This window comes from Arthrobacter sp. SAFR-044 (assembly GCF_059414985.1).
In genome coordinates this window covers 339597-396305 of record NZ_JBPFDN010000003.1, presented here as the reverse complement: position 1 = coordinate 396305, position 56709 = coordinate 339597, and the positions used below count along the sequence as shown (strand labels likewise).

Here is a 56709-nt window from a genome sequence, read left to right as displayed (position 1 = left end):
ATTCCGCTCCGGAGTGGCGGCTCGAGCAGCTCGCCCCCGGCGCCGGTTTCCCCACGGACTCCCCCGCCGTCGTCGCCGCCATCCATGCGGCGGCGCCGCAGGAGCTGCGCGGCGCCGTCGAAAACTTCCTCAGCTCAGAGCGGATCCCCTGCGCCGCCTACCTTGACGACACCGAACTGGTGGTCATGATCGGCCTGCCGTGCACCGAGACTGCCGGCGAGCGCCGGCAGCTCCTGGAATCCTTGCAGGGGCTGGAAGGGGACCACGACGCCGTGATCGCCGTGGGGCCGCTGGCAGACGGGGTGGCGGAGGCAGCCTGGTCACTGGCGGAAGCGCGCCGCGCCCTGGAGGTCCGGCAGATCCGCCGGCGGAACGCGTCGGCCCGCAGGCGGCACCCGTCCCGGGGCCTGGTTGTAGTTGACGCCCAGGACACCGCCGTGGAAAGCCTCGCCCTGACCTGCCTGGATGCCTCGTCCCGGGAGGCGTTCGTGAGCCGGCAGCTACGGGCGGTCCTGGATCACGATGCGCAGCGGCAGTCCCAGCTGCTGGAGACCCTGCAGGTGTGGCTGGACTCCGGCTGCAATACCGCGCAGTCGGCACGCGAACTGCACTTGGAACGGCAGTCGATGCACCACAGGCTGCAGCGGATCTTCGAGCTCTGCGGCGGAGACCCGCGCGGGACGGGGCGGCTCGCGGCGTTGCACCTGGCGGCAAGGATGGCCGGGCTGCCCTGACCTCCTGCGGGGCCCCTGCTTCCGGACGTATGCTTGCCTGGCATTGCCCTGTGGCCGGGCCCCCAGGTCCGGGCAGCTCGGATGGAAAGGGCGCGGCGGATGGCAAAGCGGAATACTTCCTTAGTGGGTGCGCCGTGCTGGGTCGACACCTGGCAACCGGACCCCCAGGGTGCCAAAGAGTTCTATGGCGGACTGTTCGGCTGGACGTTCGACGAGCCGATACAGGTGCCGGGATTCGAGGGCGGGTACTGTCTGGCGCGCCTTGACGGCCGCTCCGTAGGCGGCGTGGGGCAGGCCCCGCCGGGGTCACCAGCGGGATGGCTGACCCATATCCGGGTGGGCGATGCCGGGAAGGCTTCAGCGCTGGCGGAACAGGCGGGCGGCCGGCAGCTCGGGGCCATCGGCGCCGGGACCCGTTCGCAACTGGTTGCCGATTCCTCCGGCGTGCTGTTCTGCCTGCGGCAGGCGGGCGTCAATGACGGCGTTGAGCTGGCAGACCAGCCCAATAGCTGGGCCATGAGTTCGCTGCACACCCCGGATCTTGGAAAGGCCCAGGAGTTCTACAGGGCATTGTTCAACTGGGAACTGACGTCACCGCCGGACGCCCCGTTTTCACTGTGGCTCCTCGAAGACCAGCTGGTGGCCGTGGCTACCCCCACCGACGGCGTGACTGTTCCTCCACATTGGAGTGTGAACTTCGGGGTCACCGATGCAGACAGGACCGCCGACCGGGCCGTTGCCCTGGGCGGCGGCATTGTCATGGCACCCATGGACAGCCCCGGGTTCAGGAGCGCCGTGATCAGCGACCCCTGGGGCGGCGTGGTCGCGGTCAGCGCGGTCACGGAGCAAACCGGCACCCCGCCGGTACGGGCCTGACCAGGCAGCCTCAACTTCCCGGGCGGCCACCCAGCCGGGTGGTCACCTTGGCGGCGGCGGCGACGCAGGCCTCCCCCAGGCTCTCGAACTGTTCCTTGGACACCCGGAACCGCGGCGCCGGAATCAGGACGGCCGCCACAACGTCGCCGCGGTGGTCGCGGACAGGCGCGGCCACGCCCACCTCGTCCATGGACGATTCGCCGTAGTTCCCCGCCCATCCCCGCTGCGCAACATCCTGGAGCCGGGCTTCGTACGCTGCCAGTCCGTCGTCGTCCAGTCCCGGGAAGGTGATGGTTCCGCTGCGCAACAGTTCACGCACCCGTTCGGCCGGCAGCGTGGACAGGAACACCTGGACCGAGGCGCTCATGGCGTCGCGGTAGCGGGCGCCCAGGGGCGTGGTGTGCTTGATCTGGTGGTGGCTCGCGATCTGCTCCACGCAGATGGCCTCGTCACCGTTCCACAGCATGAGGGCACTGGTTTCGCCGGTCTGCTCGGTCAGCTGCCGCAGGACGGGGTAGGCAACGCGGCGTTCCTCCATCTCGGCCAGCAGCGGTCCGGCGACGGCGATGAGCCCCAGGCCCAGCCGGAACCGCTTGGTTTCCGGGTCACGTTCCACCAGGTTTTCCTGCTCGAAGGTGGCCAGGATCCGGGACACGCTGGATTTGTGCATGCCCACGCGGTTGGCGATTTCCGTGACGCCCAGCAGGGGTTCGTCCGCCGTGAAGGTGCGCAGGACGGCGATGGCGTTGACGACGACGGAGGCTCCTTTGGCGTCCGTCCCGCCGTTGGTGCCGGTTCCGCTGCCGTTGCTGTCTGGGGTTTTCGCAGGAGTCATGGTGGACACCATCTTTCCCTATGGTCGGGGCTGGACACCGAAAGCGGCGCCGTGGTGCACGGCGCCGCTTCGGCTGTTCAGATGGTTATCCCTGGACGATGTTGTGTTCCGGGCCGAACGGGAACTTGGTGATGTTTTCCACCGTGTTGTCCTCGCCGATCACCAGGATGTCGTGCTCGCGGTAGCCGCCGGCGCCCGGCAGGCCGTCCGCCACCGTGATCATGGGCTCCATGGAAACCACCATGCCCGGCTCGAGGACGGTGTCGATGTCCTCGCGCAGCTCCAGCCCGGCTTCGCGGCCGTAGTAGTGGCTCAGGACGCCGAAGGAGTGGCCGTAACCGAAGGTGCGGTTGGCCAGCAGGCCGTGGCTGATGTAGATCTCGTTGAGCTCGGCGGCGATGTCCTTGCAGACGGCGCCGGGCTTGATCAGTTCCAGGCCGCGCTCGTGCACCTCGACGTTGATGTTCCACAGCTCCAGCGAGCGCTCGTCCGGCTGGCCCAGGAAGAGGGTCCGCTCCAGGGCGGTGTAGTAACCGGAGGTCATGGGGAAGCAGTTGAGCGAGAGGATGTCGCCCTGCTGCAGCTTGCGGGTGGTGGCCCAGTTGTGGGCGCCATCGGTGTTGATGCCGGACTGGAACCACACCCAGGTGTCGCGGACCTCGCGGTCCGGGAAGGTCCTGGCGATCTCGTGCACCATGGCCTCGGTGCCGATGAGGGCCACCTCGTACTCGGAGATGCCTTCGCGGATGGCGTTGCGGATGGCCTCGCCGCCCAGGTCGCCGATGCGGGCGCCGTGCTTGATGACTTCGATTTCCTCGGCGGACTTGATCATGCGCTGGCGCATGGCGTCCTGGGAGACGTCCAGGAGCTGGGCGCCGGGGAACGCGGCGGCGATCTTTTCGCGGGTCAGGCCCGGGAGGAAGTCGTCCTCGACGCCCAGCCGGGTGGCCTTGACGCCGCGCTGGCGCAGGGCTTCCTGGAGGCCGAAGTAGAAGTTGTCGCGGCGCCAGTCGGTGTAGACGATGTTCTCGCCGTAGGAGGTGCGCCACGGCATGCCGGCGTCGATGTTGGCGGTGACGGTGACGGAGTCGTTGGCGGTGACCACCAGGGCGTAGTTGCGGCCGAACGTGGTGTACAGGAAGTCGGAGTAGTACTTGATGCCGTGGTAGCTGGTGAGGATGACCGCGTCCAGCTCCTTGGCGGCCATGATTTTGCGGAGGCCGCCAAGGCGGCGCTCGAACTCTGCGTCGGAGAACGTGAGCTTGCCCTTGGTGCCGTTGTGCAGGACCTTGAGGCGCTCGAGTTCGGCGATGGAGGAGGCGTTGTCGGCAGTGATAGTCACGGGTGGTGCCTTTCTAGTGGGTGCCAGCTGCTGTTGGTGCAGTTGGTGTTGGTGCGTAGTGAGGTTGGTCTGTGGACCCGGATGGGTCAGGGGCCTCTGGTTGGTCAGAGGTGCTTGAGGGGCTTCCGCGAGGTTTCGGTGGCGAACAGCACGGCCACGAGGGACACGGCGGATGCGGCCACGAGGTACCAGCCCGGCGCCAGCTTGCTTTGCGTCATGCCGATGAGCAGGGTGGCCATGAACGGGGCGGTGCCGCCGAACAGGGCATTGGAGAGGTTGAAGCTGACGGCGAAGCCGCTGTAGCGGACCTTGGTGGGGAACAGTTCGGCCAGGAAACTGGGCAGCGTTCCGTCGTTCAGCGTGAGCATGCCGCCCAGCAGGATCTGGACCAGGACGATCACCAGGAAGTTGCCGGTATCCAGCAGCATGAACGCGGGGACGGTCAGGAGCATGAACAGGACCGACGCGGTGATCAGCATGCGCTTGCGGCCGAACCGGTCCGAGGCGAGTCCTGTCAGGAAAATGAAGCCGATGTAGCTGGCCAGGGCGATGGTGGTGGCCAGGAAGGACTCGGTGGGGCCGAAGCCCAGTTCCTCGGACAGGTAGGTGGGCATGTAGCTGAGGATGACGTAGAAGCCGACGGCGTTGAGCAGCACTGCCCCGCAGGCGATGATGAGCTGCTTGCGGTAGGTGCGGAACATGTCCAGGGCCGGGGCTTTGGGAGCGGACTCCTCCTGGTCGGCCAGCGCGCGGAAGGCCGGGGTGTCCTCCAGCTTGGTGCGGATGTAGCGGCCGATCAGTCCCATGGGGGCGGCCAGCAGGAACGGCAGCCGCCATCCCCATTCGTGCAGCTGGTCAGTGCTGAGTACCGAGCTGAGGAGCGCCGCGATCAGTGACCCCAGGAGCAGGCCGGCGGCGGTACTGGCGGGAACGACGGCGGCATAGAGTCCGCGGCGGTTGGCCGGCGCGTATTCCACCAGGAAGGCTGATGCTCCGGCGTATTCGCCGGCCGCCGAAAAGCCCTGGACCACGCGGACCAGGAGCAGCAGGACCGGGGCCAGCATGCCGATGGTTCCGTAACCGGGGATGAGGGCGATGCAGAAGGTTGAGACGGACATGATGACGATTGAGAGGGACAGCGCCTTGCGCCTGCCCAGCTTGTCGCCGATATGCCCCCAGAAGAAGCCGCCCAGGGGACGGACGAAGAAGGAGATCGCGAAGACGGCGAAGGTGGCCAGCAGCGCGGTCTGCCGGTCTGCTTCAGGGAAGAACACCGACGAGATGACGGCTGCGAGGTAGCCGTACACGGCGTAGTCGAACCACTCGACAAAGTTGCCGATGAAGCTCGCGGTGACTACCCGGCGTCGTACGTCCTTGCCGGCAACGGCGTTGTCCGTGCCGCCGCCAGCCCCGGCAGGAGCGTTGGCGTCAGCGGCAACCACTCCTGCCTGGGGTGAGTTTTGTTGGGTACTCATGAAACCACCAATAAAAGTTGGAGTTGCATTGCTTGCAACGTGGTTGTTTCACGATAGGGCGTGATGTGCAGCACAGTCAAGGCTTTTTCGAAGCTAGTTACTGCAGTTCTTCTTGAACATCCCAGGGAGCCGGACAAGGGGAAGCGCGGGCGGAACGGTCCTACTGGGGTTGCTTTCAACGCAACATGGTTGTCACACAAAGCCCAATTCTGTTCCTTAGTGGCCCCGCCCCTCAGCCGCCAAGGACGGGCCGAAAGACACGAGCGCAACGGCTCCCCTTACCGCATACTGGCGCCATGGACGACACTGCTGCCAAGGAGCGCACCGCGCGAAGACCCGACCGGATCCTGCTCACGCTGGTAGGGGTGGTGGTCCTGCTGGTGGTGGTTGCGCTCGCCGTGGTCTTCACCCGCGGCGAACCGGCACCGCTCGATGAGGCAAGCCCCGCCGGGGTGGTCCAGCGCTACAGCAAAGCAGTGGTCGACAGCGACACCAACACTGCCCAGTCATACCTCACCGAGGGCGCCAAGAGCCGGTGCCGTGGCACCTATTCCGGCGAGCCGGCACCCGCCCGCGTTGTCTTGATTTCGACGACGGAACGTACCGATTCAGCCACCGTGAGAGTTTCGATTGTCCGGTCGTCCCAGGGCGGACCTTTCGGCCCCTCCGAGTACGAGATGGAGGATTCCTTCTCACTCCTCAAGGTGAACGGACAATGGAAGATTGACCAGCCGCCATACCCCCTCATGGCGTGCACCGTTGTGCCGGTGAAGCAATGACGGCGCCCGCAGCTTCAGCGGCCCCCGCGCCCACGAGCGGCCTGGCAACGCTCCGCCGGCTGATCCTGTACGTCCTGCTGTTTGCACTGGTGGTGATCTCGGCCTCCGGGCTCCAGGGACTCCTGGAGCGGCTCTTCCGGACGGCATCCACCCTGGTGTCAGGCGACGTTGCAGGCCTGGCCCTGTCCCTTGCCTTTACCCTGATCGGCGGCCCGCTGGCCCTGCTGCTGTGGTGGTTCGTGTGGAGGCGCCTGGACGACGAATCGGAGCGCAGGGCACCCGGCTGGGGCCTGTACCTGACCGGGATGTACACGGTCTCGCTGATCATCAGCACCACGTCGCTGCTGAACCTTGCAACCTCCTTCATCGATTCGCACGAAAGCCAATGGCCCTCCCCCCTGGCCAACGGGATTGTATGGTCGGCCATCTGGTGGTGGCACCGGTGGATGTGGAAGCACCCCCGCAAACCGTCGTCGCATCTCGAAGACGTGCGGGCCGTCGTCGGCTCCGTGTTTGGGCTCCTCCTGGGCGCCGGCGCCGCCATTGCAGCACTGGGCAGCCTGCTGGACGTGGCGATCCGCGGTTCCGCGGCAGCGGCCACCTTTGAGCCTTGGTGGTTCCCTGTCCTGAGATCCGTGGTGTGGGCTGCCGGCGGAGCGGTGGTGTGGTGGTGGCACTGGTTCCGGGAGGGCGGCCGGCGCTTCCAGACAGGGCTGGTGGACATCACCATCATCGCCGTGGGCATCTTCGTCGCCGGCATCACCGCCCTGGGCGGACTGGGCGTCATCCTGTTTGTCCTCCTGCGGCTGGCATTCGACCGGATCGACCCCCTGAATGACCTGCTCGAGCCGCTGGCCCCGGCAATCGCGGCCGCTGCCATCGGCACCCTGGTCTGGCGCTACCACCGCATGGCGTCGGTCAGCCGGTCCACCAGGACGCGCCGCGCCAGCCTCCTGGTGACGTCCGCGGTGGCGCTTGCCGCGGCGGCATCCGGCGTCGGCGTTGTAGTCAACGCACTGCTGGCCGCCGCCGTCTCACCGTTGGCGGGCGGGGCCACACGCACGCTGCTTCTTGGCGGCCTCAGTTCCCTGGTGGTGGGAGCACCGGTCTGGTGGCTGGCCTGGAAACCCAGGCACCAGCCGCGGACAGCGGAGGATATTCCGCCCGGCCGGCGCGTCTACCTGGTGGCGTTTTTCGGCGTCAGTGCCGTGGTGGCCCTCATTACCCTGCTGGTCATTGGCTACCGGCTGTTCGAATTCCTGCTGGGCGATGTCACCGGCGGAAGCCTCCTGGACCGCGTCCGCGCACCTCTCGGCCTCCTGGCGGCGGCAGGCCTCGTTGCGGGCTACCACTTCGCGCTGTGGCGGCATGACCGGAAACTGCTTGCCGCGGCCGCTCCTACGCACAAGCGAATGATTGAGCGGGTCACCCTCGTCAGCGGATATCCACCAGGTTCCGTGGATCCCGAGGCCCTGGCGCGCGGCATTGCTGACGCCACCGGAGGTGCCAAGGTGACCACCTGGCTGAGGGCGGACGACGGCGGCACCGGACTTCCGCCGTCGGCCGCGCTTGCTCCGGGGGTTGAGGAGGCCGTGCGGCAGGTGGCGGCGGCTCTGGAGGGCGTCACCGCCCATCAGGTCCTGGTGGTTGCGGGGCCGGAGGACCGGCTGGAAGTGATTCCGCTTGCTGCTGCCGGTGGCACTCCTGTCCTTGGCGGCCCTGTCCCTGGCCGGGTGCTTCGGCCCTGACTTGCGGTGGATGCTGACGCCTGGCGTTGGCGGGAAAGGAGGGAAGCGATGGCTGCTCGTGGACCCGCGAAGCACCGTGTGCCGCATGGGTAGGAAACAGCCGGCGCGGACTCGGGTGTTTGGCGGCAGTCCTGCTCGCGTTGGCAGGGTGTTCGTCCCGGTGGTACGCCGTCGGCCAGCAGCCCTCCAAGCAGTGTGACGCGTTCTTCGCAGGCCTCCAATTCCCCCTCTGCATCAGCAGCGCCACCGTCCGGGCCCTTCTCGGATGCCGAACTCGCAGCCATCATCAACGGCGTGGGCGAGGCCCGCAACCTGCCGCTTCCCCCGGCCCATGATTCAACTCGCCTGCGCATACCCTTCGACTCCCGGGCAGACCGCCTGCGGGGCTGCACAAGCATCCAGGAAAGTTCGTTCGGCGGAGGCAGCAGGCCCTGGTCCGGGGTTTCCGCGCTGCCCACAACCATCGCTGCTGACGCGAGCTGCGCGGTGGCCTATCAGCTCTCGGACGGGACAGGCGAATGGCACGTGCGGAGCGGGACACGCAGGGGAACGCTGTCAATCGAAGCAGCCAGCAGAACGGCATCGCGGGCGGATATCCAGGCCAAAGCCGAGGCGCTGGCCGCTTTCTACGGCAGCGTCTTCGCACGCGCCGGCAAGTAGGCGGGCATGGCCAACCTCCCGACGGCGCCAGCCCATCCTCAAGATTTGCGCAGTTTATCCGGCTGGTGGATTAACCCTCTTCCCTTGGCATTCGGTGGTGCCTAGTGTGGGCACACAGGTTTTGCCAAGGGGGACATGTGAAAAGCTCGGTTGAAGGTCTTCAGGACGCCACAAGCCAGGATGCGCAGGCGGCGGCAGTGGATTCAGTGGAAGTACAGCACAAGGTGGCGGAATGGACATCTGACTGCCTTCTCACCCTGCGCAGCCCCATCCGCTTCACCCGGGCCGACTGGCCCTAGTTCCCACCGGCCCCGCTGACAGGACGGGCCACCTGGACCACCGGTATGACTCGCAGAGCCATGCGCCCAACACGGCCAGCGCACTGGTCCAGGTCGTTACCCGCCGTTTCAGGCCCGTCCTGGCTGATCTTCAGCTGGACGCGTCCCGCTCGATTTCTTCGGCGAGATCGTCCACTTCCTCGGGGCGGGCGTCAATTCCCGCTTCCTCGAAGCGCTCTTCCAGCACATGACTAACGTCATCCTGGACATGGCCCAACTGGATGTCGTGGCGCACATCCTCGGCGATGGTTTCAGGCGTCTCGAGGTGTTCGGATTCGGCCACAAGCTCGTCGCTGCCGTCAAAGGGGTCGTGGGCGCCGCCGTCTCCGCTATCAGTCATACTCCATGGTTACCCTTCTCCTTCCGGCAGTAAACGCCCCCGCGTCGATGAGGCGCCGCTTGCCCCACCTCAGCCCAGGAAGGTGTGGTGCACTTCGCTGCCGTAGCGGCCGATGATGGCCCGCTTGGCGTTCCGGAAGGCTTCGAGATCATCGGCATGGCCGTGCTGTTCGACGCGGAGCCTTGCCAGCTCGTCCGAGATCACGTCAAGGAAGAGTTCGGCGAGCAGGAGCCGGGCGGAGTCGCGGAAGCGTCCCCGCCCGTCGACGTAGAGCTGGACGGTCGGGGCCGCGGTGTTGATAATGACCTTCCGTTCCTCTTCGGAGTACACGGCGCGGTCCGTGCTGTTGTGGAGGTTGCGGAAGTCGTAGCCCGTAAAGAGGTCGACGCCGTGGTCCCGGCTGGGGCGGTGGACCTGGCGGTGCGGTGCCGGCAGGCTGCCGGCGGCGGCTTGGTGCGGCGGTTGGTCTGCGCTGTGGCGTGAGGCGTGCTCGGCGATGACCACTTCGCAGATCGCCCAGTAGTCCCCCGCCCTGGCGGTAATCTCCCCGCGGTCGCCAGCCCGGTCCCCGGCTGCAGTCCATTGAAGCCGGGGAGTCTCCGCCAAGGTACTGACGGGAACCGGGGCGGGCAGCGGGTCCAGCCGGATTGAGGCCGGAAGTTCCAGCTCAAACACCAAGGTTTCGCCCTCGGGCAGTTGGCTTGGATCCAGCAGCAGGGCAACGTGGAACGGATGCACCGGGGGACGGTAGTAGAAGGGCGTTGTGAACCGCAGCGCCGCCGGGACTTGTGCCTCCGGTTCCTGTGTGCCGTCCCCGTTCCGGACAATGGGTGCTGTTTCCAGGCCCAGGTCCAGGATGGCGGCCTCGCTCATGTGTTGCAGCAGATGCTCGATCATCTCGGCGGTTCGCCCGGAGGTGGTGGCGCGTTCCAGATGGGTGAGTTTGTCTTTCTCGGCCTGGACAGGCGCCGCGATCATCCGGCTCACCGCGTGCGAGAACGCAGCAACGAAAGGGTCCTTGATGTTCAGGCCTTCACGTTCGTCGCTGATGATGGCTTTGCCTCTGCCCAGCATTTCGGTCAGCGCGGGGCACCGCACCGTTCCGAACAGATATTCAGTGCCCACCTGGTTCTCAAATTCGAACATCTGGCAGTCCAGCACGGCCATGCCGGACTCCACCACCAGGCCGGCGGTCCGTTCGTCGCCCTTCAACGTCAGTTCAACATCCTGTGCCCGTTTGAGCGTGACGGTGAACGCGTACTCGCTGCCGTCAACGCTGAACCTGCCTGGCTCGTCAGGGCCTATCAGCGTGATGGCCGGGGGTTCGTGGAAGCGGATGCGGTCTCTGCCGTTGTCCCCGTTTCCTGGGCGCCCGCGCTCCAGCTCCACTGTGCGCCGGTCCAGTACGTCCCGCAGGTAGATGTTGTCCGCAAGGAGCTGCAGCAAGGTGGCCTGCTGGGTGATGGTGGCGTGCGGGTTGTCGACGACGATGGTGACCTTGGTGCCGTTGCCGCCATCGGGAATCCCAAGCCGGGCGTAGTCCGCAGGAAACGCCTGCCGGTCAGCACCGTCGTCGTCATAAAGGTAACCGCCGTTGCTGCCCCGGAAGATGTCGATCCTGGTGAAGCGGCCACCCTGGACGGTTTCGATCCAGCCGTGGCCCAGGCCGAAGATGGCCTGTTTGAGCCCGCGCCCGAAGTAGCCGCGGCCTGCTCCCTCGCCGCGGGCCAACGGGCTGTGGGCGCCGCCGTAGCTGAGGATGCGGCCCGCCTGTTCGAAGGACATGCCTTCCGCCTGGTCGCTGACCATCAGTACCGCCCCGGAGTGGTGCCGCTGGTAGCTGACCAGGATCCTGCCCGTCACGTTGCCGCCGGCTTTTTCCAACCGGGCGTAGCTGTCATCGCTGTTGGTGATGAGCTCCACCAGCGCCTTCTCAACCGAGGCGAAGCGCCGGGAATCGATTCCGATCACGCGCTGGTCCACTTGGATCTGGGCAACCGTCATGGGTGCTTCCTTCGCTCACAACCGAAGCTGACAGCCAACCGGGAGGCGGTGCAACGGTTGGCTACGGGGAGCCTAGCAGCAGGCGGGGAGGTCAGGACACCCCGGCGAGAACCCCGTCAACGCGGGCCAGCAGCCCAGGCCAGCCGTTGCCCATGCCGTCGATGGCGTGGCGGCCCATAGGGGTGTCCAACTGGAAGCCGGCGTGCTCGAAGTGGAGGATGGTGCCGCCGTCCACGGGTTCGAGCTGCCAGGTGATGGTGGTGTCCAGCTGGCCTTCGGAGAAGAGGAAGCTGATGGATGTTCCGGGCTCCACGGCCAGGACTTCGCACTGCTGCTGGCCCCAGGCGTCCATGTCCATGGTGAAGCGGTGGCCCACCACTGGTGCGATGTCGCCAGGCGCCCACCAGCGGGCCAACAGGTCCGGTGTAGTCAGCGCGGCCCAGACGGCCGCAGCGGGGTGTGGGTAGCGGCGTTCGAGCCTGATGGCGTTCTCGGTCATGTCGGTTTCTCCTCGTCCAGAAGGTCGGCCAGGACATCCAGCCGCTGGTTCCAGTAGCGCTCGAAGTGCTTCACCCACCCGCCAATCTCGGCGAGCCTGGCCGGCTGGAGGCGGTACACCCTGTTCCGCCCCTGCCGCTCCTCCCGCACCAGCCCCGCGCCCCGGAGCACGGCGAGGTGTTCGGACGCGGCGGGGCGGCTGAGGTCCAGCAGGCCGGTGAGTTCACCGGCCGTCCGGGGCCCTTGGCGCAGTTCGTCCAGGATGACCCGCCGCGCCGGGTTCGACACGGCGGCGAAGACATCGGGAAGCACAACGACAGTATACGTCGGAAATATCCGACACATCACATACCGGCAAAGGCCGGTCATGTTCACTGCATCACATCAGGGCTACGCTGGGCCGCATCAGGCATAGGCTGTAATTGCATGCAAATACATGAAGCATCAAGGGATTCAAAGGAGATGCCCCCCATGAAGGCATGGCAGTTCACCGGCACCAACAACCCGCTCACCCTCAACGAAGTGGCTGAACCCAGTGGAGGTCCGGGCCAGGTAGTAGTCAGCGTCAAGGCCGCCGGGGTGTGCCACTCGGACGTGACAGCCCTCGACGACGCCGGATGGATGCCGCTGTTCCCGGAACTCCCCCGCACCATGGGCCACGAAAATGCGGGCGTCATCACCGAGGTGGGCCCCGGCATGGAGCACTGGAAGGTTGGCGACCGGGTTGGCCTCTCCCCCGTCATGAAGGACGGCGACGCGTTGGGTTATGGCAAATGGGACGGCGGTTTCGGCCCCAAACTGCTCGCCACGGACGACAACCTGGTGAAGCTGCCCGATGAGGTCTCGTTCGAGCTGGGCGCGATGGCCACCGACGCCGGACTTACCGCCTACCACGCCATCATGGCCGTGGGCGGGGCCAAGGCAGGCATGAAAGTAGGCGTGATCGGCCTGGGCGGACTGGGCTACATCGGTGCCCGCGTGGCAGTGCTGGCAGGCGCCGAAGTCTATGGCGCCGAGGTGAACCCCGAGACGCAGAAGCTCGCGGACGAGATTGGCCTCGCCGGCGTGGGTGGCTCCATCACGGACTTCAAGGACAAAAACCTGGACCTGATAGTGGATTACGCCGGCTTCGGCACCACCACCTCGGCGGCACTTGAGACCCTGGCCGAGTTCGGCACGCTGGTCCAGGTTGGCATGGGACGTCTCGAAGCGACCATCAACACCTACCCACTGATCATCAACCAGCTGTCCATCAAGGGATCCAAGTCGGGCACCAAGGAGGACCTCGAGAACCTCTATGCCCTCATGAAGTCCGGCGAGCTGAACCCGCCGATGAACCTCATCAAGCAGGCTGACATCCCGGACGCCATCGACAAACTGCGCAAGGGCGGCGTGGTGGGCCGCTTCATCGCGGTCTACGAGGACTGAATCAGCCACGCGCCTTCTTGAGCGGACGACGGCGGGCGCGTCCCGCCGTCGTCCGCTTGCTTCTTTGACGGCTACTACAGCGCGCTCCCGGTTCATCCACTAGGCTCGCTTCTGGCCCGCTGGGGGCCGGACTCGGCTGCGCCGGACTTATTGGGGGGCATATCCATGGTGGAAACTGGCAGTACATCAACAACGGCGAGAGGCCTGTCCCTGGTTCGGCCAGCCGCGCTCCTTGTTGTGCTGTCGCTGGGACTGGCAGGATGCACTTACGCGGGCGCTCCACCCCAAGTGGAACCGGCCGCCGCAGCCGTGCCAACTTCCCCCACATCGTCCGCCGCCGCGAAGCCTCCCCTGGGTGGGGAAACCGTGCGGGACTCGTTTGGCAACGCGGACTTCTACACCAGTGTGGGAGGCGACACTCCTGCGGCGGTGGCTGCCGCCTACAAGCTTTCCGAGGCCAAGCTCTCCGCATTTAACGGCCTCCAGCCCGGGACCCCCCTCACTCCGGGCACACGGCTCCGCCTGATTCCGGCCGGGCCGGGAACCGGCGCAAGCGGCCCTGTGACCGTTGACGCAGATGGCATCCCGACCAGCTACTTGGTGGAACCCGACGACACCCTGAGCGGCATCACTTACCGCTTCAACCTCACCGAAAAGCAGTTGGCCGAGGCGAACAAGGTGCCCTTCACCTATGAGCGGGGGAACGTCTTCTACATCCAGGCAGGAAGGCTCATCCAGCTTCAGAAGAAGCCGGTGGACAGCCGCTCCGGGTCCGGGACAGAGGTCAAAAACTCGTTCGGCCAGACGGTCTTCTACACCACGGTGGACGGCGACTCGTTCGACAGCCTTGGCTACAAGTTCCGCTCAACCACGGCACAGATCCTGCTGTACAACCCTTCACTGGCAGCGAATGAGCCCATCCACGCAGGGACGAAGGTTCAACTGATTCCTGGCGACGTGAAAATTGAAGGCGCCCAGGGAACGTTCACCGCCGATGCCAACGGGATTCCGCTGACCTACACCACGGCGCCCGGCGACATCGAACTCCAGGTTGCCTTCCGCTTCGGCGTGACAGACGTAAGGTCGGCCAACCGTCCAAGTAAGGGCACGGGTGGGGCGTGGTACGAGTTTGCAGACTTGCCGAACGGCGAGCTGGCACCAGGCCAGACCATTAGCGTGGCACTGGACCAGCCCATCAACAAACCCGAACGCTAAGGCACGTCGCCAGCGACGTTTTCTTGGCGCTTTAACCTTTACTGCCGGCCGGAGCTGCCTCTCCGGCCCGCCCGGTAACCCGCCCAGAACGCGAGCACCAGCAGTCCGGCAACCATGACCGCCAGCCCGATCTGGGTGCCCGGGCTGATGAATGCCATGCCGTTGGCTGTGAAGACCTCATTGCTCAGCGGCGCGTAAGCGAACCAGCCTACGTAGCTGTTCCGGTTGCTCCACGCGATGAAGCATCCCACCACCATGATCAAGACACCCAGTAAAGGCACGACGGCGGCAGGAACTTTGGCGCGCTTGTACGGTTGGCGTTTCTCAGGTATGTCGTTCTCCCGCATGGAACGCGAGTCTAGCTGCGGGCACCCGTGCTGCCGGCCAAGGCGGCCGCAGAAACTTCCGGCACTCCATAAACATCAGCCTCTCCTCTTGCTGAGAAACCGCTTTCTCGATAATGTCCTTGTCAGCGCCCTCCAGTGATCGGCGTCATAGTGGACCGCGGACCGGGGCGCGCAGTTCATTCCAATGACGGAAGAGATAACATGCGAAAACGCAGTGCCTACGTGTCCTTATCCGCAGCACTGGCAGTAGCCGGAGCCCTCATCATTCCAACCCAGGCAGGGGCAGCTCCAAACCCTGCGGCCGACCCCACTGCCCAAACCGCCCAGACACCACTGGAGCGCCAAGTCCTTGCCGAAGGCAACGGCTGGGCGTCAGAAGGGACGGGAACCACGGGCGGTTCAGCAGCCACAGGCGCCCACGTCTACGACGTCACCACCAAAGCCGAGATGCTGGCGGCCTTCGCGGAAGCCGGTACCCAACCCAAGATCGTCAGGGTCCATGGAACCATCAACGCAAACACGGCACCGGATGGAACTCAGCTGACCTGCGAAGGTTACGCCGAGGGGACCGGCTACAGTCTGGAGCAGTACCTCCGGGACTTCGACCCGGCCACCTACGGACGCAGCCAGGAGCCCGCAGGTCCGCAGGAGGACGCCCGCCGCCTGGCCGCGGCAAAGCAGGCGAAGACCATCCGCTGGGACATCCCGAGCAACACCACCATCGTCGGAGCAACCCCGGACAGCAGCATCACCGGCGCGGCGATGCGTATCAACGGCGCCACCAACGTGATCGTGCGGAACCTGACATTGCGGGATTCCGCCGACTGCTTCCCCGCCTGGGATCCCACTGACGGGGATGAAGGCAACTGGAACAGCGAATACGATCTGCTGCAGGTCATCAACAAAGCCACGCACGTGTGGATCGACCACTCCGCCTTCACCGACGCCCCCAACCTGGACAGCTCCCAGCCGCTCTACTTCGGCCGCCCCTACCAGGTGCACGACGGCGCGGTGGATGTCACCAACGGCTCGGACCTGGTGACCATGTCCTACAACCGGTTCTCCGACCACGACAAACTGCTCCTGATCGGCTCCACCGACTCCGCCACCCGTGGCGACCCCGGCAAACTGCGCGTCACCATCCACCACAACGTCTTCGAGAACGTGGGCCAGCGTGCCCCGCGGGTGCGTTTCGGCCAGGTGGACGTGTACAACAACCACTACAAGGTAACGGCGGACAGCCCCATTCCCTACGAGTACAGCCTGGGCGCCGGCTTCAGCTCCCACCTGTACGCGGAGGCCAACGCCTTCACCCTGCCGGAGGGAATCACCGCCGCTGACATCATCGGCCGCTACAAGGGAACCCAGATCACCACCATCGCCAATGCGGTCAATGGCAAGATCACGGACATTCGCGCCGAGTACAACGCTGCTGCTGCGCCTGCCGACCAGCTGGCAGCGGATACCTCCTGGACGCCCACCTTCCGCACCCAGGTCCACCCGGCCCAGGCCGTACCGGCCCTGCTAAAGGACTCCACGGGCCCCATCTTCACCGCCGGGAGGGACTCCTGATGGCCGCAATCCTGCCCAGCCGGCGCAGCGTCCTGGCCTCCCTGGCCCTCGCTGCCGGCACTGCGGCTCTCTCCGGAACAGGCGTGGCAACCGCCGTCGCCCAGGCCAGCTCCGACCCCACGAAGCCCCGCACCAAGCCCGTCATCTTTGTGGTCGGGGACTCGACGTCGTCGGCGTACCAACAGTCAGAACGGCCCCGCGCGGGGTGGGGACAGGCCCTGCCGCTCCTGCTGGGACCGCAGGCGACCGTCTTCGACTACGCGTGGTCCGGAGCGTCCTCGAAGAGCTTTGCCGATGCAGGCCTGCTGGACCGCGTGCTGGCCCTGATGCAGCCGGGCGACTACCTGCTCATCAGCTTCGGCCACAACGACGAGAAGGTTGCCGATCCCGCCCGCGGGACTCTTCCTGATTCCACCTTCAAGGAGTACCTGGGCCAGTACATCGACGGCGCCAGGGCACGCGGGGGCAAGCCCGTGCTGGCCACCCCGGTAGAGCGCCGCCGCTTTGATGCGTCCGGCAATGCAAAGGATTCCCACGGTGAGTATCCGCGGGCAGTGCGCGAACTTGCCGCGGCGTCGGGCACTGCCCTGGTGGACCTGACGGCTTCTTCGAAGCAGTTGTGGCAGGAACTGGGGCCGGAAGGAACCAAGTCGCGCTTCCTCTTCCTCGCCCCAGGCCAGCACCCGCAGTATCCGCAGGGTTCCGAGGACAATACCCATTTCCAGGCCCTCGGGGCCGTGGAGGTGGCCCGCCTGGTGGCCCGCGAACTGCAATCCAAGCAGATCGTCCCGCCTGGCTACTTCCTGAATATCGACGCCGGCACCGATCCCCTGCTGGAGGTGTACTGGCCCAGTGAACGTCCGGTGGACCTGCCAGTGACGCTCGACGTCGGCCCGGGCAGCACGTTCCCGACTGTTCAGTCCGCTGTGGATTCGGTCCCGGCGGGCAGCCTGCAGCGGACGGTCATCAGGATCCAACCGGGCACTTACCGGGAAGCCGTCCGGATTCCGGCCACCAAGCCGCGGATCACTTTCGTTGGGCAGGGCGGCAGGCCGGAGGATGTGGTGCTGGTCTACAACAACGCCTCAGGGACTCCCAAGCCGGATGGCAGCGGGAACTTCGGCACCTCGGGCAGCGCATCCGTACGGGTTGACGGGCCGGATTTCGTGGCACGGAACCTGACCATCAGCAACGATTTCGACGAAGCCGCCAACCTGGGGATGAAGGACCGCCAGGCTGTCGCACTGCACGTCACCGGGGACCGGTCGGTGTTGTCCAATGTCAGGCTGCTGGGCAACCAGGACACCTTGCTGGTCAACTCCCCCGGCGCGGGTGTCCAGGCCCGCTTCTACTTCGACAGCTGTTATGTGGAGGGGGACGTGGACTTCATTTTCGGCCGCGGCACCGCCGTTTTCAGCGGCTGCGAGATCAAGAGCCTGAACCGCGGTTCCACGACCAACAACGGCTACGTCACGGCGGGTAGCCAGGATCTTTCCATCAAGTACGGGTACCTTTTTGACCGGTGCCGGCTTGTCTCGGACGCCGCCGCCGGTTCCGTCCACTTTGGCAGGCCGTGGCATCCCAGCGGGGACCCGAAGGCGGTGGCGCAGGTCCTGGTGAGGGATTCCTGGCTTGGCGCGCACATCTCGGGTACGCCGTGGACGGACATGAGCGGCTTCTCCTGGCGCGAGGCCCGGTTCCACGAGTTCAACAACCGCGGCCCTGGTGCACAGGTAACGCTGGACCGCCCGCAGCTGCCCGGGCCGGAGGCGGGCAGCTACGCAGCCAGGAACTACCTGCAGGGAACGGACGGCTGGGCGCCTCAGCTTAAAGGGTCGACGGCGGACTGCAGCGTGGTGCCGGTCGCCTAGTAGTGGAAGGGAAGGCCCGGTTCCGCCGCGGAACCGGGCCTTTTTTTCGCCGTTCCTGTCTAGCGGGGCCGCTGCGGCGAGGTTTAGGCTGGGCGGATGCTGACTATCGGAACCATAGTCCTCGGCGTCAACGACATCGCAGCCGCCGCCAAGTTCTGGCATGACGCCCTGGGCTATGTCCCCCAGGAACCCGGTGACGAAACGTGGGTGACCCTTGTGCCGTCGTCGGGCCCTGGTGCGGAGTTGTCGCTCATGCTCAGCGAAACCCCTGTCCAGGACCACCCGCGGATCCACTTGGACCTCTATGCGGATGACCAGGACGCGGAGGTGGAGCGCCTGGTCTCGCTCGGTGCCAAGCGGGTGGACTGGGACCTGTACCCGGAGGACCCAGACTTTGTGGTCCTTGAGGATCCGGACGGGAACCGGTTCTGCGTCATCGACAAGAGCCCGCGCTAGGGGGCTGCGGGGAACAAGCGCGGCTTCCAGGCCGTTGGCATCCGTACAACCGTCACCCTTGCGGGACGGCAGCGACGGAAGGGAACTGATGGTCAGGGCTATCTGGAACGGAAGAGTCATCGCCGAATCCGCGGACACTGTGGTGGTGGAGGGCAACCATTACTTCCCGCGCGACGCCGTCAACGCTGAGTACCTGCGCTACAGCGGCAAGAACACGTTCTGCCCATGGAAGGGCACGGCCAGCTACCACACGCTGGAGGTTGACGGCGAGCTGAATGAAGCTGCGGCCTGGTACTACCCGGAGGCAAAGCCGCGCGCCAAGCACATTGAGGACAGGATCGCGTTCTGGCGCGGCGTCACCATCGAGGAATAGCAGGCGGACAGGGCGGACGACGGCGGGTGGCAATCCTCCGTCGTCCTCTTGCGTGTCGCAGCACCAACAGCACGCGTGGCCCGGCGCTGCTGGCACACTGACCCAATGAACAAGGCACCTGAACCGGTACGCAGGCCTGGCATCCGTGCAGCGATGTTTGTTGATTTCGACAATGTCTTTACTGGCCTCCAGGCCCTGGACCCGGCGGCGGCAAGACGCTTTGCCGAGGATCCCAAGCAGTGGGCAGATGCTTTGTCCAACGGGGGAACCGGGGACGAGACCCGGCGGTTCCTGATCCGCAACTGCTACTTGAACCCCATGGTGTACTCCAAATACCGCCCCTACTGGACCCGGGCCGGTTTTCGCGTGATCGACTGCCCCTCGCTGACGCAGCGGGGCAAGAGCAGCACCGACATCAACCTGGTGCTCGATGCCATGGATGCACTTGCCGGAAGCGTAGGTATCGAGGAGTTCTTCATCGCCTCGGCCGACGCCGACTTCACGTCCCTGATCCAGCGGTTCCGGGCAGCCGACCGGATGACCACCGTCATTGCCGCCGGCGCCGTTGCCTTTGCCTACCGGGAGATGGCAGACCATGTGGTGGAGTCCCATGACTTCGTCGCGATTCTCAACGGCACCACCGCGGAACCCATTCACGCCGTGGCGTCAGCGAAACAACCACCCAGCCCGGCAACGGCCAAGGCAAAGGCGAAGACTGGTTCACCCGCTGTCCTTGAAGTGATGAAGTTCGTCCGGTCTGCGCCAGGCCCGGTGGCCGGAGCGATGGTTGCACACCGGGCACTCACCGCAGAGCCGTCGTTGAAGACGGACTGGGCCGGTCTTGGGCGGTTCGGATCCTGGGTGGCGCAGATTGGCAAAGACATCGAATACTCACCCGCCAAGGGCGGCTGGGTCTGGGACGCAAAGAGATTCTCCGCTGAAGACCTTCCCGCGCCTGCCGACGTTCAGCCCGGGGTGGAGGAGCGGGTCACCCGCGTGACGGATGTTCCGGCACTGTCGGCAGCCCAGTTCCGCCAGATCTTCACCTCCATGGAGGCGCGCCTCAGGGAACATCAGCTCAACCGGAATGAGTTGGCCCGGCAGGTGCGGGACGACTGCGTCAGTGCCGGCGAACCTGTCTCCCGCAATGCGGTGAACTTTGTGCTGCAGGGCCTGGCCTACGCCGATTTCCAGTTGCGGGACGACGCGACGGCAGCAGAAATTGCCACGGCCTGGACCGCGAATGTGGAGGAACTTTGCCGGGTGGCGCTGCTGGAATTCGACGCTTCAGAAAAACTGGCAGTCCGCCGGTGGGCAAGCGGCGGTTTGTTGGAGAAGTAAAGAGAGCGGACGACGGCGGATGCGCGTCCGCCGCCGTCCGTTCCCCAACAGTGTGGCCCGGCACGCGCCGTTGAGTGCCGGGCCGGCTACGCTGCGAGCGGCAGGTCGAACAGCTGCTCGGCCAGCCTGATGAGATGGCGTGGAGCGTCGCACTCTCCGTCCAGCCTGTCGCGTCCCAGGAACAGGGCCGTCCCTTGGATGGTTCCGTCAAGGTCGATGCCGGCCTCGCGGATGAGCACCTCGGCGCGGACATTCGTGGCCGGCCTGTTTGGGGGGCTGTCCAGGTAGACGTGCCAATCCATGCCCGCGAGGAGGCCGATGCCGCCTGACGCGATCTTTTGGAAGGCCGTCTCATCAAGGTCGATCGGCCTGATGTGCACCGGCTGGGTGAGTCGGGTGGGGACGACTAAAGCATTGTGTGAGGTCATCATTGTGGTGTCCTTCGGCTGATCCCCCGGCGTTCAGTCCTGGTGAAACTGCCGGGGTGGCGCGGGCGGCCGCGGGCTAGGAGTCCCGGGCGGCCACCCGCTGGCGTGGTCAGCGCTGGTTTTTCCGCGGTTTTACAAAACCGAGTTCGCTGTTTTCATTTTTGGCTCTTTTTTCGGCCCGTTTTTCCAGGATTGATTTGCCGGCCTTTTTAGTGGCGCCGCTTTTGGGGGATTTTCCGGACATCGGAATCACGCCTTTCTTTGCTTTGCGTTATCCGAAACCATACCTGCTTTAATTTTTTTATCCAGTCCTGCCGCGGACCGCCGTGAACCCCGGCAGGGAAGGGATGGGAGCCGCCCATGGATGTGACCCGCCTGCCAGCACAAACTCTCTAATTCGATGCGAAGCGCACTTCTGCACTTTTCCTTACATAAATCACAGAAAATCCTGGATAACCTTCACAAAGGAGGAGAAAAGCGCTCTTTTATTCCCTTGAAACGATCACTTCCAAAATTCCATGAGCCTTGCGGCCAGGGCTTTGCCCTGGTTGTACCCGGCGTGAGCCGCGGCCGGACGGAGTGACGGATCCATCGCGTTGGCACCGAACATGTGCTCGGCCCCGCTGTCCGGGAAGACGGCCTCGACCCTGCTGCCACCCGCGCGCAGCTCTTCCACCTGCGCCGCCAACTGCATGCCCCACTCCAGTGGCATCCGCGTCCTGCCCCCGAAAGGCGACAGAACCAGGACCCGCCCACACCCCGCGGCAAGGTCGGCGTTTTCGTTGCGCCGGTAGCCGCCGTCGATATAGCCCTTGTCTCCAATCCGGTATGCGGAGCCGCTGGAGCAACTTGCTGCTACGGCGTCAACCAGGCCGATGCCGCTGTGGCGGTCAAACACCGCCGGTTCCCCGCTGGTGGCGTCCACTGCAGTGATCAGCAATTCATGCTCGGGCCATTCCTGCCTGGGCAGCCGCGCCGCGACGGTAGCCCGCCACCGCTCCGAGCCGTCGTGGGACGCCGCCAGGTCGAGCGCCGCGGCACCCATCCTGCGGCGCATGTCCGCTGCGTCCGCGGAGGCGGCGATGAGCCTGCCGGTCCGCTCCAAGTGGTTGGGCACCGCGTGGTTGGACGCAGGGCTGCCGGACGCCTGCGTTCCCGCGGGACGCGTCCGCTGCGGAAGCGGAGCGTCCAGGACCGCGGCATAAAGTTCGGCCGGGGTGGCACCGGCAATCTGCGCGGCGGCCGTGGATCCGGCCGAGGTTCCGATGATGCGGTCGGCGCCGGTCACGTCCAGTCCGGCGTCTGCCAGGCCGGCAACGACGCCGATCAGCCAGGCGTTGCCGGTGGAGCCGCCACCACCGAGGACCAGCGCGCGTCTGGCACTCGCCGCCGGAGCATCGTGCGGGATGGAAGAAGGTGTTGTATTCATGGGAGTCGCCTTTCGCGAATTTGCCTGTTCGGCGCTCCCGGTGGCGGCTGGGTCAGCCGCGGATCGTAGACAACGGGGGAGCACCCATTACGTGTACAGCGTTCATGGGTCTCACCTCCTGGAGTCGGTTCACGATCAGGGGAATCTTGGCACACCGGAGCTGCGGTCCGCAACAGGTGGGCTCCCGGCCATTGCGGCGGACCTCCGCCGCGCATAAGGAAGCGGACGACGGCCGGGGGGCACCCGTCGTCGTCCGCTTTGATAGACGTCCCTAGACTTCGCCTCGCCAACCACCGGTTTCGGTGCCACGCGATTCAACGAAGTCCTTGAACTTCCGCATGTCCGCCTTGACCTGCATGGTGTCGATCTTCAGCGCTGCGCCGGCCTTTTCAGTGGCGGTTTCCGGCGCCCATTCGAAATGGACTTTGACCTTGGTGTGGGTGGCATCCAGCGGCGTGAACCTGATGATGCCGGCGTGCGACTTGCCGTCGGTGCTGCGCCAGGCGATCCGGTCATCAGGCGCCTGGTCAACGATTTCCGTATCGAACTCCCTTTGGACCCCGCCCACTTTGGTGACCCAGTGGTTGGTGGTGTCGGTCAGTTGGGTCACCGACTCGACGCCGGACATGAACTGCGGAAAGGATTCGAACTGGGTCCACTGGTTGTACGCGGTCCGCACCGGAACTGCGACTTCAACCGTCTCTTCAACCTCTTCAACGTGTGCCATCTGCTTCCTCCTCATGACGGACGGCCGCAACGGCGGACCGGCAGCACTGGCCATCCTGCCAGTCAGGCAGCCGCCACCTTTGCACGATAAGTCCGGCGACCACCGGTGTCCAGACCCTGAAACCGCAGCGGACGACGGCGGGTGGGCGCCCGCCGTCGTCCGGGACGTTCGGCTCTAGGGACTTTCCCGGTGGCTTGAAAGACTGGCACTGACCGTCTGCCCGAAGAACGCCAGGAACAGGATCATGGCCAGTCATATCCATCCCGCCCAGCAGGTCATCCGGCCGTGAAGTTTCTCGAAAATTCGCCCCGGTTCCTGTTCTTCACCGGCAAGGGTGGGGTGGGCAAGACCTCGGTGGCCTGCGCTGCCGCGCTCTCCCTCGCCAGGGCCGGCAGGAAGGTGCTGCTGGTCAGCACGGATCCGGCCTCCAACATCGGCCAAGTCTTCGGCCTGGCCATTGGAAATACCATCACCGCCATTCCTGATGTGCCGGGCCTCTTTGCGCTGGAGATCGACCCGGAGCAGGCGGCCGACGCGTACCGGGAGCGGATCCTGGCTCCTGTCCGGGGAGTCCTGCCTGAGACGGAACTGGCCGGCATCGCGGAGAGCCTGTCCGGTTCCTGCACCACGGAGGTGGCGTCCTTCGACGAGTTCACCAGCCTGCTCGGAGACGACTCCTCGTACGCGCAGTACCACCACATCATCTTTGATACCGCGCCAACCGGTCACACCATCCGCCTGCTGCAGCTTCCCGGATCATGGACAGATTTCCTCGCCACCGGGGCAGGGGAACCCTCCTGCTTGGGTCCGCTGTCCGGGCTGGACAGGCACAAGGAGGTATACGCAAAGGCGGTCCAGGCACTTGGGGATCCCCTGCGCACCCGGCTTGTCCTGGTGACCCGTGCGCAGGCATCGTCCCTGAAAGAGGTGGAACGGACTTATCTCGAGCTCCACCGGATCGGAATCAGCGGCGGGTATTTGGTCGTCAACGGCGTCTTTCCCAAGGGCGGGGGCGAGGAGGAACTGGCAAAGGCCCTCCGTGCCCCGGGCGGCGGCCTTGGCGACCATTCCGGAGTCAATCGCTGCTCTCCCCCGCGACGTCCTCGACCTCAAAGCCGCCAACATGGTAGGTATTCCCGCGCTCGAGTCACTGTTCACTGCCGCCGCCGGCGCGGAGGAGGGCCCTTCGTCGGTCCCGGAGGTCGAGGATGCACCGCTCGCGGCCTTGGTGGACGGCATCGAGCGGGACGGTCACGGGCTGGTGATGTGCATGGGCAAGGGCGGCGTGGGAAAGACCACGGTTGCCGCCGCAATTGCGGTCTCCCTGGCCAAGAGAGGACACGCGGTCCATCTCACCACCACCGACCCCGCAGCACACCTGACCGAGACACTGCATGGGCCTGTTGCTGGGCTGAAGGTGTCCCGGATCGACCCTGCAACGGCCATTGAGGAATACCGCGCCCACGTCATGGACACCAAGGGCCGCAGCCTGGATGCCGAAGGACGCGCAGCTTTGGCGGAGGACTTGATGTCCCCGTGCACGGACGAGGTGGCGGTGTTCCGGCAGTTTTCCCGGGTGGTCCAGGAGTCCCGGCGGAACTTCGTGGTGATGGACACCGCACCTACCGGACACACCCTGCTGCTCCTGGACGCCACAGGCTCGTACCACCGGGAGATTTCCCGGCAGGTGGGCGACTCGATGGGGTTCGTGACGCCGCTGATGCGCCTGCAGGATCCGGCATTGACGAAGGTCATCCTGGTTACGCTGGCTGAAACCACACCGGTGCTGGAGGCCAAGGAACTGGAAGACGATCTGGAACGGGCCGGGATCAAGCCTTGGGCCTGGGTCATCAACAGCTCGATCGCTGCTGCCCGCCCTCGCACCCCCTTGCTTCAGGCCCGTGCCGCACACGAAATCGAACAGATTGCCACGGTGCGGTCCATGGCGGACATGGTTGCCCTGATTCCCCTGCTGCCCGAAGAGCCGGTGGGTGAAGCGAAATTGGCGTCGCTGGCTGCTCTCACCAGCCAGCGGGTGTAGGGACGCGCAGAAAGCGGACGACGGCGGGTGACGCCCGCCGTCGTCCGCTTCCGTTGGGTGCCTACTGGCTGAAGGGGACCTTTTCCCAGCTCAGCACGTCGGTGCCTTTGGCGCTGTTGCCGGCGACCGTGAAGCGCACGTAGTCCACGGCGTTGTTGGCGCCGTCCACGGTGATGCGCTGCAGGCTGTCCGCGGCGGGCGCCCCGTAGATGTCCAGCCAGGGCGAGCCTTTCGCGAGGGGCTGGTTTTCGGCGAAGACGTGGCTGTCGCCGTTGACCAGGTAGACCGGGGCGTCGAAGTTGTTGGTCTCCTCGACGATGGCCTGCACGATCCCGCGGAAGCCGGAGACGGTGGCCGGGTTTGCCGTGGCATCGGCCAGGAGCGACGGATCGAACATGTCGGCCTGCTGCATGAGCACCACGGCGCGGTCGTTGCTGCGCCTGGCGTCGGCGAAGGACTGGTGGATCTGGGCGGTCACGGCGTCCGTGCGGTGCTGAACCTCGGCAAGCTGCTCGGGCGTGGCTTCAGTTTTGCCCAGGCCGGTCCATGGCAGCAGGGAGTTGTTGCTGCCTTGCACATTCAGTACGGAGAAGGCCACCCGGTTCTTCTCGAAGCGGACATCCTCAGGGAGTCCGAGGCTCTCCTGCGACTTCACCGGCATGGTGGCGCCGAGCGTCTTGCCAGGCTGGTTGAAGAAGACGTCCCGGATCTTGTCCAGGCGCTCCAGTGGGTTGTAGGCGCCGTTGTTGGTGCGGTGGCAGTCCACCCACTCGTTGTCGCCGGGCGTGTACACCAGGGGGTGCGTGAAGGTGTCGAACTGGGAGCGGATGTAGGAGAAGTACTCGTCGGAGCAAACGGTGGAGCCGTTCTTGATATCGCCCACGTGTGCTACAAACTTCAGCTCCTTGTCAGCGTTCAGGTCCTGGATGCGGGACGGGAACTTGGCGATCTCGGTGGCGCCGTAGGGGATGTCGCCGATGGCGGCGAAGGTGAACGCCTGGGCGATGTCGCTGGTGCTGTCCGCCTGGGCTGTTTGGGCGAAGGCGGGCTGCGCCGCAAGGAGGCCGAACGCCAGGGTGAGCGCCGCCGTCGTGATCTTGAGTGTTCTTGCAGGCATGGGTATGGTCCTGTTTCTGTTGTCGGCTGGAGTGGGGGCTCAGGCGCCGCGGGCGGTGAGGAACTGCTGTAGGCCGACGAGGTCGTCTGTGTTGATGTGGTCCACGCCGGCGTCGGCGAGTTCGGTCCAGACGGCGTCGCGGGCGGTACCGGGCTGGTCCGGGGTGGCCCAGAAGCGGACGCGGTAGCCGTTGGCGTGTGCGGTGGTCACGAAGGCGCGCAGCTTAGCGCGTTCGGCCTCGGGCATGGGGCCGACGCCCTGCCAGGTGAAGAGCTTGGTCCAGTTGTCGCTGACCAGCGGCATGAGGGCGGCGGGCAGGCCGGAGGTGAGGTCGGCGGCGCGGCCGTCGTAGAAGCTGTAGCGCTTGTCCTGGGCCTGCATGGTGGCCAGCGGACGGTTGCCGCTGATGACGGCGGTGACCGGGCCGGTCTTGACTTTGCCGTTGGTGTAGCGGCTCATGATGTCCCGGTGCTCAGCCAGTTCCTGCTCGATGGCGGCGTAGGTGGACTCGCCCTCGCTCTTGATGTCGATCAGGAGCTGCAGGCTGCCGTCCCATTTCGGGTAGACGCTGTGGCCAGGCTGGCTGCGGACCAGGTCTCGGAGTGGGTCGAGGTACAGGCGCTCGAGCGTGACGCCCTGCTTGGCGTCGGCCAGGTCGTGAGCCACGCGAAGCTCGCCGTCGACCAGCCATACGTCCGCCTCGACGCTGGTGAAGCCGTGGTCCAGGGCGTCGAACAGGGGGCGGTCATGCTCGTAATCGTTGTGGGCGTGCGTCCCGGCGAGGGGCTGGCCGACGACGGGCGCCGGACTGGGTGCCTCGGCCTGGGCTTGGGTGGGGGCCTGTGCTGGGGCCGCAGTGGCGGGGGCTACGGCTGTCCCGGCCAGGGAGGCGAGGACGGCGACGGCGGCGAGGGTGCTTTTCACGAACACTGGAGTACTCCTGGTACCTCGGGGATGTCCGCCCGGTGATGGGGTGCTCCGGGCGAGAGGGTGCGTGAAAAGACTGCTTGGCCTGGCGAAACGATTCAGGGCTTCCTGGTTGCATCAGAGTGAACGGCGGGGAACTTCAACGTCGGCGCGGGCATGAGTTCCCCGGCCGTGATGGAGCTCGAGGGTGTGTCCTCTGGGCAGCCCGACTGACCGCTCGTCAGGAGACCGCGAGATAATCCACAACCAATACCTCAAGCACGCTGGCCCCTTCCGGAAGCCAGCCCGGCGGCCAGAGTGTGGGTTCCCGGTCCGCTTGCTCGGCGTTGTACTGGCGGCCACTTGGAGAAGTCCAGCCCGGCGGCTCATTCCGGGAAGCCGGACCAGGACTCCAGCCGGTTCGGTGCTTGAGCCGGTGATGTTTGGGGCACAACTGTCCCAGATTGCTGATTCCGGTGGCGCCTCCGCGCTCCCAGGCCCTGAGGTGGTCCGCCTCATTGTCCTGGCTGTGGTTGCTGCAGCCGGGAAAAGTGCACTTTCCATCCCGCATCCTCAACCACCGCTTCAGCGATTCCGGGAGCCGGTAGCTGGTCCGGCCAAGTTCAAGCGGAGCTCCGTCGCGTGGGTCCACCAAAACGCGGTAGAACGAGCCGGCACCTTCCGCGACAAGTTTGCGCGCCATCGATGCAGGAATGGGTCCGTAATTGTCCAGGTCTGCAGGCTCGTCTGCGGCACCGAGGAGGGAACAGACCGGTACCGTGACCAGCACATCAGCTTTGAGGGACGGCCCAGGCCCGGCGAGGTCCCCGGTGTCCCCGAGCAGCAATTTTGCGGCCACGTCTGCCCTGAGCTGGGTAAGGGTTCTCGGCTCGTCCGGTCCCTGCAACCCACGGGCCAGGGCGGACGTCCTGTTCCAGATGGCACAGGCCGTGTCCGCAGCCATGTAGAGCGAAACACGGGCCATACCGTCCCGGTCCGGCGAGTACTCCATCCGCCGATCTGCAACGGACTTCACATGCCTGATTGTCAGGGACTCGGGGTGATGGCGTTCCCGCCAGGCGCGCACTTTCCGACGGAAACGACCCGGGACCAGCTCTCCGGCAGATGCACCCCGGGCCGCGTTAGGCGCCTCCGGGTCCAGGAAGTGAGCTTCCAAGGCTGTTGCAGCTGCAGCGTCCAGGCTGCTGGTTTCGTCGACCATGATCTGGGCATGCCGCCAGGAGACGGCGCCGGCCTCCATGGCCTTAAGCGTCGCCGGAAGAGAGCAGGTGAGCGCATGGGCGTCCTGCAGCAGCGCGGATGCGGCTCCTTCGGCGATGGTGAGCGTACAGGCGACTTCGGCGACGACACTCATGTCCCGCGCCGATGATTCATAGGCGCTTTCCGCCGGCGCTTCCATGGCGGCTGCGGCCTCCGAATACTCTGCGAGCAGCCGCACTTTCACGGCTGCAGTAGCAGCTTCGATCCGGGCCACGATGCCCAGACCGTCCAGGCAGGACTCGGCAACTTCCCGAAGCGGATCATGACTGTCGACGCCGTGAGCACTATCTGCCGCATTCGAAGAACCGCTCAGGGCTCCTGCAAGCTCGTCCACCAGCCCGGTCAGGGATGCGACGGCACCGGACACCCCGGCCTTGCCTTTCGCATCCACAACCGCTCCGGTTTCCATAACCAAAGCTTTCCAGGAGGGTCCGACATTTTAGTTCGGCGACGCAATACACCCGCAACCGTTCGTTGCCCGCCGCTTCTGCTCCCAGTCCAAAGTTTCACACTCAACCAACATGGTTTCCGTCGACCGGGGTCCTGCAGTGCCGTCCTGATCCCCAGAGCAACATCAGGATCGCGAAAAATTGACGGGAGGACCCACTGCCCGATGGGGTCGGTGAGTGCTGTTTCATCGAAGGCTGCCAGGACGGGCGACGTCGCGCCAACCATCGGATCGATCTGCTGGCTTCGGGCCGGCCGGCTACAACGGAGCTTCATGGTCCGGAGCACTTAGGCTTTAACCGCCTGAACGGTATGGCACGTGGCCGCACCGGCCCCTGCCATAACCGTCACTCCTGCCGGAACGCCGAGATGCCTGTAATCCGCTGGCCCAGGATAAGGGTGTGGACCTCGTCGGTACCTTCATACGTGCGCACTGACTCAAGGTTGTTCGCGTGCCTCAACGGCGAGTAGTCCAGAGTGATGCCGTTACCACCAAGGATGGTGCGTGCTTCCCGGCAGATGGCGATCGCCTCGCGGACGTTGTTCAGCTTACCCACGGAGATCTGAACAGGCTCCAACGTCCCAGCGTCCTTCAGTCGACCGGTATGAAGGGCCAGCAGGGTCCCCTTCTGGATTTCCAGCAGCATATTTACCAGCTTTTCCTGCGTGAGCTGGTAGCCGGCGAGTGGCTTGCCGAACTGGAGCCGGTCCCGGGCATAGGCCAGTGCGGCTTCGTAGGAGTCCCGGGCTGCACCCATGGCGCCCCAGATGATTCCGTAGCGGGCTTCGTTGAGACAGGAGAACGGGCCGCTGAGTCCGCGCGCGCCGGGCAGGAGTGCGCTGGCGGGCAACCGGACTTCATCGAGACTGATGTCACACTGGATGGAGGCCCGCATTGACAGCTTTGAACTGATGGGCGTCGCGCTGAAGCCGGGGGTGTCCGTCGGCACGATGAACCCGCGGATCCCATCGGCGGTGTTGGCCCAGATGACAGCGATCTGCGCCACGGAAGCAAGCCCGATCCAGCGCTTTGCCCCGTTGATGACCCAACCGCCGTCTCCGTCAGGTGCCGCAAAAGTCGCCATGCTGGAAGGATCGGAGCCGGCTGTGGGCTCGGTAAGCCCGAAACAGCCGATCTTCTCACCCCGAGCCATCGCCGGCAGGTGCTCGTTCCGCTGCTCCTCGGACCCCCACTTGTGGATGGCGCTCATGGCCAGGGAGCCCTGGACGCTGACAAAAGTCCGAAGCCCTGAGTCGCCGGCTTCCAACTCCATGGCGGCGAGGCCGTACTCGACGGCGCTGCGGCCCGGGCATCCGTAGCCTTTCAGGTGCATCCCGAGGACCCCCAACTTTCCAAGCTCGGGCACAAGTTCGAGCGGGAAGCGGGCATCCTCATACCAGCCGGCGATTTTGGGCCGAATCCGTTCATCCACGAAGTCCCGGACAGTGCTGCGCAACTGCAGTTCCCGGGGACTCAGAAGGCTATCGAAGTTGAGTACATCGTCGAGGACCATGGGGGGCGCGGTAACAGTCACGGTGGATTCTCCTGGCGGGTAAGAGGGCGGTTGGCGGCGGTACAGGCGCAAATATGCACCGGCGTGATCTCCACCACTGTGCCAGTCCAATTGCCGTCAGATCCAATACCTAATAATGAATCCGCTTATGCTTCATCGGCATCAATGAACGGCTCACGCCGGTGACGGAAGGACCTCTTCCGAGAGCCGAAGAACCTCGCGCAGAGCCGGACTGGCATTGTCCTTCCGCCAAACCAGCCGCAGTTGGATGGCATCCGCCGGGTCGTCCAGGGGCAGAAACACGACACCCGGGTGGCTGAAGTTTTCAGGCACCGAGGAGACCGTCAGCGCGACACCGATTTCCGCCGCCACCAGCGCCATGAGCGTCTGGGAATCCGGCGCCACCTGGGCAATCTCCACGACATACCCCGCCGCACTGGAAAGCCTCCGAAGGTGGTCATGGAGGATGGCGCCAGGATGCTCCGGCAACGTAACGAAAGGCTGCCCCGCAAGATCGGCCATGCGCAGCGAAGCCTGTCCACTCAACGGGTGGCTTTCATACAGCGCCACAACGAGCCGCTCGTTGGCCACGATCCGGGAGTCGAGGACAGCGGGAATGAAGTTCCAGCGGCCCAGGCCGACTTCCATGGCCCCGCCCATGACCTTGTCCATGGCCGGTAGCGCGAAGTTGGAACTGGAGAGCTCAAAGTCGATTCCGGGGTGCACTTCCCGGACACGCTTGGCGAGCCTGCCAACCATCACATGCGAGGAAACACCGGCAAAGGCGACCCGCACGCGCCCGGTTTCGCCACGGCCCACCGAGGCCACCGCCAGGCGGCCCCGCCGGCACCCTTCGAGTATGTCGCGTGCCGGGCCGACCAACGCCTGGCCTTCGGCGGTCAACTGGACTGTCCGTGTGCTGCGGATAAAGAGGGGCGCCTTTAGTTCATGCTCAAGCCGCTGAATGGAACGGCTCAACGGCGGCTGGGCCATATGAAGCCGGCGGGCGGCCCGGCCGAAATGCAATTCCTCCGCCACGGCAAGGAAGGCCCGAATCTGATGTATTTCCACTCCCGCGCTCAGCTCCTGCCCAGGTAAACGTCATTGTCCATACGCCCAAGATACCCAAGGAACGCGCCGACGCTGATGACGGGCGGGTATCAGTCCAGCACCAAATACGTATTGGACGTGAATCAGTCCGCTTGCAAAGGTTGGTGATGCAGACCACATTGCGGAGGATTTAAGATGACACAACCGATCGACGAATCGGTCTCCAGACGGCAGGACCAGCCTGCTGGAGGCAACGATAACCACGGCTTTGATGCCCTGGGCAGGGCAAGCGCCGGGCCCCTCGCCGGCATCGTGGTCGCAGATTTCAGCAGAGTGCTGGCCGGCCCGTACGCCACCATGCTCCTGGCTGACATGGGCGCCACAGTGATCAAGGTGGAAGGCCCCGAGGGTGACGACACCCGCACCTACATGCCGCCGGTCCGGGACGGCGAGGCCACCTTCTTCTTAGCGGTCAACCGCAACAAACATTCCATTGCCCTGGACCTGAAAGACCCGGAGGACCTCGACGTAGCGCGTTCCCTGATCCGCACCGCTGACGTCATGATCGAAAATTTCAAGCCCGGCAACATGGCGCGGCTGGGGCTGGACTATGCGTCCGCGGCCGGATTGAACCCGGACATTATCTATGCCTCCATCACTGGATTCGGCACCGGGGCCGGCGCACACATTCCGGGATACGACCTGTTGGTACAGGCCGCCTCGGGAATGATGAGCCTGACCGGGGATCAGGACACCCAACCATACCGGGCAGGCATCGCCCTGTTCGACGTCATCACAGGCCTGCACGCCGCCATCGGCATCCTGGGGGCACTGCACCACAAGGACCGGACCGGCGAGGGTCAGCTCGTGGAACTGAACCTGCTGACCTCTGCCCTTTCCGGCATGGTGAACCAGTCTGCCGCCTATGTAACAGGCGGTGTAGTCCCCACCAGGATGGGGAACGAACACCCCAGCATGTATCCCTACGCTCCGATGCAGACCGGGGACGGCACCATCATCATTGCGACGGGCAATGACGCCCAGTTCGTCCGGCTGTGCGGGGCACTGGGAATCCCCGAAGTGGCCCGGGATCCAAAGTTCGCCACAACCCTGCAGCGCAACGCCCACCGCAACGAACTGCGCGGCATCCTGCATGCCCAGTTGGCGGCCCGGTCAGCGGACGAGTGGTTCCGTGAGCTCTCCTCGGCAGGGCTGCCGTGCGCGCCGATCCAGGATGTCCGTGGCGGTGTTGCGCTCGCTGAACAGCTGGGGCTGAACCCGGTAGTGATGGCGGGCGAGGGGCCCCGGAAGATACCCACCGTCCGCCACCCTGTCGAATATTCCCTCACGCCGGTGGACTACTCGCTCGCGCCCCCGGAATTAAACGAAAGCTCCGGGTTGGTGCGGGACTGGCTGCTGCACCGGAAAGCCTTGACCCATGTCTGAGACCTACCGGACCCGGGTGTGCCCCCGATGGTCCGACCAGGACCTCAACGGACACGTCAACCATGCCGCCGTGGTGACGCTCCTTGAAGAGTCCAGGATCAAGTGGCGGTCCTCGATGCCGGGAATCGGCCCGGCCGAAGCCACGCCTACGGTAGTGGCCAGCCTCGAATTGAACTATCGGCGGCCGGTTCATCACGGCGAAGACCTGGAGGTTGAACTCGCAGTGACCAGGATCGGGACGAGTTCGTTCAGCCTGGAATTCAAGGGCAGCCAACAGGGGGCAGTCGCCGTGGACGGCCGGACCGTGCTGGTTTCAGTCCAGCCGCACACCGGCAATTCCCGGCCCTTGGCGGACCACGAGCGCCACTGGCTCACCCTTTTCCAGCCTTCACACGACAATACGGACCCGCAGGGTACGAGGGTCCCCGATCACACAGCACTGGAGCTCACGCAATGACACCGGAAACGGCCGCAAACGCCACCGATTTTTACCTCATGGACGATTTCCTCAGCGCTGAGGACCGGGCGCTCCGGCTGAAAGTGCGCGCCTTCGTCGACAAAGAACTACTGCCGGTGATTAACGGTTATTGGGAACGTGCCGAGTTTCCCTTCGAACTTGTTCCCAAGCTTGCCGGGCTCGGCATCGCCGGGTCAACCATTCAGGGCTACGGCTGTCCTGGGTTAAGCCGGCTTGCCGCCGGGATTGTTGCCGCCGAGGTCTCCCGTGGCGACGGTTCCGTCAATACCTTCCTCGGTGTCCAGTCCGGACTGGCCATGGGAACCATCAACATGCTCGGCAGCGAGGAGCAAAGACAGCGCTGGCTCCCGGCCATGGCCGCCCTTAACAAGATCGGTGCCTTCGCCCTGACCGAACCTGAGCACGGGTCTGATTCCGTGGCGCTCGAAACCAGCGCGCGGCGGGATGGGGACTCCTACATCATCAGTGGGCGCAAGCGCTGGATCGGCAACGCCAGCATGGCCGACGTCGTCATCATCTTTGCCCGCGACGAAGCAGACGCGAAGGTAAAGGCGTTCGTGATGGAGCGAAACGCGGACGGCAGCTTTCCAGACGGTTACTCCACCGAAGTCATCACCGGCAAGATCGGCAAGCGGGCGATCCTCCAGCCGGATATCACCCTCGATAACCTCCGGATCCCGGCCGCCAACCGGCTCCCGGAATGCCACTCGTTCAAGGACGTCACCCGCGTACTGACCTCAACGCGAAGCGGCGCGTCCTGGGAGTCCTACGGCCACGCAATGGCTGCCTACGAGATTGCACTGGACTACGCGAAGACCCGCCAGCAGTTCGGCAAACCCATCGGCAGTTTCCAGCTCGTGCAGAACAAACTGGCCAACATGCTCGCCGAACTGACCGCCATGCAGCTGATCTGCTTCCGGCTGGCCGAACTCGCCGAAGACGACCGGATGACCGGGCCCATGGCGTCACTCGCCAAAATGCATACGGCACGGAAAGCCCGCTGGATCTGTTCCGAAGCGCGGGACATGCTCGGCGGCAACGGCGTACTGCTGGAGAACCACGTGGCGAGGCACATGACCGACATGGAGGTTGTCTCCACCTACGAAGGCACAGACTCCATCCAGTCCCTGCTCGTAGGCCGGGAGATCACCGGCCTCTCCGCCTTCAGCTAGATGCCCGATGGGCTTCGGCAGCACGACTTTAACGAAATCCGTAGACGCAAAGGAATAGTCATGAGCAATTTCACCAATCGGGTGGCCGCGGTCACCGGCGGGGCACAAGGGATCGGCGCCGCCACCGCGCTGAAACTGGCGACCGGGGGTGCCACCATCGTCGTCCTGGACCTCAACGAGGACCGCGCCAAGGACACCGCACAGCGGATCTCGGACCACCCGGACGTCTTGGCGGCAGGCGGAAAGGCCGTTGCCGCGTGCTGCGACGTTACGGATGAGGAAGCCGTGGACCGGGTGTTCGATGACATCCACCGGGAGTTCGGCCGCCTGGACATCCTGGTAAACAACGCGGGCATCACCCGCGACAACATGTTCTTCAAGATGGAGCGGCCGGACTGGGATTCCGTCCTGACCACCAACCTCACCAGCGCCTACCTCTGCTCGCGCGCTGCCCAGCGCTACATGGTTCCGGCCAACTACGGCAAGATCGTCTCGCTCAGCAGCCGCAGCGCGCTGGGCAACCGTGGCCAAGCCAACTACGCGGCTGCAAAAGCCGGCATCCAAGGCCTCACCTCGACGCTCGCCATCGAACTTGGTCCGTTCAACATCACGGTCAACGCCGTGGCACCGGGTTACATCGCCACCTCGATGACCGCCGCCACTGCCAAGCGTGTGGGGGCCAGCCCGGCCGAACACCAGCAGGCGGTGGCGGAGCGAACCCCGCTGGGACGTGTAGGCCAGCCGGAGGAAGTGGCCGCGGCCGTGGCTTTCTTCGCCGGTGACGACTCCTCTTACATCTCCGGACAGACCCTTTACATCAACGGCGGGGCCCGCTGATGCCCGAGGCATTCCTCGTCGGCGGCGTCCGCACCCCCGTAGGCCGCCACGGCGGCGCGCTCGCCACTGTCCGCCCGGACGACTTGGCCGCGCTTGTGCTGCAGGCTGCAGTGGACCGGGCCGGCGTTGATCCTGCCACCCTCGACGAGGTCATCCTGGGCTGTGTGAACCAGGCCGGGGAGGACAACCGTAACGTTGCCCGGATGGCGGCGCTGCTGGCCGGGTTCCCGCACGCCGTTCCGGCTGTGACGGTCAACCGGCTTTGCGCCTCCGGGCTAACCGCCATCAGCATGGCAGCGCAGTCGGTGCGGAACGGTGACGCCGACCTTGTGGTGGCCGGCGGCGTGGAATCCATGACCCGGGCGCCTTGGGTGATGGCCAAACCGGAACGGCCCTATGCCAAACCGGGTGAACTCGCGGACACCTCTATCGGTGCGCGGTTTGTTAACCCCCGGATGGAATCCGGGGCGCTGTTCTCCATGCCCCAAACGGCAGAAGAGGTAGCCAACCGGGAGAACATTTCCCGTGCCGACGCGGACAGCTTTGCACTGCGCTCGCACAACCTGGCTGTGGCGGCCATCGACGCAGGCCGCTTCAGCGACGAGATAGTCCCTGTTCCGGTCAAGGAAAGACGGGGGGAAGTGTCGCTGGTGGACACCGACGAGGGACCCAGGCGCGGGTCGACCGCTGATGCCCTGGCCGCCCTCCGGCCGATCGTGGCGCCCCATGGAGTGGTCACCGCTGGCAACTCCAGTTCCCTCAACGACGGCGCATCGGCGGTGGTGGTGGCCAGCGGCGAGGCCGTGAAGCGCTATGGGCTCACCCCGCGGGCCCGCATCGTCACCAGCCAAGCGGCCGGTGTGGCGCCGGAAGTGATGGGCATCGGCCCGGTGCCTGCGACTCAAAAGGCACTGGCCAAGGCGGGCTGGGACCTGTCGGACGTGGGCGCCGTCGAACTCAATGAGGCGTTCGCAGCGCAGGCGCTGGCCTGCACGCGGCTGCTTGGTATGGACGCAGGAACTGTCAACAACGACGGCGGTGCAATCGCCTTGGGGCATCCCCTGGGCTCCTCCGGTTCACGGATCGTCGTCACGCTGCTGGGTCGGATGGAACGCGAAAACGCCAACCGCGGCCTGGCCACCATGTGCGTGGGCCTGGGCCAGGGCGTCGCCATGCTGCTGGAGAGGGTCTAAATGAGACTGTTCAAGGACGCCGCCGAGCTGGCCAGCATGACGGGGCAGGAAATAGGGGTGAGCGGATGGCATACCCTGGACCAATCCCAGATCCAGGCCTTCGCCGACGCCACCCTGGACCAGCAGTGGATACACACGGACCCGGAGCGGGCCGCCGGCGGACCGTTCGGCACCACCGTCGCCCACGGCTACCTCAGCTTGTCGCTGCTGCCGTACCTGGCCAGTCAGGTGTATCGGGTCGATGGGGCAGCGATGATCATCAACTACGGCCTGAACAAGGTACGGTTCCCTGCCCCGGCCAGGGTCAACTCACGCATCAGGGACCGGCTGACGCTGGCCTCAGTAACCGAGACAGCCAGCGGCCGGCAGCTGCAGTTCCATCACCTGATCGAGCTGGAAGGCTCGCAAAAGCCTGCCTGCATAGCGGAGACCGTCTCCCTGCTCCCGAGCTGAGCTGCTCCTGAAGACCTTGCACCACCATCCGAACAACGACGTTACGGCCGGGCCTGCCTGCAGGCCCTTTCCGAGGGAGAAGCCCCATGAGCACAGAAAACCAAAACCTGAATTACGTCGACGCTGACCTCCAGGGGCCGGCGTCGGAACTGAAGGTGTCGCCTGCTGAACTGCGCCGCACCTCCGTTTCGTCCTTCCTTGGTTCCGCTTTGGAATACATGGACTTCACGCTTTATACCCTGGCGGCGGCGCTCGTTTTCGGGCCGCTGTTCTTCCCCAACACAGACCCGGCCATGGCATTGCTCGCCAGCTTTGCCGCGTTTGGTTCAGGGTTCCTCGTCCGGCCCCTGGGTGGGGTCTATTTCGGCTACCTTGGGGACAAATACGGGCGGAAATCCGTCCTGGTCATAACCGTGGGAATGATGGGGATCGCCACTCTGGGAATGGGTCTTTTGCCCACGTTTGCCCAGATCGGGGTCATGGCCCCCATCCTCCTGGTGCTCCTGCGGCTTATCCAGGGCTTCGGCGCCGGCGCCGAGCTGTCCGGGGCCTCGCTGCTGCTGGTGGAATCCGCCCCGTCGAATAAGCGCGGCTTTTACGGCGCCGTGGTGGCACTGGGAACGGCAACAGGTGTGCTGTTGGCCAGCGGACTGTGGCTGCTGCTCTCGCAAATGCCTAAAGACGAGTTCCTCGCTTGGGGGTGGCGTCTTCCCTTCCTGCTGAGCGTCGGTACCACCCTTGTGGCACTGTACTTGCGGCGCAGTGTGAGCGAATCACCGGTCTTCGAAGCGGTGAAGGCGCGGCGGGAAGCGGCGCGCCTGGAGGCCAAGCAGCAAAGCGTCTGGCGTGACGTTGCTGATTCCAAGAAGGCCTTCCTCGTCTCGCTGGGCATCAAACTCGGCGAAAACGGCTCCGTGTACCTCGTCAAGGGATTCCTTATCGGATGGACGGTGTCTGTAGTGAAAATGGATCCCAATCTGGTCACTACCGGCGTGACGCTCGGCTCCGTTTTGGGCGTGCTCACGGTCCTGCTGACCGGTAAGCTCACTGACCGGTTCGGCCGACGCAAAGTTTGGCTCTGGCTCTCCGGGTTCCAGTTCGCCTTCACCATTCCCGCGATGCTGATGATCGAAACACGGAACCCGGTATTGGTGGCCCTGGTCTTCGTTGTTTATGTAGGCGGTCCGCTGCCGAACCTGTATGGCGTCGAGTCCACCTGGCTGGTGGAGATGTTCGGCTCCAAACGCCGCTTCTCCTTTATGACGACCGTCAAGGAAATCGGCGCCGTCCTGTCCGGAGGTCTTGGCCCCATCATTGCTGCCAGCGTCGTTGCTGCGACCGGACCGGGGTGGATCCCGGTAGCGGGAATCCTCATGGCCTACGCGGCGATCGGCCTTGCGGCCGGGTTCTTCGCGCCGGAGACCAAGGGCCGGGACCTCAATGCCGAGGCTGACGCGTTCTAAGCCCACAAAAGCGGGCGACGGCGGGAGCTCTCCGCCGTCGCCCGCTTTCGAGCGTCCAGTCGCAACATTCCTTAGACCTCCGCCACCGGGGCCGCGAACTGGGCCTCGTACAGACGTGCGTAGGCCCCACCAGCAGCCAGCAGTGATGCGTGGTTCCCCTGCTCCACGATCTGCCCGTTTTCCATCACCAGGATGAGGTCGGCATCGCGGATCGTGGACAGGCGGTGCGCAATAACAAAGGACGTCCGGTCGGACCGCAGCGCGCTCATGGCCTTCTGCACCAGCACCTCGGTCCGGGTGTCCACCGAGGACGTCGCCTCATCGAGAATCAAAACAGAGGGCGAAGCCAGGAACGCCCGCGCAATCGTCAGCAACTGCTTCTCGCCCGCGGACACGTTGGACCCCTCGTCGTCCAGCACCGTGTCGTACCCCTCGGGCAGCGACTTCACGAACCGGTCCACATAGGTCGCCCGCGCCGCCTCCAGCACCTCATCAGAAGAAGCAGCGGGCCGCCCGTAGGCGATGTTGTCCCGGATGGTCCCGCCAAACAGCCACGTATCCTGCAGCACCATCCCCATCCGCGAGCGCAGGTCGTGCCGGGTCATGGTGGTGATGTCCACCCCGTCGAGCGTGATCCGTCCAGCATCCAGCTCATAGAACCGCATCATCAGGTTCACCAGCGTGGTCTTGCCCGCCCCGGTCGGCCCCACAATGGCTACGGTCTGCCCCGGCTCGGCCACCAAGGACAACCCAGAGATCAGCGGCTTGTCCGGCGAGTAAGAGAAGGACACGTCCTCAAACACCAGCCGCCCACGCGAAGCACCATCCGGGCTCTGCAGCAAAGCCCCGGAAGGATCCGCCGACTGCTCCTCCGTATCCAGCAGCTCAAACACCCGCTCGGCGGAGGCCACCCCGGACTGCAGCAGGTTCGCCATGGAACCCAATTGGGCCAGCGGCTGCGTGAACTGCCGGGAGTACTGGATGAAGGCCTGCACATCGCCCAACTGCATCGCCCCGGACGCCACCTGCAGCCCGCCCACCACCGCGATGCCCACGTACACCAGGTTCCCGATGAACGTCATGGCCGGCATGATCAGCCCGGAAATGAACTGCGCCCCGAAGCTCGCCTCGTACAGCTCCGCGTTCTTCTGCCGGAACCGCTCCCCCACCTCGCGCTGCCTGCCGAACACCTTCACCAGCGCATGCCCGGTGTAGGTCTCCTCGATCTGGCCGTTCAGCTCGCCGGTGTTCTTCCACTGCTGCACAAAGAGCTTCTGCGAGCGCTTGGCAATCAGCGTGGTGATCCCCAGCGTCAGCGGGATAGTCACCAGCGCGATCAGCGCCAGCGTGGGCGAGAGGATGAACATCATCACCAGCACGCCCAGCACCGTCAGCACGGACGTTACGGCCTGGCTGATGGACTGCTGCAGGCTCTGCGAAATGTTGTCCACATCGTTGGTCACCCGGCTGAGCAGCTCGCCGCGCTGGATCGAGTCGAAGTACCGCAGCGGCAGCCGGTTGATCTTGGCCTCGATCTGCTCGCGGAGCCCGAACACCGTCCGCTGCACCACGCCGTTGAGTACATAGGCCTGCCCCCACATAAAGGCCGACCCCAGCACATACAGCACCAGCGCCCACGTCAGCACACTGGCGAGCGCAGCGAAGTCGATCCCTGCGCCCGGCGTCAGCGTCATGGCGCTGAGCATGTCCGCCTTCTGGTTCTCCCCCGACGCCCGCAACATCGCAATCAGCTGCGCCTGCGTCATCCCCGGCGGCAGCTGCTTGGACACCACCCCGGAGAAAATCAGGTTGGTGCCTTCGCCCAACAGCCGCGGCCCAATGACCTGCAGCACCACGCCCGCCACAGCCATTGCAAGCACCAGCACCAGCCAGAACTGTTCCGGCCGCAGCGTGCCCAGCAGGCGTTTCGCGGAGCCGCTGAAGTTCATTGCCTTCTCCGCCGGGACATTCATCCCGGCGAAGGGCCCGCCCCTCCCCGGCCCGCCGGCAGGACGAGGGATGCGTACGACGTCGGCCTGGCCGGCTTTGCCCCCGGCCCCGGACCCAGCGGGCGTGCCTGAGCCCGTCCTGGCTCCAGCGGGACGGCCGCCTGCGCGGTGCATGCTCATACCGTCTCCTCCGCTGCCAGCTGGGACGACACAATTTCGCGGTACGTCCCGGATGTCTCCAGCAACTCGCGGTGCGTGCCCTGGGCAACGATCCTGCCGTCGTCGAGCACTAATATCTGGTCCGCATCAACGATGCTGGACACGCGCTGGGCAATGATCACCATGGTGGCCCCCGCGATGTTGCGCTTGAGCGCCTGGCGCAGCCGGGCATCGGTGCCGGTGTCCAGCGAGGAGAACGAGTCGTCAAAAATGTAGAGCTCGGGCCGTTTCACCAGGGCCCGGGCGATGGCCAGCCGCTGCCGCTGGCCGCCGGAGACGTTGGTGCCGCCCTGAGAGATGGGCGCATCCAGCCCCTCCTCCATCTGCTCGACGAAGTCCCGTGCCTGCGCAATCTCCAGTGCGTTCCAGAGCTCGTCCTCGGTGGCGTCCGGGTTGCCGTAGAGCAGGTTGCTGTGGACCGTGCCGGAGAACAGGTAGGGCTTCTGCGGCACCAGGCCGATGTGACCCCACAACAGGTCCGGGTCCAGGTCCCTCACGTCGACCCCGTCCATCAGGACCGCCCCGGAGGTGACATCGAAGAGGCGCGGCATCAGGTTCACCAGGGTGGTCTTGCCCGAGCCCGTGCTGCCGATGATCGCCGTGGTCTGCCCGGCGCACGCCGTGAAGCTGATGCCCAGCAGGACCGGATGCTCGGCACCCGGGTAGGCGAACCCGACGTCGCGCATTTCCAGCTCGCCGCGCCGGACCGCGCTGGTGACCGGCTGCGTCGGCGGCATGACGCTGGAGCTGGTGCCCAGCACCTCGCCGATCCGGTCCGCTGACACCGAGGCACGCGGGATCATCACCGCCATGAAAGTGGCCATCATGACGGACATCAGGATCTGCATCAGGTAGCTCAGGAAGGCGATCAGGGTGCCCACCTGCATGGACCCGTCCTCGATCCGAAACGCGCCGAACCAGATCACCGCCACGCTGGAGATGTTCAGCACCAGCATCACCGTGGGGAACATGAGGGCCATCAGCCGGCCTGCACGCAGCGCAACATCGGTGACATCCCTGTTCGCCCCGGCGAACCGCTCCGTCTCCATGTCCTCCCGCACGAACGCGCGCACCACCCGGATGCCGGTGAGCTGCTCGCGCAGCACCCGGTTCACGGTGTCGATCCGGGCCTGCATCTTGCGGAACAAGGGCACCATGCGCGTGACAATGAGGCCGACGGCGATCAGCAGCACCGGGACGCACACGGCAATGAGCCAGGACAATTGGGCGTCCTGCCGGATGGCCATGATCACCCCGCCAATGCTGAGCATGGGTGCGGCGACCATGAGCGTGGCGGACATCAGCACCAGCTGCTGGACCTGCTGCACGTCGTTGGTGGAGCGGGTGATGAGGCTGGGGGCGCCGAACCTGGTGACCTCCTGCTCGGAGAACTGCCCCACCCGCTCGAAGATGGCGCCGCGGAGGTCCCGGCCCAGCCCCATCGCGGCCTTGGCGCCGAAATACACCGCCACCACAGCGCATGCGATCTGCGCCAAGGTAATGAGCAGCATGACGCTGCCGGTGGACAGGATGTAACCGGTATCGCCCCGGGCCACACCCTGGTCAATAATGTCCGCGTTCAGCGTGGGCAGGTACAGCGACGCGATGGACTGCGCCAGCTGGAAAACCACGACGGCGGCAAGCAGCGGCCTGTGCGGCCGCAGGTATTCGACAAGCAACTTCCAGAGCATACGAAAAAGGCCCTCACCTGGCGGAGTGTCCACAAACGTGGTGCGAAGGTCAGTGTACGTCCGCGAGGAGCGGTTGATCCTGGCAGTTGGCTGGGAAAAATGCGGGTTCTCCCACGGCGTAGTCAGCGGACCCGCCGAGGATCAGGAGGCGGCGGTGGGTACTTCAGTGTGAGAGAACTGGATGGGCGTCAAGAACGCGCCACCCACCGAAGGATGGAAGAACTAAAGATGCCTGCCGCCACGAGGAACGCCCCACACCGCACTGCCAGGTTCGGATTCGCCTTCATCGGCGTCCTGCTGATCGCCGTCAACCTTCGGGTGTCCTTTGTCAGCGTGGGACCGGTCCTGGTCAACATCAGCAGCGACCTGGGGTTATCCAGTGCGGCAGCAGGGTTCCTTACCGGCCTCCCGCTGATCGCGTTCGCGGTCTTCTCGCCCTTGGCGCCCGGTTTCGCTTCCCGCCTGGGACTGGACCGGGCACTGTGGATGTCGTTGCTGATCCTCGCGTCGGGCATCGTGCTCCGCTCCCTGCCCGTGCCCGGCTTTATCTGGGCAGGGACAGTACTGATCGGCGTCGCCATCGCGTTCCTTAATGTGCTGGTTCCTTCCCTGGTCAAGCGGGACTTTCCGTTGCGGGTCAGCCAGGTCACCGGAAGCTATACGGCTACACAGGCTGCCTTCGCAGCGGTGGGGGCCGCCGTCGTCGTTCCCGTGGCCCAGACGTCCCCGGCGGGATGGCGGCTGGCCCTGGGAGTCTGGGTGGGGCTGGCCCTCACCGCCATGGCGGTGCTGCTGCCCTGGCTGCGCCGGCACGAAACAAGCGCCGTGCACGCCGCACCGCAGGAACGGGCACACCGGTCGCCCTGGGGCTCAGCCTTGGGCTGGCAGGTCACGGCCTTCATGGGGCTGCAATCGATCGCCTTTTACGTCCTGATGGCGTGGTTGCCCACCATTGAGCAGAGCCGCGGGATCCCCGCCACCACTGCGGGCGTGCACTTGTCCCTTTTCCTGCTGATCAGCGTGTTCGCCAGCCTTGGGGCGGGTGGTGTCCTTCACCGGGGATCGGACCAGCGGCTGGTCTCTTTTGCCAGCGGGGTGCTGGTGTTCGCAACCTTCCTCGGACTGGCACTCGCGCCGGAACTGATCCTGCTGTGGGTTCTTCTGGGCGCCCTCGGGTGCGGAAGCCTCATTGTGATCGCCTTGTCGCTGTTCAGCCTCCGGACGGTGAACCACCCGCAGGCGGCGTCGCTGTCCGGGATGGCCCAGTCTGTGGGCTACGGGCTGGCAGCTGCAGGACCGGTGGCTTTCGGCGCACTTCACGATGCGAGCGGGGACTGGACGCTTCCGCTGCTGGCCACCGCCGGCGCCATGGCGGTGCTGGCACTGACGGGGTTGTTCGCCGGCCGTGACTGTGTGATCAGGGAACCAGGCGGTCGGCACGGTAACGGTCAAACAGCGAGGTGAAGGCATCCAGTGTCCGCCGATACCCCGTAAAGCCGGCATCCCGGCTCTTGCCCATGTCCGTCACCACCTCGATTCCGCGCCCCAGGTCGCCGTCGGTGTGCCACCAGCTCGCCACGCGGCCCAGGTCAGGTTCGCTGAGGTTGTTTTCCGCGGCAATCCTCCGCCACTGGTCCTCCCGTCCCGCCATGGATTGTTCAAGCGGACGGGGCTCCCCTTGGTACCCCTCCCACTCCACGCCGAAGTAGGCGGCAAGCTTCGGCCACATCCAGCGCCAGCGGAACACATCGCCGTTGACGATGTTGAAGGCCTCGTCAGCGGCCCCGGGGGTGGTTGAAGCCCAGAGCATGTGCTCGGCGAGCAGGCCGGCATCCGTCATGTCCGTGAGCCCGTTCCACTGCGTTTCCGACCCCGGGAAGACGAAGGGGTGCCCGCTGTCCCGGCACAGGGTGGCCTGCGCGGCGAGTGTGAGTCCCATGTTCATGGCGTTGCCCACCGCATGCCCGATTACCGTGTGGGCGCGGTGGACGGACCAGGTAAACCCCTGCCGGGCCGCGGCCGCCCAGAGCTCGTCCTCCTGGGCGTAATAGAAGTTCGGCACCGGAAGGCGCGGTTCCTCCTCGTGGAAGGGGGTGTCCGGCATTTCTCCGGCGGCGTATGCCTCGAACGGTCCCAGGTAATGCTTGAGTCCGGTCATCAGGGCAACGTGGGCCACGTCCTTGCCCTGCAGTGCTGAGAGGAGATCACGAACCATGCCCGCGTTGACTGCGATGTTCTCTTCCTCGGTGGCGCGGCGCGACCATGCGGTGAAGAAGACATGTGACGGGTTCTCCGGAGCCAGCACAGCGGCAAGGGACTCGGCCGAGGTCAGGTCCGCGGAGAGCCACCTGACGCCGGTGCGTCCGGGACCGGGCCGGCGGGACAGGGCCAGGACTGTCCAGCCTTCGCCAACCAAGGTATCCACCAGGGCGGACCCCGCGATGCCGGTGGCCCCTGCAACCAGCGCTGTCCGTCCGTTGCCCGCTGCTGTTCCTGATGCTGTTCCTGATCCGATGGTCATGGTGCTCCTCTTGGTAGGTGCTTGGTTGCATCCGCGCGTCAGCGCGGCCTCACGCATGGGCGGAGGCCCGCGCGCTGCGTTACGCCGGGACAGTGGGCCACCACGGGCCCTCTGGCGACAAGTCGGAGCGTCAGTCAGATATTCCGGCGCTGGCAAGTGGCGGTCAGGAGGTGCCGGACAAATTGCGAGGGGCGGGGCAATGACAGGCCGGGTTTCACCCATGGCGTAGGAGGGTCCTCTGCTGTCACCTGTCCATGGTCAAATAGGAGGGTTGCACCGGCTGCCCGAGTCCAACCGCGGCCTCGGCCCAACGGAAGGAAAAAGCACATGACCGATCCCCAAGACCATCCCCCGGTCCCCACTCCCGGGAGCGCGCAGGGCCTGGACCAGAAGGTTGAGGGCGGGTGCCCGGTGGCCCATGGCAGTGCCACCGGGCAGGGCAGTGAAAGCGAAAACCCGGCGATCGATTCTCCCCAGCCAAAGGGGCACCGTCCGCGGACCAACCAGGACTGGTGGCCCAACCAGCTGGACCTCTCCGTGCTGCACACGCATGGCCAGGCCAGCAACCCGCTGGGCCCGTCCTTCAGCTACCGGGAAGAATTCCAGAAGCTCGACGTGGACGCCCTCAAGCAGGACATCAGCCAGGTCCTGACCACTTCCCAGGACTGGTGGCCGGCGGACTTCGGCCACTACGGCGGACTGATGATCCGGCTGAGCTGGCATGCCGCCGGTACCTACCGCGTCCATGACGGCCGGGGTGGAGCGGGCGACGGCAGCCAGCGGTTCGCGCCACTGAACAGCTGGCCGGACAACGCCAACCTGGACAAGGCCCGCCGCCTGCTGTGGCCGGTCAAGCAGAAGTACGGCCAGAAACTTTCCTGGGCCGACCTGCTGGTCCTCGCGGGCAACGTTGCCCTTGAGTCCATGGGATTCGAGACGTTCGGCTTCGCGTTTGGCCGGGAGGACGTCTGGGAGCCCGAGCAGATCTTCTGGGGCCCGGAGGACGCTTGGCTGGGCGACGAGCGGTACACCGGTGAGGGCACCATGGCGGACAACGTCGGGTCCACCGAAATGGGCCTGATCTACGTCAACCCCGAAGGCCCCATGGGCAACCCGGATCCGGTGGCGGCCGCCGCCTTCATCCGTGAAACGTTCAAGCGCATGGCGATGAACGACGAAGAGACCTTTGCCCTGATCGCCGGTGGCCACACCTTCGGCAAGACCCACGGCGCCGGCCCCGCCGATGCCCACGTCGGCCCCGAGCCGGAGGGCGCGAACCTCGAGGCGCAGGGCCTGGGCTGGCTCAGCACCTACGGTTCCGGCAAGGGTGGCGACACCATCACCTCCGGCCTGGAGGTCACCTGGACGGACAAGCCCACGCAGTGGAGCAACCGCTTCCTGGAGATCCTGTTCGAATACGAGTGGGAGCTGGTCAAAAGCCCCGGCGGCGCCCACCAGTGGGTTGCCAAGGATGCCCCCGAGATCATCCCGGACGCGCACGATCCCGGGAGGAAGCACCGGCCCACCATGCTGACCACGGACCTGTCGCTGCGCTTCGATCCGGAGTACGAAAAGATTGGCCGCCGCTTCCTGGAGAACCCGGACCAGTTCGCGCTGGCGTTCGCCAAGGCCTGGTACAAGCTGCTGCACCGCGACATGGGCCCGGTGGGTCCGCACATGCTCGGCCCGTGGGTTCCGGAGGCGCAACTGTGGCAGGATCCCGTTCCCGCCGTCGACCATGAACTGATCGGCGAGCAGGACATCGCCCAGCTCAAGGCCACGCTCCTCGACTCCGGCCTGACCATTCCGCAACTGGCGGGCACGGCCTGGGCGTCGGCTGCAACGTACCGCAAGACGGACCGCCGCGGCGGGGCCAACGGCGCCCGGATCCGACTCGAGCCGCAGCGCAGCTGGGAGGCCCACGAACCGGAGCAGCTGGAGGCCGTGCTTCCCGTGCTTGAGCGCGTGCAGGAGGAGTTCAACTCGGCACAGGCCGGCGGCAAGAAGGTCTCACTCGCGGACCTGATCGTCCTGGGCGGCGCCGCCGCCGTGGAAAAGGCAGCAGCCGACGCCGGGTTCCCCGTCAGGGTGCCGTTCCGTCCCGGCCGCACGGACGCCTCACAGGACCAGACCGACGTCGAGTCCTTCGGCTACCTGCAGCCCCGCGCCGACGGGTTCCGCAACTACCTGCGCCCCGGCGCGAAGCTCCCGCCGGAAACCCTCCTGCTTGACAAGGCGTACATGCTGGACCTTTCCGCGCCGGAGATGACGGCACTGGTTGGCGGCATGCGCGCCCTGGGCACCAACGTGGGCGGTTCCAGCCATGGCGTGTTCACGGACAAGCCGCAGGTCCTGACGAACGACTTCTTCGTCAACCTGCTCTCGCCGGGCACCAAGTGGAAGGCCTCGGAGACCGAGGAGAACGCCTACGAGATCACCGACGCCGCCACTGGCGAACTCAAGTGGACGGCCACCCCGGTGGACCTGGTCTTCGGTTCCAACTCGCAACTGCGGGCGCTGGCCGAGGTTTACGCCAGCGATGACGCCAAGGAGAAGTTCGTCAACGACTTCGTGGCCGCCTGGACAAAGGTCATGGAACTGGACCGCTTCGACCTGAACTAGCCCTCATAATCCAGGCTCCGGGCTGGCTGCCTCCCGCAGCCGGCCCGGACCTGTTGAGGCGGCTTTTATTGGTCGGCCGGAAAGCTGATGACCGCTGTGGTCCCGCCGCCGGGTGACTCCTTCAGGCTCGGTTCCCTCCGTGCGCCTCGGCAATGCGGCGGCAGATGGCCAACCCAAGGCCGGAGCCGTGCCCGTCCCCGTCGCGGGGCTGGGATCCAGCGGTATTGCTCCGGCAGGCGGCATAGGATCCTCTTATGGCCAACCTCATTGTCCCGGATTCTACCCTCCACTCTTCCTGGCTGGAGGGAACTGCGGAGTTCCAGGGCGCCCACCTGGACGGCGCAGGCGCCGAGGGCTGGTCCCTGCCCGATCTCCAGGACCCCGCCGTCTTTGGCCGCTTCGTCGATGTCCTCATCAAGGATGCGCTGCCGGAAACCGTGCGGAAGCCGGGCTACGTGCCCTGCACCTACCTGTGGATTGCCGACGGCGGCACGTTCCTTGGGTCCCTGGCCATCAGGCACGGGTTGAACGACTACCTCCTCAACGAAGGGGGGCACATCGGCTACAGCGTCCGGCCCTCCGCCAGGCGCCGCGGCCATGCCGCGAAAGCACTTGCCGATGCGCTGCCCCTGGCACGGGCATTGGGAATCACGCGGGTTCTCCTGACATGCGACGAGGACAACGCCGGCTCGCGGGCAACCATCGAAAAGAACGGCGGCCAATTCGAGGACACGCGCAACGGCAAGCGCCGCTACTGGATCGACACCGAATAGCCGGCGAACGCGTGCCAGACTTGGCGGGTGATCACAGAACACGCGCTGCTTCCGGTCATTCCCGGCCGGGAAGAGGACTTCGAGGCAGCTTTCGCCCAGGCCCGGCACATCATCGCTTCAATGCCGGGCTTCCTCGCCATGTCTTTGTCGCGCTCGATCGAATCGCCCCAGACGTACCTGCTGCTCGTTGAATGGGAGTCGCTGGAAGACCATACAGTGGGCTTCAGGGGATCCCCGGGATACCAGCAGTGGCGTTCTTTGCTGCACCGCTTCTATGACCCGTTTCCGGTGGTGGAGCACTTCGAAACCGTTAGCGCCGCACCGTAAGCCACTTCACTCACATTGGGGGAAGCCCCCGCGCGAGTCTCGGCTCCAGCGCGGGGGCTCCTTGCTTCCTGCCGGGGAACTGGCGTGGAAGCAGTTACAAATTACCGGCCAGTAGCTTGTGGAAATCGCAGATTGCAGCGGCTTTGGCCAATCTTGATGAAACTTTGAGAGTGGCTTCGGAACCTTTAGTCTGTGGGACCCGCCGAGGCGTCGGGGTCCTCCTCCGGCTCAAAAGTGTTGGGCGCGGCCCCATCGGAGATCCCGACGCCGTCTTTCCCGCCGGGGATCCCGCCGTCGGGGTTGCCTTTGCTGGCCGCCGTGCCCTCCTGCGGTTCGTCCTCAGGCAGTGAATCAGGTGAATTGATGGACATCGCTCCTCCTTCTGTGGCTGGGCCTCAACGCTAACAGCCGGTGCCGGAAAAGGCTCCGGAACGCCAAAGGTTTTTATGCCGCCCCGGGTCCGCGACTGTTAGCTGCCGGCTGCCGCTGCCCGCTGCTGCCTGAGGATGTAGCGCTGGAGCTTTCCCGACGGCGTCTTGGGCAGGTCCGCGACGAAGTGGATGCGGCGCGGATAGGCGTGGGCGGCGAACTGCGTCTTGACCATGGCCTGGAGTTCGGCCACCAGGGCATCACTGGCGGCAGTGCCATCCGCCAGGACAACGTAGGCCTCCAGGACTTCGCCGCGCAGTTCGTCGGGAGCGCCCACCACGGCACTTTCCAGGACGGCCGGATGGGTGGACAGGACGCTTTCCACATCGAAAGGTCCAATCCGGTATCCGGCCATGATGATCACGTCGTCATCCCGGGAGGAGAAGAAGTAGTAGCCGTCCGCGTCCACCATGCCCGCGTCCCCGGTCAGGTACCACTTGGCGTCGGCACTGAACCTTTCGGCGGTCTTCTCCGGTGCATCCTGGTACCCCTTGAACCACATCATGGGACTGTCGGCCACGTTGACGGCAACCCGGCCAAGCTCCCCCGGCGCAGCCGGCTCGTCAGCGTTGTCCTTGAGGACCGCGCAGCTCCACCCCGGCAGGGGCCGGCCCATGGAACCCGGCCGCAGCTCCGTCCGCACGTCCTCATGCCAGGCGTTGATGATCATCATCCCGTGTTCGGTCTGCCCGTAGTGGTCCCGCACCGGGACGCCCAGCACCTCCCGGGCCCAGCTAATCACCTCCGGGGTCAGCGGCTCGCCGGCCGATGAGGCGCGCCGCAGCCGGAAAGGTCCAGTTCCGGCACCGGCTTTAGCGCGCATGGTGCGGTACACGGTGGGGGCGGCGGCGAAGTTGGTCACCGAGAACGCCTCCAGCACCTTGAAGCTGAGTTCCGGGGAGAACCCGGGGCGCAGCAGGATGTTCCGCCGTCCCGCCGCCATGGGACCGAGAATCCCGTAGTACAGGCCGTACGCCCAGCCTGGGTCTGCGGCATTCCAGAAGACATCCTCTGCACTGACGTCCAGGCCCAGTTCCACGTACTGGCGGAATGCCGCCAACGCCCGGACCGGCACCGGTACGCCCTTGGGCGCGCCGGTGGTCCCTGACGTAAAGATGAGAACCAGGTCACCGTCACCTCCCACAGCTTCTGCGGCGATCCCCGGTTGCTGCCTGGCCAGGAGCGGCGTGAGCGCGAGGTCCGCCGGGGAGGCTTCTTCGCCGGCAACCACCACGGCGGCGCCGGTTTCCTGGATCTTCGCCCGCTGGTCGGGGTCAGTGATCACCACCTTCGCACGGGAAGCGGTAAGGCGAAGTTCGATGGCCGGCCACGCGAAGGCCGTGAACAGTGGCACATGGACGGCCCCGCGCCGCCAAATGGCCAGGAGCATGACCACCAGGTCTGCCGACTTTCCCATCAGGGTGGCCACCGCGTCCCCGGGGCCGACCCCCAGTTCGGCCAGGGCGGCGGCTCCCCGTTCCGACCGTTCCCGCAGCTGGCCGTAGGTAATGTCCTCCGCGGAAAGGTCAGCTGCCACCACCGTGAAGGCAACAGCGTCGGGATCGTGGCTGTCACACAGGAGCTCGGCGGCGCAGGCGTCCGGCGCACCGTAGGTGGCGAGAAGGGCATCGACGGCTGGAACCGGACGGGACATCTATTCTCCTTTGAACAACCTGACCTGGGAACAACGGCACCTCGAAGCGCAGTGGAACCAACCTACTGCACCGGGATGGCCATCCCCCGCTGCGTCCCGCCGCCGTGCGCCGGCAGGTCAGCCCTTCGCGCCCGGCGGCCGGATGATCCGCCGCTGGGTGGCCGCGGCGATCGCGGCGGTGCGGTTGTCCACCCCGAGTTTGCCGTAGATGTGCACCAGGTGGGTCTTCACAGTGGCCTCCGATATGAAGACCTGCCTGGCAATGGCGCGGTTGGACAGGCCCGTGGCCAGCAGTGCCAGCAACTGGACTTCCCGCGGTGTCAGCGACGTCCCGGGGTTGCTGATCCGGCCCATCAGCAGGGCAGCAGCCCGCGGCGCCAGGACCGTGCCGCCGGCGGCTGCCTGCAGCACCGCCTGCCGCAGCTGCTCCGGCGGGGCGTCCTTCAGCATGTAGCCGCTGGCCCCTGCCTCCACTGCCGCGAGGATGTCAGCGTCGGTGTCATAGGTGGTGAGGATAAGCACCGGCGGCGGCGCGTCAAGCTTCCGGATTTCGGCAGTGGCCGTGACACCATCCATCCCCTCCCCCATCTGAAGGTCCATCAGCACCACATCCGGTGCCTCGTCCAATGCCTTCAACCGGGCCAGTTCCTTGAGCGCAGCCCGGCCGTCGGCCGCCTCCGCGGCGATCGAAATGCCCTCAAAGCCGGTGAGCATGGCACGCAGCCCGGCGCGGACCACAGGGTGGTCGTCCACCAGCAATACCCGTACTTCGCTCACTGTTCCTCCACAGGCAGTCGGATGGCCACCACCGTGCCCTCCCCCGGCCCGGATTCCACCGCCAGCGTGCCGTTCAAGGCGGCGACGCGTTCCCGCAGCGAGCGCAGTCCAAAGCCGCTGCCGTCCGCTGCGCCCGCGGCACTTTCCGGAGCTGACGGGTCAAAGCCCGTGCCGTCGTCGTACACGTCCATGGTCACCTCGGTGCCCAGGAACGCAAGGCTGACGACGGCGGTGCTTGCCCGGGCATGTTCGCGGACGTTCGCAAGGCTCGCCTGCGCCGCCCGCAGCAGGGCAACGCGGACAGGCTGGGGCAGGTCCTGTGGCTCGCCGTCCACCTCCAGGCGGCAGCGCAGCGGCAGCCCTGCGGCCGCGGCGTCGGTCTCGGCCCTGCTGCACAGCCGGCCCAGCGCCTCCACTAGTGTGGTCCCCTCCAGCTGGGGCGAGGACAGGCCGCGGAGAAAGCTTCGGGCCTCGGCCAGGTTGTCCGCGGCGGTCTGCTGCACCAGCGCCAGCCGTCCGGCAGCAGTGGCGGCATCACCCTCCGTGAGCGACTGCCCGGCGGCCCGGCCCAGCAGCACGATGCTGGACAGGCCCTGCGCCAGGGTGTCGTGGATTTCCCGGGCCAGCCGCTCCCGCTCCGCAAGGACACCCGCCTGGTGCTGGGACCGCGCCAGTTCCTCCCGCGTCCGCCGCAGTTCATCGGCCGCACGCCGCTCGTTTTCCGCCTCGCGGTACAGGGCAGCGTACGCCAGGCCGGTGATCACGGAGAAGATCGCGCCCAGGACGGGTCCGACGACGGCCGCAGCGTGCGGGACAGGGGCACCGCTTGCGGCCCATTGGGAGGCAATGACTGCCACCGTCATCAGCGCGATGGCCAGGAGCGCGGCACGCCGCGGCAGCAAATGAAGGTGCAGGAAAAAGATGGGGAATGCCAGCCAGGCGAAATCGGCGCTGCCGGCGAGCAGGAAGACCCACAGGGCCGTGACCAGGCCCAGCCAGAGCAAACCGTAGCGGCGGGGATCCAACCCGGTCCGCCCCTCGGCATGGCGCTTTTCCAGGACGGTGCCGGCCAGGTAGACAGCAGCAAGGACGACGGCGGCGCCCGCCCACACCCAGCGCAGGGTACCTTCCGCCATCAGCATCCGGACCAGGCCGACGGCCAGCAGCAGCGCGAACCCGGTGTGCAGCGTGACCCGCAGGACGCGGAGGATGGCCGCCGATGATGCAATCTCCAGGGCGTTCGGCGGCCCGCCGGCGGAGCTGCCTGCGGCCTTCTCCGGTGGTTGCGGCAGGGGCGTGGCAGGCATTTCATCAGCTTATGCCGCGGACTGCGGGGAGGGGATCAACCGAAAGGTTGACTCAGGGCTCAACCATTCCATCCCTGCGGATCAACCATCCCCGCGATGTCCGTGGAGGCTGCGGCCGCGAGAGTGGAAGGACAGAACAATCCACCCCTGCTGAGAGAAGAAACAACGTGTTCCTGGCAATCCGCGACATCCGCTTCGCCAAAGGCCGGTTCGCCATGATGGGCGGCGTCGTGGCCCTGATCACCCTGCTGCTGGTCATGCTGTCCGGCCTGACCGCGGGCCTCGCCGAGCAATCCACGTCCGCCATCGCCAGGCTCGGGGCCGGCGCCGCGAGTCCGGTCGACACCATCGCCTTCGGCGCCCCCGGCACCGGTTCCCCCAAGGCGTCCTACACCGAAAGCTCGGTGACCGCCGCCCAGGTGGACAACTGGAAGGACCAGCCGGGCGTCCAGACTGCCGAGCCGCTGGGCATCACCCAGACGCGGGCGCAGACGGCTGACGGGTCGGGCACAGCCAATGTGGCAGTCTGCGGCGTCTCCCCGGGGAGTCCGCTGCCGCCCGTGGAGGTCTCCGCCGGTACGGCCGCGGTGGGCCACTCGGTGGCGGAGGCACTGTCGGTGGGCCAGGGCGACAAGGTGTCCTTGGGCGGCGTGGAACTTTCGGTCGCGGCCGTGGTGCCGGACCAGTGGTACGCCCACACCAGCGTGGTATGGACCGCGCTGCCCGCCTGGGCCAAAGCTGCGCACGTGTCCGACGGCGGCCAGCTGGCTACCGTCGTGGCCGTCACCTACATGGACGGGGCCACGGTGGATGAGGCGGAGGCGAACACCGCTGCAGGAACCGTGAGCGAATCCCGCACCGGATCCTTCCAGGCCCTGGGTTCCTTCAAGAGCGAGAACGGATCCCTGACCTTGATGCAGGCGTTCCTCTACGGAATCTCGGCGCTGGTGATCGTGGCCTTCCTGACCGTCTGGACCATCCAGCGCACCCGGGACATCGCCGTTCTCAAGGCCATGGGCGCACCCAGTTCCTACATCCTGCGGGACGCCATGACCCAGGCCGCCATCGTGCTGCTGGCCGGTGCTGGAGTTGGCGGAGCCGTGGGCGTTGCCGGCGGAGCATTCGCTTCCCAGGCGGCCCCCTTCCAGCTGAGCCTGGGCACCACAGTGCTTCCAGTCGTCGGGATCGTAGCCCTGGGCCTGGCCGGTGCCGCGCTGGCTGTCCGCCGCGTCACCAAGGTTGATGCGCTCCTGGCACTCGGCGGCAACTAAACCCTCTTTCCCTCCCCGAAAGGAACCAACCATGACCACATCCGCTCCCCTGTCCCTTATCAACGTCACCCTCGAGTACCCGGACGGCGGCGGGACCACCACCGCCCTGGACCGAGTCAACCTCACCGCCCAGGCAGGCCAGCTGGTCTCGCTCGTGGGGCCCTCGGGCTCCGGAAAATCCAGCCTCCTGGCCACCGCAGCCACCCTGGTCCGCCCCACCCGCGGCCAGGTCATCATTGACGGCACCGATACGGCGGGCCTCAAGGGCAAGGAGCTCACGGCACTGCGGCGCCAGAAAGTGGGCATCATCTTCCAGCAGCCCAACCTGCTGCCGTCGCTCACCGCCGTCGAGCAGCTCGTCATCAGCGACCACCTGCGTGGCGGGAACGCCAAAGCGGCCCCGGTCAAGGCAGCCGAACTGCTGGACGTCGTCGGACTCGCCGCGGCCGCGGGCAAGCTGCCGCACCAGCTCTCCGGCGGACAGCGCCAGCGCGTGAATATCGCCCGGGCGCTCATGGGCAGTCCCAAGGTACTGCTGGTGGATGAGCCGACGGCGGCGCTGGACCACGAACGCAGCGAATCAGTGGTCCGGCTCCTGCGTCAGGTGACCACGGAGTTCGGTGTCGCCACGGTAATGGTCACGCATGACACCGAGTTCGTGCCCCTGACGGACGTGGTGGCCACCATGCGGGACGGCCGGCTCACCGCACCCGTGGTGGCTGCCCCTGGCCTGCAGCTCACCCCAGATGGTGCACAGTAAACGCAGTCAGGAACCCCACGGATGCCGTCAGCCCGGTGAGGTTGTGGTGCTCTTCGAAGGCCTCCGGGATCATGGTGTCCGCCAGCATGGCCAGGATGCCGCCGGCCGCCACGGACGTAATGAACGCCACCAGCTCATCCGGTGCACCTTCCAACGCCACGTATCCCAGCAGCGCGGCCACGCCGCTCAGGATCGCGATGCCGCCCCAGAGCCCGAACACGTAGCCCCTGCTCCGGCCGGCTTTCTTCATGCCGGCGGTTCCGGACAGCCCCTCCGGTACGTTGGAGATGAAGACGGCGGCCAGCATGGCGGGACTCACTGCACCGCCGGCCAGGAGGCCGACACCCAGGACCACGGATTCGGGAACCCCGTCCAGCAGTGCACCCACAGCGATGGCCGTGCCGCTGCCGGGATCGTCCTTCTCTGAGGGCTGCTGGTCCCCGGACCGTTTGCGGTGCTTGGCCCCGGCCTTGGCCAGGAGCATGTTGGCGCCCACGTAAACCACAGCGCCTGCCAGGAAGCCTGCCACCGTGGGCCACAGGCCACCGCCCTTGACGGCCTCGTCCACCAGCTCAAAGGCAAGGGCCGAGATGAGCACGCCCGCGCCGAAGGACATGATGGTGGACACCACCTTGGACGGTATGGACCACCGCCAGGACACAGCTGCTCCCAGGACCAAGGCGGCACCGGCACCGGTGCCCCATACAAGTGACATCAACCAAGTGGGCATAGGTGTTCCGTCCCCAGCTGCGCAGAAATGAAACGGGGGCCCGGTCACACGGGTCGTTCAGGCTGTCAATCTGCCATCCCCGATGTGTCACGCGCACCGTTCGCCAAGCGCCGCGCAAAATTGATGGGATCTTGAGGCAAACCTTGCCCTCTGCGGACATTGCGGGTCCACGCTGGAGTTATCAAACCAAATCATCTTGCGGGGAGCAGGAAGTCATGGGAAGCAGAACAGCGTTGGACACCGACGTTACAACCGTGGGAGGCGTGCTCACAGACCAGCAGCCGCTGGATTTCCACACGCTGGGGCTGGCAGGGTGCATCGACCGGCTGACGGCACCCCTGCGGCAGCGCGGGACCGCGGTCCATTGGGATACTCCGCACTGGGGCATCGAGATCCCGGCGGATTCCGCGTCCCTCCTGTACCAGTCCGCCCGTGAGGCGCTCAGCAACGCGTTCAAGTACTCGGCGGCGCACACGCTCACTATCCAGCTGGCAGCCGTTGACCACGGCATCCGCCTGGTAGTTGCCGACGACGGCACGGGCTTCGACAGCGATCTCGCCACATGCGGGCGTCACCATGGCTATGGGCTGCGGCTCATGGCGGTCGCCGTTCAGGAAGCCGGTGGTGCGGTGGACATCAGCGCCTCCCCCGGGATGGGTACCAGCGTGACGGTGACGCTGCCGCTGGACTGACCCTAAGCCCGGCCTTGCAGGCGCCAAATACGCCTGCCCATTTACTCGGGTGCCCGCCGTTGCTGGGACGGCGGGCACCCGTATGCCTGGTGGGAAACGGAACTAACGGGAGAGCTTGGCGGCGTCCGGTTCCAGGTCTCCGATGTGGCCCGGTGCGTTTGCGGCCAGGACCCTTGCCACGAAAGCTGCATACTCGTCCATGTAGTGGCGCAGGAACTTGGCGGTGGACTCATCCTTGACCTCGCCGTCGGCACCAAAAACATCCGCCTTGTAGGTGACATAGGCCTCCGGCGCGTTCAGCTGCGGCGCGTCAAGGAAGCTCAGGACACTGCGCATGGAGGACTGCATCACAGCAGTACCAATGCTGCCCGGGGAGGCGCCGATAATGCCGGTGGGCTTGCGGGCAAAGGAGTTGGTTCCCCAGGGGCGGGAACCCCAGTCGATCGCGTTCTTCAGGGCGCCCGGGATGGAGCGGTTGTATTCGGGGGACACAAAGAGGATCCCGTCGGCGGCCTCGATGGCTTCCTTTAGGGCCCGGCCTTCCGGTGGGAAGTCTGCATCGTAGTCGTAGCTGTACAGCGGGAGGTCCTTGATGGGGATCTCGGTGAATTCCAGCGCATCCGGAGCGAGTTTGATCAAAGCCTTGGCCAGGACCCGGTTGATGGAGCCGCTTGCCAGGCTGCCCACGAAATATCCGATCTTGTATGTCGCCATGAGTGATCCTTTCCAACAGCCGGTCCTGCCGGCTGGCTGAGTGTGGCCGGAAATGGTGC

The 56709-nt window shown here is 65.7% G+C and carries 54 protein-coding genes and 1 pseudogene (1 of these 55 cut by a window edge); 29 read left to right on the top strand and 26 right to left on the bottom strand.

The genetic code is table 11. From position 1 onward, the window contains the following. A protein-coding gene (locus tag ACR65J_RS06910) for a PucR family transcriptional regulator (RefSeq protein ID WP_440167276.1) crosses the window boundary here: on the top strand, positions 1–734 show its final stretch. Its footprint begins 868 nt before the window's first position; the window shows 734 of its 1602 coding nt (coding positions 869–1602); its start codon lies off the left edge, out of view; the stop codon is at positions 732–734. A 123-nt stretch (positions 735–857) separates the two neighbouring features. After that, positions 858–1610, top strand: coding sequence for a VOC family protein (locus ACR65J_RS06905; protein ID WP_440167274.1), 753 nt, complete (start codon positions 858–860; stop codon positions 1608–1610). Between the two features lie 10 nt (positions 1611–1620). Here the strand turns inward: ACR65J_RS06905 and ACR65J_RS06900 are convergent, their stop codons facing one another. The 3 genes from ACR65J_RS06900 to ACR65J_RS06890 form a co-directional block, all read right to left on the bottom strand. Further along, complete coding sequence (locus ACR65J_RS06900) at positions 1621–2457, bottom strand: IclR family transcriptional regulator (protein ID WP_159630500.1); 837 nt, start codon at positions 2455–2457, stop codon at positions 1621–1623. 73 nt (positions 2458–2530) lie between these two features. Next, the gene (locus ACR65J_RS06895; protein WP_159630498.1) at positions 2531–3787 is read right to left on the bottom strand and encodes an aminopeptidase P family protein; all 1257 of its coding nucleotides are present in this window, start codon (positions 3785–3787) and stop codon (positions 2531–2533) included. A gap of 104 nt (positions 3788–3891) precedes the next feature. Beyond that, positions 3892–5262, bottom strand: a complete 1371-nt coding sequence (locus tag ACR65J_RS06890; protein WP_440167272.1) for an MFS transporter — start codon at positions 5260–5262, stop codon at positions 3892–3894. A gap of 296 nt (positions 5263–5558) precedes the next feature. On the opposite strand from ACR65J_RS06890, the gene ACR65J_RS06885 reads away from it, so the two are divergent. From ACR65J_RS06885 to ACR65J_RS06870, 4 genes are all read left to right on the top strand, one after another. Then, complete coding sequence (locus ACR65J_RS06885) at positions 5559–6041, top strand: LpqB family beta-propeller domain-containing protein (RefSeq protein WP_440167270.1); 483 nt, start codon at positions 5559–5561, stop codon at positions 6039–6041. Next, a complete protein-coding gene (locus ACR65J_RS06880; RefSeq protein ID WP_440167269.1) occupies positions 6038–7789 on the top strand; it encodes a DUF5671 domain-containing protein in 1752 nt (583 codons plus the stop codon). The genes ACR65J_RS06885 and ACR65J_RS06880 overlap by 4 nt, the downstream gene beginning before the upstream one ends. 195 nt (positions 7790–7984) lie before the next feature. Further along, positions 7985–8449: a hypothetical protein gene (locus ACR65J_RS06875; protein ID WP_440167267.1), complete on the top strand. Its 465-nt coding sequence runs from the start codon at positions 7985–7987 to the stop codon at positions 8447–8449. Positions 8450–8586: 137 nt separating this feature from the next. Continuing rightward, positions 8587–8748: a hypothetical protein gene (locus ACR65J_RS06870; protein WP_440167265.1), complete on the top strand. Its 162-nt coding sequence runs from the start codon at positions 8587–8589 to the stop codon at positions 8746–8748. 130 nt (positions 8749–8878) lie between these two features. On the opposite strand, the gene ACR65J_RS06865 is transcribed toward ACR65J_RS06870, so the two are convergent. From ACR65J_RS06865 to ACR65J_RS06850, 4 genes are all read right to left on the bottom strand, one after another. Then, complete coding sequence (locus tag ACR65J_RS06865) at positions 8879–9127, bottom strand: hypothetical protein (RefSeq protein WP_440167264.1); 249 nt, start codon at positions 9125–9127, stop codon at positions 8879–8881. Between the two features lie 69 nt (positions 9128–9196). Then, positions 9197–11131: an ATP-binding protein gene (locus ACR65J_RS06860; RefSeq protein WP_440167263.1), complete on the bottom strand. Its 1935-nt coding sequence runs from the start codon at positions 11129–11131 to the stop codon at positions 9197–9199. Positions 11132–11222: 91 nt separating this feature from the next. Further along, entirely contained in the window at positions 11223–11630 is a 408-nt protein-coding gene (locus ACR65J_RS06855; RefSeq protein ID WP_440167261.1) for an SRPBCC family protein, read from the bottom strand. After that, entirely contained in the window at positions 11627–11941 is a 315-nt protein-coding gene (locus ACR65J_RS06850) for an ArsR/SmtB family transcription factor (protein ID WP_440167259.1), read from the bottom strand. Before ACR65J_RS06850 ends, ACR65J_RS06855 begins: the two co-directional genes overlap by 4 nt. 159 nt (positions 11942–12100) lie before the next feature. Here ACR65J_RS06850 and ACR65J_RS06845 point away from each other — a divergent pair, with 159 nt between their 5' ends. Next, positions 12101–13057 (top strand): zinc-binding dehydrogenase, encoded by a 957-nt coding sequence (locus ACR65J_RS06845; RefSeq protein WP_440167257.1) that lies wholly within the window; start codon positions 12101–12103, stop codon positions 13055–13057. A gap of 366 nt (positions 13058–13423) precedes the next feature. Then, complete coding sequence (locus tag ACR65J_RS06840; protein ID WP_440167256.1) at positions 13424–14272, top strand: LysM peptidoglycan-binding domain-containing protein; 849 nt, start codon at positions 13424–13426, stop codon at positions 14270–14272. 38 nt (positions 14273–14310) lie between these two features. Here ACR65J_RS06840 and ACR65J_RS06835 read toward each other — a convergent pair whose 3' ends face one another. Continuing rightward, on the bottom strand, positions 14311–14619 hold the full coding sequence (locus tag ACR65J_RS06835) for a hypothetical protein (RefSeq protein WP_440167254.1): 309 nt from the start codon (positions 14617–14619) through the stop codon (positions 14311–14313). Between the two features lie 201 nt (positions 14620–14820). On the opposite strand from ACR65J_RS06835, the gene ACR65J_RS06830 reads away from it, so the two are divergent. The 5 genes from ACR65J_RS06830 to ACR65J_RS06810 all read left to right on the top strand — a co-directional run bounded on the left by ACR65J_RS06830 (position 14821) and on the right by ACR65J_RS06810 (position 20232). Next, positions 14821–16191 carry a pectate lyase family protein gene (locus tag ACR65J_RS06830; RefSeq protein ID WP_440167252.1) on the top strand — a complete coding sequence of 457 codons (1371 nt, stop codon included), beginning with the start codon at positions 14821–14823 and terminating at the stop codon, positions 16189–16191. Further along, the gene (locus ACR65J_RS06825; RefSeq protein ID WP_440167251.1) at positions 16191–18062 is read left to right on the top strand and encodes a pectinesterase family protein; all 1872 of its coding nucleotides are present in this window, start codon (positions 16191–16193) and stop codon (positions 18060–18062) included. Before ACR65J_RS06830 ends, ACR65J_RS06825 begins: the two co-directional genes overlap by 1 nt. A gap of 96 nt (positions 18063–18158) precedes the next feature. Continuing rightward, positions 18159–18518, top strand: coding sequence for a VOC family protein (locus ACR65J_RS06820; RefSeq protein ID WP_440167250.1), 360 nt, complete (start codon positions 18159–18161; stop codon positions 18516–18518). Between the two features lie 88 nt (positions 18519–18606). Next, the gene (locus ACR65J_RS06815; protein ID WP_440167248.1) at positions 18607–18891 is read left to right on the top strand and encodes a DUF427 domain-containing protein; all 285 of its coding nucleotides are present in this window, start codon (positions 18607–18609) and stop codon (positions 18889–18891) included. A 105-nt stretch (positions 18892–18996) separates the two neighbouring features. After that, the gene (locus ACR65J_RS06810; RefSeq protein WP_440167247.1) at positions 18997–20232 is read left to right on the top strand and encodes an NYN domain-containing protein; all 1236 of its coding nucleotides are present in this window, start codon (positions 18997–18999) and stop codon (positions 20230–20232) included. Between the two features lie 86 nt (positions 20233–20318). Here the strand turns inward: ACR65J_RS06810 and ACR65J_RS06805 are convergent, their stop codons facing one another. The 4 genes from ACR65J_RS06805 to ACR65J_RS06790 all read right to left on the bottom strand — a co-directional run bounded on the left by ACR65J_RS06805 (position 20319) and on the right by ACR65J_RS06790 (position 22816). Continuing rightward, a complete protein-coding gene (locus ACR65J_RS06805; RefSeq protein WP_440167246.1) occupies positions 20319–20663 on the bottom strand; it encodes a hypothetical protein in 345 nt (114 codons plus the stop codon). A 106-nt stretch (positions 20664–20769) separates the two neighbouring features. Then, entirely contained in the window at positions 20770–20904 is a 135-nt protein-coding gene (locus ACR65J_RS06800; RefSeq protein WP_440167245.1) for a hypothetical protein, read from the bottom strand. A gap of 258 nt (positions 20905–21162) precedes the next feature. Then, entirely contained in the window at positions 21163–22089 is a 927-nt protein-coding gene (locus ACR65J_RS06795) for a patatin-like phospholipase family protein (RefSeq protein ID WP_440167244.1), read from the bottom strand. Positions 22090–22360: 271 nt separating this feature from the next. Then, positions 22361–22816, bottom strand: coding sequence for an SRPBCC family protein (locus ACR65J_RS06790; RefSeq protein ID WP_440167242.1), 456 nt, complete (start codon positions 22814–22816; stop codon positions 22361–22363). 285 nt (positions 22817–23101) lie between these two features. Between ACR65J_RS06790 and ACR65J_RS06785 the strand changes: the two are divergent. Continuing rightward, positions 23102–23794 (top strand): annotated as a pseudogene (locus ACR65J_RS06785) (TRC40/GET3/ArsA family transport-energizing ATPase); the annotation flags it as partial. A 79-nt stretch (positions 23795–23873) separates the two neighbouring features. Then, the gene (locus ACR65J_RS06780; protein WP_440167240.1) at positions 23874–24857 is read left to right on the top strand and encodes an ArsA-related P-loop ATPase; all 984 of its coding nucleotides are present in this window, start codon (positions 23874–23876) and stop codon (positions 24855–24857) included. A gap of 61 nt (positions 24858–24918) precedes the next feature. On the opposite strand, the gene ACR65J_RS06775 is transcribed toward ACR65J_RS06780, so the two are convergent. From ACR65J_RS06775 to ACR65J_RS06755, 5 genes are all read right to left on the bottom strand, one after another. Continuing rightward, on the bottom strand, positions 24919–25974 hold the full coding sequence (locus ACR65J_RS06775; protein ID WP_440167238.1) for a hypothetical protein: 1056 nt from the start codon (positions 25972–25974) through the stop codon (positions 24919–24921). A gap of 39 nt (positions 25975–26013) precedes the next feature. Further along, positions 26014–26904 carry a phosphatidylinositol-specific phospholipase C/glycerophosphodiester phosphodiesterase family protein gene (locus tag ACR65J_RS06770; protein ID WP_440167236.1) on the bottom strand — a complete coding sequence of 297 codons (891 nt, stop codon included), beginning with the start codon at positions 26902–26904 and terminating at the stop codon, positions 26014–26016. Positions 26905–27121: 217 nt separating this feature from the next. Further along, positions 27122–28570 carry an HNH endonuclease signature motif containing protein gene (locus tag ACR65J_RS06765; RefSeq protein WP_440167234.1) on the bottom strand — a complete coding sequence of 483 codons (1449 nt, stop codon included), beginning with the start codon at positions 28568–28570 and terminating at the stop codon, positions 27122–27124. 385 nt (positions 28571–28955) lie between these two features. Next, positions 28956–30122, bottom strand: a complete 1167-nt coding sequence (locus tag ACR65J_RS06760) for an acyl-CoA dehydrogenase family protein (protein ID WP_440167420.1) — start codon at positions 30120–30122, stop codon at positions 28956–28958. 174 nt (positions 30123–30296) lie between these two features. After that, on the bottom strand, positions 30297–31193 hold the full coding sequence (locus ACR65J_RS06755) for a LysR substrate-binding domain-containing protein (RefSeq protein WP_440167232.1): 897 nt from the start codon (positions 31191–31193) through the stop codon (positions 30297–30299). Between the two features lie 174 nt (positions 31194–31367). On the opposite strand from ACR65J_RS06755, the gene ACR65J_RS06750 reads away from it, so the two are divergent. The 7 genes from ACR65J_RS06750 to ACR65J_RS06720 all read left to right on the top strand — a co-directional run bounded on the left by ACR65J_RS06750 (position 31368) and on the right by ACR65J_RS06720 (position 38214). Further along, positions 31368–32618: a CaiB/BaiF CoA transferase family protein gene (locus tag ACR65J_RS06750; protein WP_440167230.1), complete on the top strand. Its 1251-nt coding sequence runs from the start codon at positions 31368–31370 to the stop codon at positions 32616–32618. Then, complete coding sequence (locus ACR65J_RS06745) at positions 32611–33075, top strand: acyl-CoA thioesterase (RefSeq protein ID WP_440167228.1); 465 nt, start codon at positions 32611–32613, stop codon at positions 33073–33075. The genes ACR65J_RS06750 and ACR65J_RS06745 overlap by 8 nt, the downstream gene beginning before the upstream one ends. After that, positions 33072–34268, top strand: coding sequence for an acyl-CoA dehydrogenase family protein (locus ACR65J_RS06740; RefSeq protein ID WP_440167226.1), 1197 nt, complete (start codon positions 33072–33074; stop codon positions 34266–34268). The genes ACR65J_RS06745 and ACR65J_RS06740 overlap by 4 nt, the downstream gene beginning before the upstream one ends. Before the next feature lie 60 nt (positions 34269–34328). After that, complete coding sequence (gene fabG, locus ACR65J_RS06735) at positions 34329–35105, top strand: 3-oxoacyl-ACP reductase FabG (protein ID WP_440167224.1); 777 nt, start codon at positions 34329–34331, stop codon at positions 35103–35105. Continuing rightward, complete coding sequence (locus ACR65J_RS06730) at positions 35105–36298, top strand: thiolase family protein (RefSeq protein ID WP_440167222.1); 1194 nt, start codon at positions 35105–35107, stop codon at positions 36296–36298. The genes fabG and ACR65J_RS06730 overlap by 1 nt, the downstream gene beginning before the upstream one ends. Beyond that, a complete protein-coding gene (locus tag ACR65J_RS06725) occupies positions 36299–36751 on the top strand; it encodes a MaoC family dehydratase (protein ID WP_440167220.1) in 453 nt (150 codons plus the stop codon). Between the two features lie 86 nt (positions 36752–36837). Then, complete coding sequence (locus ACR65J_RS06720; protein WP_440167219.1) at positions 36838–38214, top strand: MFS transporter; 1377 nt, start codon at positions 36838–36840, stop codon at positions 38212–38214. Positions 38215–38285: 71 nt separating this feature from the next. Here ACR65J_RS06720 and ACR65J_RS06715 read toward each other — a convergent pair whose 3' ends face one another. Together ACR65J_RS06715 and ACR65J_RS06710 are read right to left on the bottom strand one after the other, a co-directional pair. Beyond that, the gene (locus tag ACR65J_RS06715) at positions 38286–40343 is read right to left on the bottom strand and encodes an ABC transporter ATP-binding protein (protein WP_440167218.1); all 2058 of its coding nucleotides are present in this window, start codon (positions 40341–40343) and stop codon (positions 38286–38288) included. Beyond that, positions 40340–42073 (bottom strand): ABC transporter ATP-binding protein, encoded by a 1734-nt coding sequence (locus ACR65J_RS06710; RefSeq protein ID WP_440167216.1) that lies wholly within the window; start codon positions 42071–42073, stop codon positions 40340–40342. The genes ACR65J_RS06715 and ACR65J_RS06710 overlap by 4 nt, the downstream gene beginning before the upstream one ends. A gap of 228 nt (positions 42074–42301) precedes the next feature. Between ACR65J_RS06710 and ACR65J_RS06705 the strand changes: the two genes are divergently transcribed. Continuing rightward, entirely contained in the window at positions 42302–43537 is a 1236-nt protein-coding gene (locus ACR65J_RS06705; RefSeq protein ID WP_440167215.1) for an MFS transporter, read from the top strand. On the opposite strand, the gene ACR65J_RS06700 is transcribed toward ACR65J_RS06705, so the two are convergent. Further along, positions 43491–44594 carry an SDR family oxidoreductase gene (locus ACR65J_RS06700; protein ID WP_440167213.1) on the bottom strand — a complete coding sequence of 368 codons (1104 nt, stop codon included), beginning with the start codon at positions 44592–44594 and terminating at the stop codon, positions 43491–43493. The genes ACR65J_RS06705 and ACR65J_RS06700 overlap by 47 nt on opposite strands. A 327-nt stretch (positions 44595–44921) precedes the next feature. On the opposite strand from ACR65J_RS06700, the gene katG reads away from it, so the two are divergent. The 3 genes from katG (at position 44922) to ACR65J_RS06685 (ending at position 48316) form a co-directional block, all read left to right on the top strand. Continuing rightward, positions 44922–47216: a catalase/peroxidase HPI gene (gene katG / locus ACR65J_RS06695; protein WP_440167210.1), complete on the top strand. Its 2295-nt coding sequence runs from the start codon at positions 44922–44924 to the stop codon at positions 47214–47216. Positions 47217–47470: 254 nt separating this feature from the next. Beyond that, entirely contained in the window at positions 47471–47989 is a 519-nt protein-coding gene (locus tag ACR65J_RS06690) for a GNAT family N-acetyltransferase (RefSeq protein ID WP_440167208.1), read from the top strand. Positions 47990–48016: 27 nt separating this feature from the next. Then, entirely contained in the window at positions 48017–48316 is a 300-nt protein-coding gene (locus ACR65J_RS06685; protein WP_440167206.1) for an antibiotic biosynthesis monooxygenase family protein, read from the top strand. 185 nt (positions 48317–48501) lie between these two features. Here the strand turns inward: ACR65J_RS06685 and ACR65J_RS06680 are convergent, their stop codons facing one another. The 4 genes from ACR65J_RS06680 to ACR65J_RS06665 all read right to left on the bottom strand — a co-directional run bounded on the left by ACR65J_RS06680 (position 48502) and on the right by ACR65J_RS06665 (position 52483). Continuing rightward, entirely contained in the window at positions 48502–48687 is a 186-nt protein-coding gene (locus tag ACR65J_RS06680) for a hypothetical protein (RefSeq protein WP_440167204.1), read from the bottom strand. A gap of 98 nt (positions 48688–48785) precedes the next feature. After that, positions 48786–50399 (bottom strand): AMP-binding protein, encoded by a 1614-nt coding sequence (locus tag ACR65J_RS06675; RefSeq protein ID WP_440167202.1) that lies wholly within the window; start codon positions 50397–50399, stop codon positions 48786–48788. 117 nt (positions 50400–50516) lie between these two features. Next, complete coding sequence (locus ACR65J_RS06670; protein WP_440167200.1) at positions 50517–51176, bottom strand: response regulator; 660 nt, start codon at positions 51174–51176, stop codon at positions 50517–50519. Further along, positions 51173–52483, bottom strand: coding sequence for a sensor histidine kinase (locus ACR65J_RS06665; protein WP_440167198.1), 1311 nt, complete (start codon positions 52481–52483; stop codon positions 51173–51175). The genes ACR65J_RS06670 and ACR65J_RS06665 overlap by 4 nt, the downstream gene beginning before the upstream one ends. A 167-nt stretch (positions 52484–52650) precedes the next feature. Between ACR65J_RS06665 and ACR65J_RS06660 the strand changes: the two genes are divergently transcribed. Next, on the top strand, positions 52651–53754 hold the full coding sequence (locus ACR65J_RS06660) for an ABC transporter permease (RefSeq protein WP_440167195.1): 1104 nt from the start codon (positions 52651–52653) through the stop codon (positions 53752–53754). A 31-nt stretch (positions 53755–53785) separates the two neighbouring features. Further along, positions 53786–54514 (top strand): ABC transporter ATP-binding protein, encoded by a 729-nt coding sequence (locus ACR65J_RS06655; protein ID WP_440167193.1) that lies wholly within the window; start codon positions 53786–53788, stop codon positions 54512–54514. On the opposite strand, the gene ACR65J_RS06650 is transcribed toward ACR65J_RS06655, so the two are convergent. Then, complete coding sequence (locus ACR65J_RS06650) at positions 54492–55244, bottom strand: ZIP family metal transporter (RefSeq protein ID WP_440167192.1); 753 nt, start codon at positions 55242–55244, stop codon at positions 54492–54494. The two genes, ACR65J_RS06655 and ACR65J_RS06650, sit on opposite strands and share 23 nt — an antisense overlap. A 215-nt stretch (positions 55245–55459) precedes the next feature. Between ACR65J_RS06650 and ACR65J_RS06645 the strand changes: the two genes are divergently transcribed. After that, a complete protein-coding gene (locus ACR65J_RS06645) occupies positions 55460–55936 on the top strand; it encodes a sensor histidine kinase (protein WP_440167190.1) in 477 nt (158 codons plus the stop codon). A 102-nt stretch (positions 55937–56038) separates the two neighbouring features. On the opposite strand, the gene ACR65J_RS06640 is transcribed toward ACR65J_RS06645, so the two are convergent. Then, positions 56039–56650, bottom strand: a complete 612-nt coding sequence (locus ACR65J_RS06640; protein ID WP_440167188.1) for an NADPH-dependent FMN reductase — start codon at positions 56648–56650, stop codon at positions 56039–56041. Between the last annotated feature and the right edge of the window lie 59 nt (positions 56651–56709).

Coding starts and splice junctions, on each gene's coding strand:
- ACR65J_RS06900 (WP_159630500.1), bottom strand. CDS start 2,457: ATGGTGTCCACCATGACTCCTGCGAAAACCCCAGACAGCAACGGCAGC.
- ACR65J_RS06890 (WP_440167272.1), bottom strand. CDS start 5,262: ATGAGTACCCAACAAAACTCACCCCAGGCAGGAGTGGTTGCCGCTGAC.
- ACR65J_RS06885 (WP_440167270.1), top strand. CDS start 5,559: ATGGACGACACTGCTGCCAAGGAGCGCACCGCGCGAAGACCCGACCGG.
- ACR65J_RS06880 (WP_440167269.1), top strand. CDS start 6,038: ATGACGGCGCCCGCAGCTTCAGCGGCCCCCGCGCCCACGAGCGGCCTG.
- ACR65J_RS06865 (WP_440167264.1), bottom strand. CDS start 9,127: ATGACTGATAGCGGAGACGGCGGCGCCCACGACCCCTTTGACGGCAGC.
- ACR65J_RS06860 (WP_440167263.1), bottom strand. CDS start 11,131: ATGACGGTTGCCCAGATCCAAGTGGACCAGCGCGTGATCGGAATCGAT.
- ACR65J_RS06855 (WP_440167261.1), bottom strand. CDS start 11,630: ATGACCGAGAACGCCATCAGGCTCGAACGCCGCTACCCACACCCCGCT.
- ACR65J_RS06845 (WP_440167257.1), top strand. CDS start 12,101: ATGAAGGCATGGCAGTTCACCGGCACCAACAACCCGCTCACCCTCAAC.
- ACR65J_RS06835 (WP_440167254.1), bottom strand. CDS start 14,619: ATGCGGGAGAACGACATACCTGAGAAACGCCAACCGTACAAGCGCGCC.
- ACR65J_RS06830 (WP_440167252.1), top strand. CDS start 14,821: ATGCGAAAACGCAGTGCCTACGTGTCCTTATCCGCAGCACTGGCAGTA.
- ACR65J_RS06825 (WP_440167251.1), top strand. CDS start 16,191: ATGGCCGCAATCCTGCCCAGCCGGCGCAGCGTCCTGGCCTCCCTGGCC.
- ACR65J_RS06820 (WP_440167250.1), top strand. CDS start 18,159: ATGCTGACTATCGGAACCATAGTCCTCGGCGTCAACGACATCGCAGCC.
- ACR65J_RS06815 (WP_440167248.1), top strand. CDS start 18,607: ATGGTCAGGGCTATCTGGAACGGAAGAGTCATCGCCGAATCCGCGGAC.
- ACR65J_RS06810 (WP_440167247.1), top strand. CDS start 18,997: ATGAACAAGGCACCTGAACCGGTACGCAGGCCTGGCATCCGTGCAGCG.
- ACR65J_RS06805 (WP_440167246.1), bottom strand. CDS start 20,663: ATGATGACCTCACACAATGCTTTAGTCGTCCCCACCCGACTCACCCAG.
- ACR65J_RS06800 (WP_440167245.1), bottom strand. CDS start 20,904: ATGTCCGGAAAATCCCCCAAAAGCGGCGCCACTAAAAAGGCCGGCAAA.
- ACR65J_RS06795 (WP_440167244.1), bottom strand. CDS start 22,089: ATGAATACAACACCTTCTTCCATCCCGCACGATGCTCCGGCGGCGAGT.
- ACR65J_RS06790 (WP_440167242.1), bottom strand. CDS start 22,816: ATGGCACACGTTGAAGAGGTTGAAGAGACGGTTGAAGTCGCAGTTCCG.
- ACR65J_RS06775 (WP_440167238.1), bottom strand. CDS start 25,974: ATGCCTGCAAGAACACTCAAGATCACGACGGCGGCGCTCACCCTGGCG.
- ACR65J_RS06765 (WP_440167234.1), bottom strand. CDS start 28,570: ATGGAAACCGGAGCGGTTGTGGATGCGAAAGGCAAGGCCGGGGTGTCC.
- ACR65J_RS06760 (WP_440167420.1), bottom strand. CDS start 30,122: ATGGTCCTCGACGATGTACTCAACTTCGATAGCCTTCTGAGTCCCCGG.
- ACR65J_RS06750 (WP_440167230.1), top strand. CDS start 31,368: ATGACACAACCGATCGACGAATCGGTCTCCAGACGGCAGGACCAGCCT.
- ACR65J_RS06745 (WP_440167228.1), top strand. CDS start 32,611: ATGTCTGAGACCTACCGGACCCGGGTGTGCCCCCGATGGTCCGACCAG.
- ACR65J_RS06740 (WP_440167226.1), top strand. CDS start 33,072: ATGACACCGGAAACGGCCGCAAACGCCACCGATTTTTACCTCATGGAC.
- fabG (WP_440167224.1), top strand. CDS start 34,329: ATGAGCAATTTCACCAATCGGGTGGCCGCGGTCACCGGCGGGGCACAA.
- ACR65J_RS06730 (WP_440167222.1), top strand. CDS start 35,105: ATGCCCGAGGCATTCCTCGTCGGCGGCGTCCGCACCCCCGTAGGCCGC.
- ACR65J_RS06725 (WP_440167220.1), top strand. CDS start 36,299: ATGAGACTGTTCAAGGACGCCGCCGAGCTGGCCAGCATGACGGGGCAG.
- ACR65J_RS06720 (WP_440167219.1), top strand. CDS start 36,838: ATGAGCACAGAAAACCAAAACCTGAATTACGTCGACGCTGACCTCCAG.
- ACR65J_RS06715 (WP_440167218.1), bottom strand. CDS start 40,343: ATGAGCATGCACCGCGCAGGCGGCCGTCCCGCTGGAGCCAGGACGGGC.
- ACR65J_RS06710 (WP_440167216.1), bottom strand. CDS start 42,073: ATGCTCTGGAAGTTGCTTGTCGAATACCTGCGGCCGCACAGGCCGCTG.
- ACR65J_RS06705 (WP_440167215.1), top strand. CDS start 42,302: ATGCCTGCCGCCACGAGGAACGCCCCACACCGCACTGCCAGGTTCGGA.
- ACR65J_RS06700 (WP_440167213.1), bottom strand. CDS start 44,594: ATGACCATCGGATCAGGAACAGCATCAGGAACAGCAGCGGGCAACGGA.
- katG (WP_440167210.1), top strand. CDS start 44,922: ATGACCGATCCCCAAGACCATCCCCCGGTCCCCACTCCCGGGAGCGCG.
- ACR65J_RS06690 (WP_440167208.1), top strand. CDS start 47,471: ATGGCCAACCTCATTGTCCCGGATTCTACCCTCCACTCTTCCTGGCTG.
- ACR65J_RS06680 (WP_440167204.1), bottom strand. CDS start 48,687: ATGTCCATCAATTCACCTGATTCACTGCCTGAGGACGAACCGCAGGAG.
- ACR65J_RS06675 (WP_440167202.1), bottom strand. CDS start 50,399: ATGTCCCGTCCGGTTCCAGCCGTCGATGCCCTTCTCGCCACCTACGGT.
- ACR65J_RS06665 (WP_440167198.1), bottom strand. CDS start 52,483: ATGCCTGCCACGCCCCTGCCGCAACCACCGGAGAAGGCCGCAGGCAGC.
- ACR65J_RS06655 (WP_440167193.1), top strand. CDS start 53,786: ATGACCACATCCGCTCCCCTGTCCCTTATCAACGTCACCCTCGAGTAC.
- ACR65J_RS06650 (WP_440167192.1), bottom strand. CDS start 55,244: ATGCCCACTTGGTTGATGTCACTTGTATGGGGCACCGGTGCCGGTGCC.
- ACR65J_RS06645 (WP_440167190.1), top strand. CDS start 55,460: ATGGGAAGCAGAACAGCGTTGGACACCGACGTTACAACCGTGGGAGGC.
- ACR65J_RS06640 (WP_440167188.1), bottom strand. CDS start 56,650: ATGGCGACATACAAGATCGGATATTTCGTGGGCAGCCTGGCAAGCGGC.